Source organism: Kitasatospora sp. NPDC058162, from assembly GCF_042884005.1.
Taxonomy (GTDB): Bacteria; Actinomycetota; Actinomycetes; order Streptomycetales; family Streptomycetaceae; genus Kitasatospora.
Genome location: NZ_JBHVUS010000043.1, coordinates 1 through 55,303 on the forward strand (window position 1 = coordinate 1; position 55,303 = coordinate 55,303).

General features: G+C 73.4%; 55 protein-coding genes (1 of these 55 cut by a window edge). 15 read left to right on the plus strand and 40 right to left on the minus strand.

The features are described 5' to 3' along the window. Positions 1–418 precede the first annotated feature (418 nt). Positions 419–1,690, minus strand: a complete 1,272-nt coding sequence (gene tyrS / locus ACFVXG_RS40440; RefSeq protein ID WP_387935406.1) for a tyrosine--tRNA ligase — start codon at positions 1,688–1,690, stop codon at positions 419–421. Between the two features lie 298 nt (positions 1,691–1,988). Here tyrS and ACFVXG_RS40445 point away from each other — a divergent pair, with 298 nt between their 5' ends. Then, on the plus strand, positions 1,989–2,519 hold the full coding sequence (locus tag ACFVXG_RS40445) for an HNH endonuclease (protein ID WP_387935304.1): 531 nt from the start codon (positions 1,989–1,991) through the stop codon (positions 2,517–2,519). Between the two features lie 39 nt (positions 2,520–2,558). Here ACFVXG_RS40445 and ACFVXG_RS40450 read toward each other — a convergent pair whose 3' ends face one another. From ACFVXG_RS40450 to ACFVXG_RS40480, 7 genes are all read right to left on the minus strand, one after another. Continuing rightward, positions 2,559–4,526, minus strand: a complete 1,968-nt coding sequence (locus ACFVXG_RS40450) for a PQQ-binding-like beta-propeller repeat protein (RefSeq protein WP_387935306.1) — start codon at positions 4,524–4,526, stop codon at positions 2,559–2,561. A gap of 104 nt (positions 4,527–4,630) precedes the next feature. Then, the gene (locus tag ACFVXG_RS40455) at positions 4,631–4,936 is read right to left on the minus strand and encodes a 4a-hydroxytetrahydrobiopterin dehydratase (RefSeq protein ID WP_387935308.1); all 306 of its coding nucleotides are present in this window, start codon (positions 4,934–4,936) and stop codon (positions 4,631–4,633) included. Between the two features lie 56 nt (positions 4,937–4,992). Continuing rightward, positions 4,993–5,172: a DUF1272 domain-containing protein gene (locus ACFVXG_RS40460; RefSeq protein ID WP_387935310.1), complete on the minus strand. Its 180-nt coding sequence runs from the start codon at positions 5,170–5,172 to the stop codon at positions 4,993–4,995. Between the two features lie 74 nt (positions 5,173–5,246). After that, on the minus strand, positions 5,247–6,005 hold the full coding sequence (locus ACFVXG_RS40465) for a sulfite exporter TauE/SafE family protein (RefSeq protein ID WP_387935312.1): 759 nt from the start codon (positions 6,003–6,005) through the stop codon (positions 5,247–5,249). A 193-nt stretch (positions 6,006–6,198) separates the two neighbouring features. Next, complete coding sequence (locus ACFVXG_RS40470; protein WP_350506797.1) at positions 6,199–7,251, minus strand: SPFH domain-containing protein; 1,053 nt, start codon at positions 7,249–7,251, stop codon at positions 6,199–6,201. A 10-nt stretch (positions 7,252–7,261) separates the two neighbouring features. Then, complete coding sequence (locus ACFVXG_RS40475; RefSeq protein ID WP_350506796.1) at positions 7,262–7,684, minus strand: NfeD family protein; 423 nt, start codon at positions 7,682–7,684, stop codon at positions 7,262–7,264. Positions 7,685–7,800: 116 nt separating this feature from the next. Further along, complete coding sequence (locus ACFVXG_RS40480) at positions 7,801–8,592, minus strand: ABC transporter ATP-binding protein (RefSeq protein WP_387935314.1); 792 nt, start codon at positions 8,590–8,592, stop codon at positions 7,801–7,803. A gap of 148 nt (positions 8,593–8,740) precedes the next feature. On the opposite strand from ACFVXG_RS40480, the gene ACFVXG_RS40485 reads away from it, so the two are divergent. Continuing rightward, complete coding sequence (locus ACFVXG_RS40485; protein ID WP_387935316.1) at positions 8,741–9,544, plus strand: hypothetical protein; 804 nt, start codon at positions 8,741–8,743, stop codon at positions 9,542–9,544. A 14-nt stretch (positions 9,545–9,558) separates the two neighbouring features. On the opposite strand, the gene ACFVXG_RS40490 is transcribed toward ACFVXG_RS40485, so the two are convergent. From ACFVXG_RS40490 to ACFVXG_RS40500, 3 genes are all read right to left on the minus strand, one after another. Continuing rightward, complete coding sequence (locus ACFVXG_RS40490; RefSeq protein WP_387935318.1) at positions 9,559–10,212, minus strand: response regulator; 654 nt, start codon at positions 10,210–10,212, stop codon at positions 9,559–9,561. Further along, positions 10,205–11,401: a GAF domain-containing sensor histidine kinase gene (locus ACFVXG_RS40495; RefSeq protein ID WP_387935320.1), complete on the minus strand. Its 1,197-nt coding sequence runs from the start codon at positions 11,399–11,401 to the stop codon at positions 10,205–10,207. Before ACFVXG_RS40495 ends, ACFVXG_RS40490 begins: the two co-directional genes overlap by 8 nt. 214 nt (positions 11,402–11,615) lie before the next feature. Next, a complete protein-coding gene (locus ACFVXG_RS40500; RefSeq protein ID WP_387935322.1) occupies positions 11,616–14,234 on the minus strand; it encodes an FHA domain-containing protein in 2,619 nt (872 codons plus the stop codon). Positions 14,235–14,471: 237 nt separating this feature from the next. Here ACFVXG_RS40500 and serB point away from each other — a divergent pair, with 237 nt between their 5' ends. Further along, positions 14,472–15,719: a phosphoserine phosphatase SerB gene (serB, locus tag ACFVXG_RS40505; RefSeq protein WP_387935324.1), complete on the plus strand. Its 1,248-nt coding sequence runs from the start codon at positions 14,472–14,474 to the stop codon at positions 15,717–15,719. Positions 15,720–15,818: 99 nt separating this feature from the next. Here serB and ACFVXG_RS40510 read toward each other — a convergent pair whose 3' ends face one another. The 3 genes from ACFVXG_RS40510 to ACFVXG_RS40520 form a co-directional block, all read right to left on the minus strand. Next, the gene (locus tag ACFVXG_RS40510) at positions 15,819–16,346 is read right to left on the minus strand and encodes a SixA phosphatase family protein (RefSeq protein ID WP_387935326.1); all 528 of its coding nucleotides are present in this window, start codon (positions 16,344–16,346) and stop codon (positions 15,819–15,821) included. A 186-nt stretch (positions 16,347–16,532) separates the two neighbouring features. Further along, positions 16,533–16,655, minus strand: coding sequence for an SGM_5486 family transporter-associated protein (locus tag ACFVXG_RS40515; RefSeq protein ID WP_387935327.1), 123 nt, complete (start codon positions 16,653–16,655; stop codon positions 16,533–16,535). Positions 16,656–16,730: 75 nt separating this feature from the next. Beyond that, positions 16,731–18,026 (minus strand): CynX/NimT family MFS transporter, encoded by a 1,296-nt coding sequence (locus tag ACFVXG_RS40520; protein WP_387935329.1) that lies wholly within the window; start codon positions 18,024–18,026, stop codon positions 16,731–16,733. 124 nt (positions 18,027–18,150) lie between these two features. On the opposite strand from ACFVXG_RS40520, the gene ACFVXG_RS40525 reads away from it, so the two are divergent. Beyond that, positions 18,151–18,825, plus strand: a complete 675-nt coding sequence (locus ACFVXG_RS40525; RefSeq protein ID WP_387935330.1) for a FadR/GntR family transcriptional regulator — start codon at positions 18,151–18,153, stop codon at positions 18,823–18,825. Positions 18,826–18,908: 83 nt separating this feature from the next. Here the strand turns inward: ACFVXG_RS40525 and fabI are convergent, their stop codons facing one another. After that, positions 18,909–19,676, minus strand: a complete 768-nt coding sequence (gene fabI, locus ACFVXG_RS40530) for an enoyl-ACP reductase FabI (protein ID WP_350506786.1) — start codon at positions 19,674–19,676, stop codon at positions 18,909–18,911. 2 nt (positions 19,677–19,678) lie between these two features. Beyond that, on the minus strand, positions 19,679–20,398 hold the full coding sequence (fabG, locus tag ACFVXG_RS40535; protein WP_387935332.1) for a 3-oxoacyl-[acyl-carrier-protein] reductase: 720 nt from the start codon (positions 20,396–20,398) through the stop codon (positions 19,679–19,681). Positions 20,399–20,726: 328 nt separating this feature from the next. Between fabG and ACFVXG_RS40540 the strand changes: the two genes are divergently transcribed. The 6 genes from ACFVXG_RS40540 to ACFVXG_RS40565 all read left to right on the plus strand — a co-directional run bounded on the left by ACFVXG_RS40540 (position 20,727) and on the right by ACFVXG_RS40565 (position 26,631). After that, positions 20,727–21,872, plus strand: a complete 1,146-nt coding sequence (locus ACFVXG_RS40540; protein WP_387935334.1) for an MBL fold metallo-hydrolase — start codon at positions 20,727–20,729, stop codon at positions 21,870–21,872. A gap of 167 nt (positions 21,873–22,039) precedes the next feature. Continuing rightward, positions 22,040–23,632 carry a TldD/PmbA family protein gene (locus ACFVXG_RS40545; RefSeq protein WP_387935407.1) on the plus strand — a complete coding sequence of 531 codons (1,593 nt, stop codon included), beginning with the start codon at positions 22,040–22,042 and terminating at the stop codon, positions 23,630–23,632. After that, entirely contained in the window at positions 23,632–25,029 is a 1,398-nt protein-coding gene (locus tag ACFVXG_RS40550; RefSeq protein WP_387935336.1) for a metallopeptidase TldD-related protein, read from the plus strand. Before ACFVXG_RS40545 ends, ACFVXG_RS40550 begins: the two co-directional genes overlap by 1 nt. 32 nt (positions 25,030–25,061) lie before the next feature. Next, positions 25,062–25,610 (plus strand): RNA 2'-phosphotransferase, encoded by a 549-nt coding sequence (locus ACFVXG_RS40555; RefSeq protein ID WP_387935409.1) that lies wholly within the window; start codon positions 25,062–25,064, stop codon positions 25,608–25,610. A gap of 134 nt (positions 25,611–25,744) precedes the next feature. After that, positions 25,745–26,128: a DUF3099 domain-containing protein gene (locus tag ACFVXG_RS40560; protein ID WP_387935338.1), complete on the plus strand. Its 384-nt coding sequence runs from the start codon at positions 25,745–25,747 to the stop codon at positions 26,126–26,128. A 266-nt stretch (positions 26,129–26,394) separates the two neighbouring features. Continuing rightward, the gene (locus ACFVXG_RS40565) at positions 26,395–26,631 is read left to right on the plus strand and encodes a hypothetical protein (RefSeq protein ID WP_387935339.1); all 237 of its coding nucleotides are present in this window, start codon (positions 26,395–26,397) and stop codon (positions 26,629–26,631) included. On the opposite strand, the gene moaA is transcribed toward ACFVXG_RS40565, so the two are convergent. The 4 genes from moaA to ACFVXG_RS40585 form a co-directional block, all read right to left on the minus strand. Then, on the minus strand, positions 26,628–27,617 hold the full coding sequence (gene moaA / locus ACFVXG_RS40570; RefSeq protein ID WP_387935341.1) for a GTP 3',8-cyclase MoaA: 990 nt from the start codon (positions 27,615–27,617) through the stop codon (positions 26,628–26,630). The genes ACFVXG_RS40565 and moaA overlap by 4 nt on opposite strands. A 77-nt stretch (positions 27,618–27,694) precedes the next feature. Beyond that, positions 27,695–29,314, minus strand: coding sequence for a cation acetate symporter (locus ACFVXG_RS40575; protein ID WP_387935343.1), 1,620 nt, complete (start codon positions 29,312–29,314; stop codon positions 27,695–27,697). Then, positions 29,311–29,667, minus strand: coding sequence for a DUF485 domain-containing protein (locus ACFVXG_RS40580; protein ID WP_387935345.1), 357 nt, complete (start codon positions 29,665–29,667; stop codon positions 29,311–29,313). The genes ACFVXG_RS40575 and ACFVXG_RS40580 overlap by 4 nt, the downstream gene beginning before the upstream one ends. A gap of 266 nt (positions 29,668–29,933) precedes the next feature. Further along, on the minus strand, positions 29,934–30,977 hold the full coding sequence (locus tag ACFVXG_RS40585; protein WP_387935347.1) for a zinc-dependent alcohol dehydrogenase family protein: 1,044 nt from the start codon (positions 30,975–30,977) through the stop codon (positions 29,934–29,936). A 145-nt stretch (positions 30,978–31,122) separates the two neighbouring features. Between ACFVXG_RS40585 and ACFVXG_RS40590 the strand changes: the two genes are divergently transcribed. Together ACFVXG_RS40590 and ACFVXG_RS40595 are read left to right on the plus strand one after the other, a co-directional pair. After that, entirely contained in the window at positions 31,123–32,118 is a 996-nt protein-coding gene (locus ACFVXG_RS40590; RefSeq protein WP_387935349.1) for a DEDDh family exonuclease, read from the plus strand. A gap of 31 nt (positions 32,119–32,149) precedes the next feature. Next, entirely contained in the window at positions 32,150–32,950 is an 801-nt protein-coding gene (locus ACFVXG_RS40595) for an SURF1 family protein (protein WP_387935351.1), read from the plus strand. On the opposite strand, the gene trxA is transcribed toward ACFVXG_RS40595, so the two are convergent. Then, positions 32,947–33,279, minus strand: a complete 333-nt coding sequence (gene trxA / locus ACFVXG_RS40600) for a thioredoxin (RefSeq protein WP_387935353.1) — start codon at positions 33,277–33,279, stop codon at positions 32,947–32,949. The two genes, ACFVXG_RS40595 and trxA, sit on opposite strands and share 4 nt — an antisense overlap. Positions 33,280–33,282: 3 nt before the next feature. Continuing rightward, positions 33,283–33,699, minus strand: coding sequence for a MerR family transcriptional regulator (locus ACFVXG_RS40605; protein WP_387935411.1), 417 nt, complete (start codon positions 33,697–33,699; stop codon positions 33,283–33,285). A 427-nt stretch (positions 33,700–34,126) separates the two neighbouring features. On the opposite strand from ACFVXG_RS40605, the gene ACFVXG_RS40610 reads away from it, so the two are divergent. Further along, complete coding sequence (locus ACFVXG_RS40610; RefSeq protein WP_387935355.1) at positions 34,127–34,936, plus strand: SDR family oxidoreductase; 810 nt, start codon at positions 34,127–34,129, stop codon at positions 34,934–34,936. Positions 34,937–34,949: 13 nt separating this feature from the next. On the opposite strand, the gene ACFVXG_RS40615 is transcribed toward ACFVXG_RS40610, so the two are convergent. The 9 genes from ACFVXG_RS40615 to ACFVXG_RS40655 form a co-directional block, all read right to left on the minus strand. Continuing rightward, positions 34,950–35,603: an alkaline shock response membrane anchor protein AmaP gene (locus tag ACFVXG_RS40615; protein ID WP_387935356.1), complete on the minus strand. Its 654-nt coding sequence runs from the start codon at positions 35,601–35,603 to the stop codon at positions 34,950–34,952. After that, positions 35,600–36,214, minus strand: coding sequence for a DUF6286 domain-containing protein (locus tag ACFVXG_RS40620; RefSeq protein WP_387935358.1), 615 nt, complete (start codon positions 36,212–36,214; stop codon positions 35,600–35,602). The genes ACFVXG_RS40615 and ACFVXG_RS40620 overlap by 4 nt, the downstream gene beginning before the upstream one ends. A 125-nt stretch (positions 36,215–36,339) precedes the next feature. Beyond that, positions 36,340–36,723, minus strand: a complete 384-nt coding sequence (locus ACFVXG_RS40625; RefSeq protein WP_387935359.1) for a hypothetical protein — start codon at positions 36,721–36,723, stop codon at positions 36,340–36,342. Further along, on the minus strand, positions 36,723–36,914 hold the full coding sequence (locus ACFVXG_RS40630; RefSeq protein WP_063349611.1) for a hypothetical protein: 192 nt from the start codon (positions 36,912–36,914) through the stop codon (positions 36,723–36,725). Before ACFVXG_RS40630 ends, ACFVXG_RS40625 begins: the two co-directional genes overlap by 1 nt. A 73-nt stretch (positions 36,915–36,987) precedes the next feature. Further along, positions 36,988–37,548, minus strand: coding sequence for an Asp23/Gls24 family envelope stress response protein (locus tag ACFVXG_RS40635; RefSeq protein ID WP_387935361.1), 561 nt, complete (start codon positions 37,546–37,548; stop codon positions 36,988–36,990). Between the two features lie 159 nt (positions 37,549–37,707). Beyond that, a complete protein-coding gene (locus ACFVXG_RS40640) occupies positions 37,708–38,514 on the minus strand; it encodes an enoyl-CoA hydratase/isomerase family protein (RefSeq protein WP_387935362.1) in 807 nt (268 codons plus the stop codon). 232 nt (positions 38,515–38,746) lie between these two features. Beyond that, on the minus strand, positions 38,747–38,980 hold the full coding sequence (locus ACFVXG_RS40645) for a helix-turn-helix domain-containing protein (RefSeq protein ID WP_030059940.1): 234 nt from the start codon (positions 38,978–38,980) through the stop codon (positions 38,747–38,749). Positions 38,981–39,307: 327 nt separating this feature from the next. Continuing rightward, positions 39,308–40,906 carry an ABC-F family ATP-binding cassette domain-containing protein gene (locus tag ACFVXG_RS40650; protein ID WP_387935364.1) on the minus strand — a complete coding sequence of 533 codons (1,599 nt, stop codon included), beginning with the start codon at positions 40,904–40,906 and terminating at the stop codon, positions 39,308–39,310. A gap of 207 nt (positions 40,907–41,113) precedes the next feature. After that, the gene (locus ACFVXG_RS40655) at positions 41,114–42,103 is read right to left on the minus strand and encodes a hypothetical protein (protein WP_387935366.1); all 990 of its coding nucleotides are present in this window, start codon (positions 42,101–42,103) and stop codon (positions 41,114–41,116) included. A 369-nt stretch (positions 42,104–42,472) separates the two neighbouring features. Between ACFVXG_RS40655 and ACFVXG_RS40660 the strand changes: the two genes are divergently transcribed. Next, positions 42,473–43,678: a glycoside hydrolase family 26 protein gene (locus ACFVXG_RS40660; protein ID WP_387935368.1), complete on the plus strand. Its 1,206-nt coding sequence runs from the start codon at positions 42,473–42,475 to the stop codon at positions 43,676–43,678. 3 nt (positions 43,679–43,681) lie between these two features. Here ACFVXG_RS40660 and ACFVXG_RS40665 read toward each other — a convergent pair whose 3' ends face one another. From ACFVXG_RS40665 to ACFVXG_RS40705, 9 genes are all read right to left on the minus strand, one after another. Beyond that, entirely contained in the window at positions 43,682–44,842 is a 1,161-nt protein-coding gene (locus ACFVXG_RS40665; RefSeq protein WP_387935370.1) for a GNAT family N-acetyltransferase, read from the minus strand. Further along, positions 44,839–45,690, minus strand: coding sequence for a Wzz/FepE/Etk N-terminal domain-containing protein (locus ACFVXG_RS40670; RefSeq protein WP_387935372.1), 852 nt, complete (start codon positions 45,688–45,690; stop codon positions 44,839–44,841). The genes ACFVXG_RS40665 and ACFVXG_RS40670 overlap by 4 nt, the downstream gene beginning before the upstream one ends. A gap of 49 nt (positions 45,691–45,739) precedes the next feature. Beyond that, positions 45,740–46,855: a glycosyltransferase gene (locus tag ACFVXG_RS40675; RefSeq protein ID WP_387935373.1), complete on the minus strand. Its 1,116-nt coding sequence runs from the start codon at positions 46,853–46,855 to the stop codon at positions 45,740–45,742. Beyond that, on the minus strand, positions 46,852–47,703 hold the full coding sequence (locus ACFVXG_RS40680) for a polysaccharide deacetylase family protein (RefSeq protein ID WP_387935375.1): 852 nt from the start codon (positions 47,701–47,703) through the stop codon (positions 46,852–46,854). The genes ACFVXG_RS40675 and ACFVXG_RS40680 overlap by 4 nt, the downstream gene beginning before the upstream one ends. Continuing rightward, positions 47,693–49,453, minus strand: a complete 1,761-nt coding sequence (locus tag ACFVXG_RS40685) for a lipid II flippase MurJ (RefSeq protein WP_387935377.1) — start codon at positions 49,451–49,453, stop codon at positions 47,693–47,695. Before ACFVXG_RS40685 ends, ACFVXG_RS40680 begins: the two co-directional genes overlap by 11 nt. Then, on the minus strand, positions 49,450–50,940 hold the full coding sequence (locus tag ACFVXG_RS40690; protein ID WP_387935378.1) for an O-antigen ligase family protein: 1,491 nt from the start codon (positions 50,938–50,940) through the stop codon (positions 49,450–49,452). The genes ACFVXG_RS40685 and ACFVXG_RS40690 overlap by 4 nt, the downstream gene beginning before the upstream one ends. Positions 50,941–50,946: 6 nt before the next feature. Further along, positions 50,947–52,470 (minus strand): sugar transferase, encoded by a 1,524-nt coding sequence (locus tag ACFVXG_RS40695; RefSeq protein ID WP_387935380.1) that lies wholly within the window; start codon positions 52,468–52,470, stop codon positions 50,947–50,949. A gap of 393 nt (positions 52,471–52,863) precedes the next feature. Continuing rightward, on the minus strand, positions 52,864–54,018 hold the full coding sequence (locus ACFVXG_RS40700; protein ID WP_387935382.1) for a glycosyltransferase: 1,155 nt from the start codon (positions 54,016–54,018) through the stop codon (positions 52,864–52,866). A gap of 188 nt (positions 54,019–54,206) precedes the next feature. After that, a complete protein-coding gene (locus ACFVXG_RS40705; protein ID WP_387935383.1) occupies positions 54,207–54,647 on the minus strand; it encodes an SRPBCC family protein in 441 nt (146 codons plus the stop codon). Positions 54,648–54,737: 90 nt separating this feature from the next. On the opposite strand from ACFVXG_RS40705, the gene ACFVXG_RS40710 reads away from it, so the two are divergent. After that, positions 54,738–55,303 carry the 5' portion of a HipA family kinase gene (locus ACFVXG_RS40710; RefSeq protein ID WP_387935385.1) on the plus strand. It continues 346 nt past the right edge of the window, so only the first 566 of its 912 coding nucleotides appear in the window; its start codon is at positions 54,738–54,740; the stop codon falls past the right edge of the window.

Genomic DNA, 55,303 nt, shown 5'->3' on the forward strand with positions numbered 1-55,303 from the left:
TGGCACGCTGTTGAGTTCTCAAGGAACGGACGCTTCCTTCGGACCGCCTTCCAGCGGGCCCTCCGGGCGCTTCGTTCTTTCGTGTTTCAAGCTTATCAGATGTTTTCCGCTCCGTTTTCCGGAGTTTCATTCATCCGATTTTCCGAACTGGTCGGGCCACTTTTCGCGACGACCACCACTTTAGCGCATTTCAAGAGTTACTCGAAATTCACGCCCACACCCTGCCGACGAATACGCCGACGAACCCAACTGAATGGGCTTCGAAGTTTGAGAGTGGGTCTTGCTGAGTGGGGTGGCCGCTCCAGCGACTCGTTCAACACTAGGCCACCTGGAGGACATCGTCAAACGTAGAGGGCGGGATCCGGCTGGATCCCGCCCTCGTTAGTCGAAGCCGCAGCTCAGCGGCATCGGTTTTCGGTCACGCCGACGCCGACACCAGCTCCGCCGCCGCCAGGTTGCGCTTGCCGCGGCGCAGCACGAGCCAGCGGCCGTGCAGCAGGTCGGCCTCGGCCGGCACTGCCTCCTCATCCGTCACCTTGACGTTGTTGAGGTAGGCGCCGCCCTCCTTGACCGTCCGACGGGCGGCCGAGCGGCTCGGCGCCAGGCCGACGGCGACCAGCAGGTCGACGATCGGCTGGAGCTCGGTGACCTCGGCCTTCGGGACCTCGGCCAGGGCCGCGGCCAGGGTCGGGGCCTCCAGGTCGGCCAGGTCGCCCTGCCCGAACAGGGCCTTGGACGCGGCGACCGCGCGCTCGTACTGGTCGGCGCCGTGCACCAGCGTGGTGAGCTCCTCGGCCAGGGCGCGCTGGGCGAGGCGGGCGGCGGGGCGCTCGGTGGTCTCGCGCTCCAGCTCCTCGATCTCCTCCTTCGAGCGGAAGCTGAAGATCCGCAGGAAGTTGGAGACGTCTCGGTCGTCCGCGTTCAGCCAGAACTGGTAGAAGGCGTACGGGGTGGTCAGCTCGGGGTCGAGCCAGACCGTGCCGGACTCGGTCTTGCCGAACTTGGTGCCGTCGGCCTTGACGATCAGCGGCGTGGCCAGCGCGTGCACGGACTTCGCGTCGGCCTTGCGGATCAGGTCCGTGCCGGCGGTGAGGTTGCCCCACTGGTCGCTGCCGCCGGTCTGCAGGGTGCAGCCGTAGCGGCGGTTCAGCTCCAGGTAGTCCATGCCCTGGAGGATCTGGTAGCTGAACTCGGTGTAGCTGATGCCCGCGTCGGAGTTGAGCCGTCGGGCGACGGCCTCCTTGGCGATCATGTTGTTGACGCGGAAGTACTTGCCGACGTCGCGCAGCAGGCTGATCGCCGACATCCCGGAGGTCCAGTCCAGGTTGTTGACCATGCGCGCCGCGTACGGGCCGTCGAAGTCGAGGAAGCGCGAGATCTGGCCGCGCAGGCGGTCGACCCAGGCGGCCACCGTCTCGGGGTCGTTGAGTACCCGCTCGGCGGTGGGCTTCGGGTCGCCGATCAGGCCGGTGGCGCCGCCGACCAGGCCGAGCGGGAGGTTCCCCGCCTGCTGGATGCGGCGCATGGTGAGGATCTGCACCAGGTTGCCGAGGTGCAGGCTGGGGGCCGTCGGGTCGAAGCCGCAATAGAACGTGACCGGGCCGTCCGCGAACGCCTTGCGCAGTGCGTCCTCGTCGGTGGACAGGGCGATCAGCCCACGCCACCGCAGCTCGTCGACGATGTCCGTCACGGTCACGCTTCTCCTTCGATCGGGCGTCCGCCCGCTGTCGGCCCGGTTCGGTTCGGTCGGGCCCCGGGTCGGTACAACTCCAGCCTGATAGAGCCTACGCGGTTCCGGCCAGCGAGTTTTCCCCGAGGCCCCGGGTCCGTTCGCCGGTGGCCCTCCCCCGGGTTCCTCCCCGATACCGGAAATTCCGTTGTTAGTCGGCTGTGGGCCCATTCAGAGTGGTTTCACCGCCGCGCGGCGGCAGTGACGTGTGTGGAGACGGTCGTGCCGCCGTGGCACGCCCGTGGGAAGGGTGTGCCGAGTGCGCAACACGCTGGTTCTGAACGCGAGCTACGAGCCCCTGACGACGGTGTCGCTTCAGCGCGCCGTCGTCCTGGTGCTCCAGGACAAGGCGGTGGTGGAGCAGGCGCATCCGCTGCGCTCGATCCGGGGGACGGGCGTGGCCGTTCCGGTGCCCCGGGTGATCAGACTGCAGAGGTACGTGCGGGTGCCGTTCCGACAACAGGCCCCGTGGTCGCGGCGGGGGGTCCTGGCCCGTGACCAGCACCTGTGCGCGTACTGCGGGCGCCGGGCCACCACGGTGGACCACCTGCACCCGAGGTCGCGCGGTGGTGAGGACAGCTGGATGAACACCGTGGCCGCGTGCGCGGAGGACAACCAGCGCAAGGCGGACCGGACGCCCGAGCAGGCCGGGATGAAGCTGCTGCGGCGCCCGTTCGTGCCGACGCCGCAGGCCACCCTGATGCTGGCGCTCGGCCTGCGCGTCTCGGAGGCCCGGGAGCTCGCCGACTGGCTGCCGGCCGTACCGGGGCAGCCCGTCACGGCGGCCTAGCCGCGCCGAGGGCGGGGCGGGGGCGCGGCCGGGGCGGGCTCAGCCCTTCGCCTGGTAGCCCGCCGCCGTGCCGTAGTTGGCGGCGTGCTCGGGCACCACGACCACCTGTCCGCCGCCGATCAGCACCCGCCCGGAGAGCAGCAACGAGCCGGTGCCGGGCGGGAAGTTGCCGCCGACCGCCTCCTGGCCGCCCGCCAGCGGGAAGCGGCCGAGGCGGGCGGGCTGGTCGCGGCGCTCGTCCGCGGCCAGCACCAGCGAGCCGCCGTCGATGCCGACGGCCCGGGCGGTGCCCTTGGCGGCGGTGGGCGCCTTCCAGCGCTGCTTGCCGGTGTCCAGGTCGTAGCCGACCGCGGACACCGGCCCGCCGGGGCTCGTCGGGGTCATCGCGGCGACCATCGTGCGGCCCTCGAAGAAGACCTCGGGGGTGGCCGAGAACGTTCCGTGGGTGACGGCCAGCCGGCCGCCGTCGGTGACCACCGGGATCTCCGCGGCCGGGTCGCCGGCGGCTCCCCAGGCGAACACCCGGTCCTCCTCCGGCTTCGCGCCGGTGGTGAGCACCACGGCGGGCTCGGCGGAGAGCACGGTGACCGTCTTCGGCTGGTTGTTCAGGCCCCGCCACCAGCCGACCTTGCCGTCCGCCGCGTTCAGCGAGACGGCCTGGTCGGCGGGCGTGGAGTCGGCGCAGGTGGAGGCGATCAGCACGGTCTTGCCGGTGACGCCCCCGGACAGGGTGCAGAACTTGCCCTGGCCGGTGTACTGCCAGACGTCCTTCCCGTCGGCCGCCGCCCAGGCCACCGCCCGGTCGTCGCCGACCGCGACCACCATGTCCTCGGTGACGCCGATCCGCGCCGAGTAGGCGTCCTTGACGTCCGAGAGGGTCTTGGTCCAGGCGGTCTTGCCGGTCTTGGTGTCCACGGCGGCGACCAGGGTGCAGGGGCTCTTCGGGTCCGCCTGCGGCCGGAACAGGGCCGCGCCCAGCCCGGCCTGGTTCACGCCGGCCGACAGCCCGCACGGGACGGCCCCGGCCGCCGGGGGCTCGACCGACCAGGTCGGCTTGCCCGCCGTCCGGTCGTAGGCGTGCACGCCGGAGCCGTCGGCGCGGACCACCGCGTCGGCCAGCAGCCAGCTGCCGACCAGGGTGTCGTCGCCGGCGGGCTGCGCGGCGGCGACGGGCTGCGCGGACCAGGCCTTGGTGTGCGCCACCGTGAACCCGGGCTCGCCACCACTGGTCGCGGCCGCACTGCCGCCGCCCTCGGCGCCGACCGTCAGCGCGGCGGTTATCAGCACCCCGAGCGCGGCCACCCCGGCACCGGCCCGCACCAGCAGGGCCCGCCGACTGGGGACGTGCTCGCCGGTCAGGACGGCCGACCGGACCTTGTCCACCAGCGAGGCGGAAGAGGGGACGGAGGAACCGCCGTCACCGCGCCGAGCCGCCCGCGAGCGCGCGGCGGGCCCGGCGGACTCGCCGCGCTCGGCGGCCTCGCCGGCCCGGTCACCGCTCTCCTCGACGGCGGTCGCCGACTCCGCGGCGGGCTCCTCCAACTGCACGTAGCCGTCGGCCGAGTACTCCGCCCCCGCCGGGACGTACAGCCCGTCGTCCGCGGGCTGTACCTGCGCCTGCCCCTGCACCTGCGCCGCCGCAGGGGCGTACGGCTGCTGCCCGTGGTCCGGGTACTCCGGATACGGCTGCTGGTACGGCTGGTACGGCTCCTGCCCCTGGGCGTAGCCGCCCTCGACGTACCCGGTCTGCCCGTAGCCGCCCTGCTGCCCGTACGCCGACGGGTCGTACGCGGGCTGCCCGTACCCGCCCTGCTGCCCGTACGGCTGCTGGTCGTACTGCTGCTGGTCGTACTGCGGCGCCTGCTGCCACGGCCCGTGCGGGTCCGGCTGCTGCCACTGGGCCGTCGGCTGCTGCGGGTCGTGGTACCCCGGCCAGCCCTGCTGCGGGCCGTCGGGGTACCACGGCTGCTGCTGGGCGTGGGGGTCTCCGAAGGGCTCCTGAGCCACCGTTCCGTCCCTCCCTGCCCCCGCTGCCTGCCGATCGCGGCAGTCAGCATCTCACGCCCGCCCCGGCGGGCCGCCCGGGCCCTCGGCGGGGGCGGGGTCGGGCCTCAGGCCGCGGACTCGGCGCGCAGGGCGTCGTCGATGCGGGCGGCGAGGGTGAAGTCCAGGCCGGTGAGCCCGCCGGCGCTGTGGGTGGAGAGCACGAAGCGCACGGTGCGCCAGCGGATGTCGATGTCGGGGTGGTGGTCCAGCGCCTCGGCCTGTTCGGCGACGGCGACGACCACCCGGATCGCGGCCGGGAAGTCGGGGGCGTCGGCGCTGCGGACGATGCTGTCGCCTTCCCGGCTCCACAGCGGCACGGCGGTCAGGGCCGCGCCGATCTCGTCCTCGCTCAGTCGTGCCCTGTTGCTCATCGGTGCGCTCCGGGGGTCGTCGGTCGGGTGCCGGTCAGCGACCGGCCGCTCGCCGGTCAGGCGGCCTTCCGGCGCGGACGGACCACCAGTTCGCCGCCGCAGTTGGGACAGTCGGCGGCCATGGCCTCGGTGCAGTCGGCGCAGAAGGTGCACTCGTAGGAACATATCGAGGCGGGGCCGTCGGCGGTCAGCGACACCTCACAGCGCTCGCAGATCTCGCGCATCTCCAGGGCCATGGCACACTTCTCCGATTCACGTACGGTCAGTCGGTCCGACGTACGATCCCACAGCCGTCCGACGCCCGGTCAATTCAGCTCAGCAGCAGCTTGGTGACGGCCGCGAGCCCGACCACCACGATGACCCCGCGCAGCGCGGCCGGCGGGAGGCGGCGGCCGACCTTGGCGCCGATCAGGCCGCCGACCAGCGAGCCCGCCGCGATCAGCCCGGCGGCCGTCCAGTTCACCGTCGAGGTGAACAGGAAGAACAGCGCGGCGACCCCGTTGACGATCAGCGCCAGTGAGTTCTTCACCGCGTTGATCCGCTGCAGCTCCTCCTGGAGCAGCATGCCCATCAGCGCCATCAGCAGGACGCCCTGCGCGGCGCCGAAGTAGCCGCCGTAGATGCCGGTGAGGAACACCCCGGCCAGCAGCACCGGGCCGCCGTCCGGATCGCCGTCGGCGCGGCGCCGGGCCGCGACGGCCTTGGCCACCCGGGGCTGGACCACCACCAGGACGAGGGCGAGCAGGATCAGCGCCGGGACGATCGCGTCGAAGGCGCCCTTGGGCAGCTCGATCAGCAGCAGCGCGCCGAGCAGCCCGCCGAGCAGCGAGGCGGTGCCCAAGCGGCGCAGCCGGCGGCCCTGGCCGACCAGTTCCCGGCGGTAGCCGAACACGCCGCTGAGCGAACCGGGCACCAGGCCGAAGGAGTTGGACACGTTGGCGGTCACCGGCGGGATGCCGACGGCGAGCAGCACCGGGAAGGTGATCAGGGTCCCGGAGCCGACGATGACGTTGATCATCCCGGCACCGACGCCGGCCACCAGGACGGCGATCGCCTCCCAGAGCGTCATGGGTCACCTCTCCTCGTGGTCCTGTTCGACGTGATCATGCCGGACCGCGCACCGGCCGGACCAGGCCTGCCCACGATTCGGGACGTACGCCACACCGCCCCACCGTCGAAGCGCCGCACCGCCGAGGACCCGGGAAAACGCCGGGGGCCCGCCACCACCAGGCAGCGGGCCCCCGACCGGAGAACTCGTCCGATCACTCCGGGTCGATCTTGCGGTACTCCCGCGCCGGGTCCACCCGGGGGCGGGCGGCGCCCTTCTCGACGTCCACCGGCCGCGGCCCGGCCGCCGGGTCGAGCGGCACCTGGGTGGCCGCCGGGGGCGCCTGCGGGACGCTGGGCGCCGCCACCGCGCCGCCGTTCATGCCGCCGCCGTTGCCGGTCAGGCCGCCGAAGGCGCCGCCGAGGCCCTTGAGCGCGTCGCCGACCTCGCTGGGGATGATCCAGAGCTTGTTGGAGTCGCCCTTGGCCAGCTCGGGCAGGGTCTGCAGGTACTGGTAGGCGAGCAGCTTCTGGTCGGCGTCGCCGTCGTGGATGGCCTCGAAGACCGTCCGGATCGCGGCCGCCTCACCGTCGGCGCGCAGCACCGCGGCCTGCGCCTCACCCTCGGCCCGGAGCACGTCCGCCTGCTTCTCACCCTCGGCCTTGAGGATCTGCGCCTGGCGCTGGCCCTCGGCGGTGAGGATCGCGGCGCGCTTGTCACGGTCGGCGCGCATCTGCTTCTCCATCGAGTCCTGGATGGAGGTCGGCGGCTCGATCGCCTTGAGCTCGACGCGGTTGACCCGGATGCCCCACTTGCCGGTGGCCTCGTCCAGCACCCCGCGCAGACCGGCGTTGATGACCTCACGCGAGGTCAGGGTGGACTCCAGGTCCATCGAGCCGATGATGTTGCGCAGCGTGGTGACGGTCAGCTGCTCGATGGCCTGGATGTAGCTGGCGACCTCGTAGGTGGCGGCCCGGGGGTCGGTGACCTGGTAGTAGATGACGGTGTCGATGTTGACCACCAGGTTGTCCTGGGTGATCACCGGCTGCGGCGGGAACGGCACGACCTGCTCGCGCAGGTCGATCCGGTTGCGGACCCGGTCGATGAACGGCACGACGATGTTCAGCCCTGCGTTGAGCGTCCGGGTGTAGCGGCCGAAGCGCTCCACGATCGCGGCGCTGGCCTGCGGGATGACCTGGATCGTCTTGATCAGCGCGATGAAGGCCACCACGACCAGGACGACCAAAACGATAAGGACGGGTTCCACGGACTCTCCCCTAGACGACCAGGGCGGTCGCGCCCTGGATTTCGACGACGTCGACCTGCTGCCCGGGCTGGTAGACCTGGTCCGGGTGGAGCGCGCGGGCCGACCAGATCTCACCGTTGAGCTTGATCCGACCGCCCTCCCCGTCGACGGTTTCCGCGACGACCGCGGTGGCGCCCTGGAGCGCCTCGATGCCCATCTTGACCTGCGGGCCCTTCTGGAGCTGCCGGTAGGCGATCGGACGCACGAAGGCCACCAGCGCGACCGAGACCACCAGGAAGGTCACGGCCTGGAGGACCACCCCCGCGCCCAGTCCGGCCGCGCCGGAGGCCACCAGCGCGCCGATCGCGAACATGGCGAACTCCGGCATCGCGGTGAGCACCAGCGGTATGCCGAGCGCTGCGGCGGCCAGGAGCCACCAGGTCCAACTGTCCACACGACCATCCTAGGGAGGGAAGGGCCTTCGAGGCGGACAGTTCCCGCAGGTCGAGGGGCGGAAACCGGTCGCACGTGCGACCGGTTCCGACAGGCCCGAAGTGGACAGACCCGGGGTCAGCCCAGCGGCAGTCCCTGCGCCGACCAGCGGTCGCCGTGGCGCTCCAGGGTGAGCGGCAGGCCGAAGCACTTGGAGAGGTTGCGGGCGGTCAGCTCGGTGTCGATCGGGCCGGCCGTGAGCACCTTGCCCTGGCGGATCATCAGCACGTGGGTGAAGCCGGGGGCGATCTCCTCGACGTGGTGGGTGACCATCGCCATAGCCGGCGCGAACTCGTCCTGGGCCAGCGCGCCGAGCCGGCGGACCAGGTCCTCCCGGCCGCCGAGGTCCAGGCCGGCCGCCGGCTCGTCGAGCAGCAGCAGCTCGGGGTCGGTCATCAGGGCGCGGGCGATCAGGGTGCGCTTGCGCTCGCCCTCGGAGAGGGTGCCGAACTTGCGGCCGGTCAGGTTGGTCATGCCCATCCGGTCGAGCAGCGCGAGGGCACGGCCCTCGTCGGACTGCTCGTAGGACTCCTGCCAGCTGACCGTCATGCCGTAGGCGGCGGTGAGCACGGTCTGCAGCACGGTCTGCTCGGCCGGCAGCTTGTCGAACATCGAGGCGCCGGCCAGGCCGATCCGGGAGCGCAGTTCGAAGACGTCGATCTCGCCCAGCTTCTCGCCCAGCACCGAGACCTTGCCCGAGGTCGGGAAGAGGTACGAGGAGGCGATCTGCAGCAGGGTGGTCTTGCCCGCGCCGTTCGGGCCCAGGATGACCCAGCGCTCACCCTCGGAGATGGACCACGAGACCTGGTCGACCAGCGCGCGCCCCTCCCGGACCACGGATACGTCCACCAGCTCCAGCACGTCGCTCATGCCTACGCCTTCCCCAAATACATCAATGTCGGCCGTCGGTGCGGGCGGCGGGCCACTCCGGCAGCCGGTGGGCACGGGGTGGGTGCGCCGCACGCGCATGGGCAAACCTACGCCACGCGGATGACCGCCGATTCCGTAGGCTGGCCGGATGCTCGCGACTCCTGCCGACAATCCGTACGAAGAGCCCCGTTCGGGGCGGCTGACCGCCTGGGGCAACGCCCTGCTGACCGGCCTGGTGCCGCCGGACAACGCCGCCGCGGCCGTGCTCGGCGCCGACGAGGGCCACCGGGTGATCGGACTGCCCGGGGACGCGCCGGGCGAGCAGCACGGGCTGACCTGGGCGCTGGGGCGGCTGCGGGTGCTGGGTGTGAAGGGGCTGCGGCTGGCGCTGCCCTCGGCCGGGCACCCGCTCGGACTGACCGGGCCGGCGGCCTTCAACCAGCGGGCCATGGACGCGGGCGAGGCCGTGCTCGCGGTGGGGGTGCCGCTCGGGCTGGTGCCGGAGATCACGGTGTTCGGCCCGGAGGGCGACCGCTCGGCCACCGTGCTGTGGCGCTGCGCCGAGGTCGAGGACGCCCCGCCGGCCGACGTGCCCTCACTGCACGAGGCCGAGCGCGAGCTGGCGGACGGGCTGCGCGAGGCGACCCTGCTGCTGACCCGGCTGGACGTGGCCGGTGCCGGCCCGGAGGCGCTGCGCGCCCTGGAGGCGTACCGCCGGCGCGGCCACGCCGAGCTGCTGGCCCCCGGCTACCCGCCGCGCGCCGTCCGGGTGCTGGAGTCGGCCCGGCAGGTGTCCGCCCTGCTCGCGATCGCCTCGGGCGGCCACGGCGCGGCCGTGAGCGCCTCCGAGATGGCCGCCCGGCAGTCGGTGCTGGCCCCCCTGCGGCGCACCGCCCGGCGGGCCCAGGTGGCCGCCTACAACGCCCTGGTGGACGAGCGCGAGGAGCGCTAGGAGCGCTAGGAGTACTACGCGCGGGCCTCGCCGTTGCGGACGGCCCACAGCGCGGCCTGGGTGCGGTCGGCGAGGTCCAGCTTCATCAGGATGTTGGAGACGTGGGTCTTCACCGTCTTCTCCGACAGGTGCAGGCTGCGGGCGATCTCCCGGTTGGAACGGCCGTCGGCGATGTGGCCGAGCACCTCGCGCTCGCGCTCGGTCAGGGTGCCGCCGCGGCCCTGCGGGGCGCGCGGGCCGTCGTCGGCGAGCAGCGCCTCGGCCAGTTCGGGCTGGAGCAGCACGTGGCCGGCGTGCACCGAGCGGATCGCCCCGGCCAGCGCCTCCGGGTCCACGTCCTTGTAGACGTACCCGGCGGCGCCGGCCCGCAGCGCGGGGACCATGGTGCGGTGCTCGGTGAAGCTGGTGACGATCAGGATCCGGGCCCGGCTGCCCCCGTCCTTGAGGGTGCGCAGCGCCTCGATGCCGTCGACGCCGGGCATCTTGAGGTCCATCAGGACGACGTCCGGGTCCAGTTCGCGGGCGCGGTCGACGCCCTCGGCCCCGTCGGCGGCCTCCCCGACCACCTCGATGTCGTCCTGGACCTCCAGGAAGGTGCGCAGTCCGCGGCGGACCACCTGGTGGTCGTCGACCAGCAGGACGCGGATCGACGGCGTGTTCTCAGGCACCGGGGACCTCCATCTCGACGAGCGTCCCCTTGCCGGGGGCGGACTCCAGGGTGAGCGTGCCGCCGACTGCGGCCGCGCGGTCGCGCATCGAGGCCAGGCCGAGGTGGCGGCCGGCCCGGCGGACGGACTCGGGGTCGAAGCCCCGGCCGTCGTCGCGCACCCGCAGCACGGCGCCGCGGGCGGGGGTGCCGGCCAGGGTGACGGTGACCCGTCCTGCGCCGGAGTGGCGCAGCGCGTTGTGCAGCGCCTCCTGGGCGACCCGCAGCAGCGCGGCCTCCTGGGCGGGCGGCAGGGCGCGGACGCCGTCGGCGGCGAAGGCGAGGTCGGCGGTGTGGGCGCGGTCGAGGACCTGCACCTGGGAGGCGAGGGTGGCGCTCAGCCCGTCCTCCTCCAGGGCGGCGGGGCGCAGTTCGACCACCACGGCGCGCAGTTCGTCGGCGGCCTCGGCGGCGAGCCGGGCGACCTCCTCGAGTTCGGCGCGGGCCCGGGCCGGGTCGCGGTCGACGAGCTTGGCGGCGGCCTTGGCGGTCAGGCGCAGCGAGAAGAGCTTCTGCGAGACGGCGTCGTGCAGGTCGTGGGCGATCCGGGCGCGCTCGCCGGCCAGGGTGAGTTCCCGACTGCGTTCGTACAGCCGGGCGTTGGAGAGGGCGAGGGCGGCGTGGGCGGCTAGGATCCGCAGCAGTTCCTCGTCGTGGTCGGTGAACAGGCCGCCGCCGCGCTTGTTGGCGAGGAAGATGACGCCCATCACCCGCGGTTCGTCCTCGGCGGCCTCGGTGTCGAGGACCGGCATGCCGAGGAAGGCGTCCATCTCGGGGTGGGCGGCCGGCCAGCCCTCGAAGGCGGGGGCCTTGCGGACGTCGGTGAGGCGGGTGGGGCCGGTCTCGTGCAGCAGTTCGGCGAGCACGCCGTGCTGGCGGGGCAGCGGGCCGATCGCCCGCCACTGCTCGTCGGTGACGCCGTCGACCACGAACTGGGCGAAGCCGCCGTGGTCGTCGGGCACGCCGAGGGCCGCGTACTCGGCCCCGAGCAGGTCGCGGGCGGAGGCGGTGATGCGGCGCAGCACCTCGCGGACCTCCAGGTGGCGGCTCATCGCGAGCAGGGCCTGGCTGACGGCTTCGATGCCGGCCAGCGGGTCGCAGGCGGCGGGCGGGCCGGCGGGGGTCCGGGGGTCACCGGTCGGGCTGGGCATACCGCCAAACTACCGCCGCCGCGGGGGCGTCCGCGTCGGTCCCCGGCCGGTCCGGACGCAGGTCCGGGGACCTAGGCCGGTGGGCCCGCCACCGCCGTCCCGGTGGGCCCGGCACCGCCGTCCCGGAGGGCCCGGCACCCCAGCCCCGGAGGGCCCGCCGGGAACGCGGAAGGGCGCTCCCCCGTACGGGGAGAGCGCCCTCGGGCGGAGCCCGTCAGCCCTTCTGCATGACCTCCGGCTCGTGCCGGCGCTGCAGCCGGGTCACGATCACGCCGATCACGACCGAGATGACGATCAGCACGGCCGCGTCGATCGACCACTGGGCGACGCTGTGGGTCCACAGCGGGTCGTAGTTGGGGTTCTGGAAGTCCTTGTTCCAGGGGCCCATCAGGTGCGACAGGTCGAGCGTGGTGGACACCATGCCGGTGCCCCAGCGGGCCGGCATCAGCCAGGCGACCTGCTCCAGGCCGGGCTTGCCGAAGATCTGGAAGAGGCAGCCGGTGAAGACGACCTGGACGATGGCGAACATGACCAGCAGCGGCATGGTCTTCTCGGCGGTCTTCACCAGCGCGGAGATCATCAGGCCGAACATCATCGCGGCGAAGCTCAGCAGGATCATGCCGATGGTCATCTCGATCATCGGGATGTTCTTGACGATCAGGCCGTGCTCGGGGAGCTTGCGCGGCAGGAAGCCGACGGCGGAGATGATCGCGCCCTGGATCACCGAGAAGACGCCCAGCACGATGATCTTGGACATCATGTACGCCGACCGGGACAGGCCGGTGGCCCGTTCCCGTTCGTAGATCGCCCGTTCCTTGATCAACTCTCGGACGGAGTTGGCCGCCCCGGAGAAGCAGGCGCCGATCGCCAGGATCAGCAGGATCGTCGCGGCCCCGTTGTTGAGGTGGAGCTGGGTCTTCGGGTTGGGCGCGAGCCCCGGTTCGTTGGGGATCAGCACGCTGACCGCGCCGATGACCGCGGGCAGCAGCACCGACAGCGCCAGGAAGCCGCGGTCCGAGGCGAGCACCGACATGTAGCGGCGCATCAGGGTCCACAGCTGCGAGCCCCAGCTCTGCGGCTTGGGCGGCTTGATGGCCTCCTGGGCGACCTGGACGTGCTGCACCTCGCCCGCCTCGACGGTCGGGGCGGAGTACTGCTGGTAGTGCACCGAACCGCGGTAGCGGCCGGCCCAGTCGTGCTCCGGGTAGTTCTCGAAGGCCTGGAAGACGTCCGCCCAGGTCTCGTACCCGAAGAAGTGCAGCGCCTCGTCCGGCGGGCCGAAGTAGGCCACCGAACCGCCCGGCGCCATCACCAGCAGCCGGTCGCAGAGCGCGAGTTCGGCCACCGAGTGGGTGACGACCAGGATCGTGCGGCCGTCGTCGGCGAGGCCGCGCAGCATCTGCATGACCTCGCGGTCCATGCCCGGGTCGAGGCCCGAGGTGGGCTCGTCCAGGAAGATCAGCGAGGGCTTGGTGAGCAGCTCCAGGGCGACCGAGACGCGCTTCTGCTGACCGCCGGAGAGTGCGGTGATCTTGTTGTCGGCGCGCTTGTCCAGGCGCAGCTCGTACAGCACCTCGTCGATCCGGGCGTTGCGCTCGCTGGCCTCGGTGTCGCCGGGGAAGCGCAGCTGGGCCGCGTACTTGAGGCCCTTCCGCACGGTGAGCTCGCGGTGCAGGATCTCCGACTGCGGCACCAGGCCGATCCGGGAGCGGAGTTCGGCGAACTGCTTGTAGAGGTTGCGGCCGTCGTACAGCACCTCGCCGCGGTCGGCCGGGCGGTAGCCGGTGAGGGCGCGCAGCAGGGTCGACTTGCCGGAGCCGGACGGGCCGATGACGGCCACCAGGGACTTCTCCGGGACGCCGAAGCTGACGTCGTTGAGCAGGATCTTCTTGCCGCCCTTGTGCTCGACCTCGACGGTCAGGTGGCGGGCGGAGAAGGAGACCGCGCCGTTGTCGACGAACTCCTGCAGCTGGTCGCCGACCAGCTGGAAGCCGGAGTGGCCGACGGTCAGCCGGTCCTGCGGGCCCATCAGCTGGCGCTGCACCCGCTGGCCGTTGAGGAAGATGCCGTTGTGGCTGCCGAGGTCGACGATCTCGTAGCGGCCGTCCGGCAGTTGGCGCAGCTCGGCGTGGTGGCGGGAGACCTGGAGGTCGGACACCACGATGTCGTTGTCCAGCGCGCGGCCGATCCTGACGGTGCGCATGCCGGCCGTCAGGTTGCGGATCATCGTCGGCTGGGGGCCGCCGTCGTGCTGCGGCGGGGCGGGGAAGCCCTGCTGCTGCGGGAAGCCGCCGTGCTGCGGGGCCTGCTGGTCCTGCGGCTGGAACTGCGGCTGGAACTCCTGCGGGGCCTGCTGCTGCGGCACGTACTGCTGCGGGGGCTGCTGGCCCGGCCAGGCCTGCTGCGCCTGCGGCGGCTGCTGCTGGTACGGGTCCTGGCCCGGCCAGGCCTGCTGCGGGCCGGGCTGCTGGGGCGCCGGGGCGGGGCTGCGGCTGGTGACGGCCTCGTGCACCGGGGTGGGCTGCGGGGCGGCGGCGTGGGCGGGCGCGGAGAAGGCGAGTCGGGGGCCGTTCTCCGGGTTGCCCAGGTTCACCACGGCACCGGGGAACAGCTGGGCCTGCATGGTGCGGGCGCCGGCCACGTAGGTGCCGTTGGTGCTGCCGTGGTCGTCCAGCTGCCAACCGTTGCCGTTGAAGCTGATGGTCCCGTGCTGCCAGGACACCCTGGCGTCGTCGAACGTGAAGTCCGACTGCGGGTTGCGTCCGATGGTGTAGGACCGCCCGGGCTCTAGAGTCCGCTGCTGTCCGTTGATCTCAATGACGAGTTGCGGCACTGCTGGCCTGCCCCGCTCTCTCGGTTCCCCCGATTTGGCCCCCGGCCGGGGGTGCGCTGTTCCTCTGACTGACGGGGGGAATCATTCCAGTCCGTCGTCCGCGGGTGAAAGTCACCCCGGGTGACTGTGACCAGGCTGCTACCCGCGGCGGTCGGCCGGATGCGAAGCGACCGCGTGTCCCGCGACGTGGGACGGGTGCCCTCGGCGGGGCGGCCGACGGGTAGCGTGGGAGCCACCATGAACGCATCGCCCCTGGCCGCTGAGCCCCTCCCCGCCGCCCAGCCCCGGACCGCGGACGAGCGCACCCTGCTCGTCAAGGTGTTCGGCAAGGACCGCCCCGGCATCACCGCCGGCCTCTTCGCCACCCTGGCCGGCTTCGGCGTCGACGTCATCGACATCGAGCAGGTCGTCACCCGTGGGCGCATCACGCTGTGCGCCCTGGTCACCCCGCCGCACGCCCGGGACGCCGAGGGCGGCCTGCGGGCCACCGTGCACCGCTGGGCGGACGAGCAGAAGCTGCAGGCCGAGATCCTCTCCGGCATCGGCGACAACCGGCCGCGCCGCGAGGGCCGTTCGCACGTGACGGTGCTCGGCCACCCGCTGACCGCCGCCGCCGTGTCCGCGCTGACCTCGCGGATCACCGCGGCCGGCGGCAACATCGACCGCGTCTTCCGCCTCGCCAAGTACCCGGTGACGGCGGTCGAACTGGCCGTCTCCGGCGTGGCCACCGAGGAGCTGCGGGCCGAACTGGCCCAGGAGGCGGCCGCCCAGCGGGTGGACGTCGCGGTGGTGGCCGCCGGACTGGAGCGCCGGGCCAAGCGCCTGGTGGTGATGGACGTGGACTCCACCCTGATCCAGGACGAGGTGATCGAGCTGTTCGCCGCCCACGCGGGCTGCGAGGAGGAGGTCGCCGGGGTGACGGCGGCGGCGATGCGCGGCGAGCTGGACTTCGCCGAGTCGCTGCGGGCCCGGGTCGCGCTGCTGGCCGGGCTGGACGCCTCGGTGACGGAGAAGGTGCGCGCGGAGGTCCGGTTCACGCCGGGGGCGCGCACCCTGATCCGTACGCTCCAGCGGCTGGGCTTCCAGGTCGCCGTGGTGTCGGGCGGGTTCACCCAGGTCACCGACCACCTGGTGGAGCAGCTGGGGCTGGACTTCGCGGCGGCCAACACCCTGGAGGTGGTGGACGGGAAGTTCACCGGCCGGGTGGTCGGCGAGATCGTGGACCGCGCGGGCAAGGCCCGCTGGCTGGCCCGGTTCGCCGAGCAGGCGAAGGTGCCGCTGTCGCAGACGGTGGCGATCGGCGACGGCGCCAACGACCTGGACATGCTGAACGCGGCCGGGCTCGGGGTGGCCTTCAACGCCAAGCCGGTGGTGCGCGAGGCCGCGGACACCGCGGTGAACGTGCCCTTCCTCGACACCGTGCTGTACCTGCTCGGGATCACCCGCGAGGAGGTCGAGGCGGCCGACGGCCTCGAGGTCGAGTAGGGCCGCTGGGCTGTTGGGCCGGGCTGTTGACGCAGACGAGGGGCGCGCGGATCAACCCGCGCGCCCCTCACGTACGTTCCGGGACGGTCGCCCCGGAGGTCAGTCCTGCGGCGTGTGGTACGTGACCAGCTCGGCCACACCCGGCTCGACGCCCTTCCAGGAGCCGCTGAAGCTGAGCACGGCGATCGCCGCCGTCGGGAAGCCGCCCAGCCGCAGCCGGTTCAGCGCGTCCGGGTCGCCCGCATCCCCCGCCAGCACCTGGGTCAGGCCCAGCACGCCGGGGTTGTGGCCGACCAGCACCACGTCCGCGTACTCCTCCGGGGTCTCCTGGAGGACGGCGATGATCTCGCCCGGGCTGGCCTCGTAGATCCGGTCCTCGTACACCGTCTTGCGGGCCCGCTTGGGCAACTCGTGCGCCGCCAGCTTCCAGGTCTCGCGGGTGCGCAGGGCGGTGGAGCAGAGCACGAAGTCGGGATTGATGCCGGAGTCGACCAGCCAGCGGCCGGCGTCCGGGGCCTGGTGGCGGCCCCGGTCGGCCAGCGGCCGCTCGTGGTCGTCCACGCCGTTCGGCCAGTCGGCCTTGGCGTGACGGAGAACGATGATCCTGCGGGGCGTGTCGGCGCTCATATCCAGCAAGCTTGGCAGAAAAGCGGCCCGCGGGCGCGACGCTCCCGGTTGCCGCCACCCCCCGGGGCGGCGGGTGCCATCATGCCCCGTTCACCGGGGCGTCACCGGGAGTACGGCGCCGGTACGGCCCGTGGTGAGGCCGCCCGGACCAGCGGTGCGGACGGCGATACGGGCGGTGCGGCGGGCTCAGCCCATCGCGGCGGCGACGGTGGCGATGATCGCCACCAGCACCACGATGCCGGCGAAGAGGAGGGCGATGCGGCCGAGCTGCTTGCGGCCGTCGGTGGGGTTCGGGTCGAGAACGGGCATGTCGGGATTCTCCCACCCCGAACACGCCCGTCCCCGACGGGCCCCACCGCCTTGGCCAGGCCTTGACCTTCCCGGTCAGGCCTTGACCTGCTCGGCCTTCCCGGCCGGGAGGACGGCCTCGTCCTCGATGTGCCGGGCCCGGGCGGCGCGCAGGCCGAGCAGCATCTGCGGCACCAGCAGCAGGGCCAGGAAGCCCAGCGGCCAGTACCACTGACCGGTGGCCCCGTAGAGCCAGCCGACCAGGATCGGGCCCGGGATGGACACCAGGTAGCCGATGCCCTGGGCGAAGGCGGAGAGCTGCGCGACCCCGCCGGCCGTCCGGGCGCGCAGCCCGATCATGGTCAGCACCAGCGGGAACGCGCAGTTGGACAGGCCCAGCAGGACGGCCCAGAGCCAGGCGCCCCCGGCCGGGGCGAGCGCCAAACCGGCGTACCCGGCGATGCCGCAGCAGGCCAGCACGACCACGAACAGCCGCTGGTCACCGCGCCGGGCGGCCAGGTTGGGCAGCACGAAGGAGACCGGCACGCCGATCACCATGGTGACCGCGAGCAGCACCCCGGTGGTGCCCTCGCCGATGCCGGCGTCCTGGAAGATCTGCGACATCCAGCCCATGACCACGTACGCGCCGGTGGCCTGGAGGCCGAAGTACCCGGCCAGTGCCCAGGCGGTCCGGCTCCGGGTGATCGGCAGCCGGACGGGGGCCGCGGCGCCGCCGGCCCGCTCGCCGCGCTCCCGCTTGGCGGCCAGCACCCACAGCCAGAGCACCAGGGCGACCGCCCCCAGGGCGGCCCAGACACCCAGGCCGTAGCGCCAGTCGCCGCCCAGCGACTTGGTCAGCGGCACGGTGACGGCCGCGGCCAGCGCGGTGCCGGCGGACAGCGCCATCGAGTAGAGGCCGATCATCGGCCCGACCTTGTCCGGGAAGTACCGCTTGATCACCACCGGCAGCAGCACGTTGGAGACCGCCACCCCGGCCAGGGCGAGCGCGGTGAGCAGCAGGAACACCGCGGTGCCCCCGGCGAAGGAGCGGGCCAGCACGCCCGCCGTGATGGCGCCCATGCCCGCCGTGACCACCGCGATCGGACCGATCCGGCGGGCCGCGGCGGGCGCGGCGAAGCCGAACAGCCCGAAGCACAGCGACGGGACGGCGGTGAGCAGCCCGGCGAGCGTCGGGTTCATCCCGAGGTCCTCGCGGACCTGCTTGAGCAGCGGTCCGAGGCTGGTGACCACGGGGCGCAGGTTGAAGGCGGCGGCGGCGATCGCGACGGCGAACAGCACGCCGAGGTACTTGGCGGGGGCGGGCGGCCGCTCGGTCTGCGGCCGGGCCTCGCTTCGTGGGGAGGTGGTGGTGGTGTCTGCTGCGGGTGGCATAGGCGCCATCATAGAATGATGGGATGAATTGATGCACCTTGGAATTGGCATGATGTGCCGACCGTTCATCCACCGGCCACATCCCCGCAGGGCCCACCCCACCCCGTAGCCGCTAGGAGTCCCCGTGGCGCTGTCCTCCCCGAGGCGCACCCCGCTGTCCGACCAGGTGATCGCGCAGCTGCGCGCCCAGATCACCTCCGGGGAGTGGCCCGTCGGCTCGCGCATCCCGACCGAGGCCGCCCTGGTCGAACAGCTCGGGGTGGCCCGCAACACCGTCCGCGAGGCCGTCCGGGCACTCGCCCACAACGGGCTGCTCGACATCCGCCAGGGCTCCGGCACGTACGTGCTGGCCACCAGCGAGCTGGCCGGGGTGATGCACCGCCGCTTCGCCGACGCCGACCAGGCGCAGGTCGCCGAGCTGCGGGCGGCGCTGGAGACCTCCGCGGCCGGACTGGCCGCCGTCCGCCGCACCGAGCGCGACCTCGGCCTGCTCGAAGCCGCGCTCGAACGGCGGGAGGCCGCCTGGCGCTCCGGCGACGCCGAGGACTTTGTCCAGGCCGACGCCGCCTTCCACCACGCCGTGGTGGCCGCCGCCCACAACGACGTGCTGCTGGCCGTCTACTCCGACCTCGGCGAGGTCACCCGCGAGCACCTGCGCAACGACGTCGGCCCCGAGCTGATCGCCGAGCGCTACATCGGCCACCACGCCATCCGGGACGCCATCCGGGACGGGGACGTCCAGCGCGCCTCGATCGAGGCCGGCCGCGCCATCGGCGCCTGCGCCACCGCCGAGGCGTAACTCACTCACTCTCCGGGGCCGGAAACGCCGCTGCCCGGCACCCCCAAGACGGGGGTGCCGGGCAGCGGCGGAGGAACAGCCGGTCAGGCGCCGATGGCGTGCAGACCGCCGTCGACGTGGATGATCTCGCCGGTGGTCTTCGGGAACCAGTCCGACAGCAGGGCGACGACGCCGCGGCCGGCCGGCTCCGGGTCGCTCAGGTCCCACTTCAGCGGGGAGCGCTGGTTCCAGGTGTCGGCCAGGTCGCCGAAGCCCGGGATGGACTTGGCGGCCATCGAGCCGATCGGGCCCGCCGAGATCAGGTTGCAGCGGATGTCCCGCTCGCCCAGGTAGCGGGCCAGGTAGCGGTTGGTCGACTCCAGGGCGGCCTTGGCCGGGCCCATCCAGTCGTACTGCGGCCACGCGAACTGGGCGTCGAAGGTCAGGCCGACGACCGAGCCGCCGTCCTGCATCAGCGGCAGCAGCGCCATGGTGAGCGACTTCAGCGAGTACGCCGAGACGTGCATCGCGGTGGCCACGGACTCCCACGGGGTGTCCAGGAAGTTGCCGCCCAGGGCGTCCTGCGGCGCGAACCCGATCGAGTGGACGATGCCGTCCAGGGTCGGCAGGGTCTCGCGGACCTGCTCGGCGATGCCGGCCAGGTCCTCCGGGCTGGAGACGTCCAGCGACAGCACCTTGACCGGCTTCGGCAGCTTCTTGGCGATGCGCTCGGTCAGGCTCGGGCGGGGGAATGCCGTGAGGATGATCTCGGCGCCCTGCTCCTGGGCCAGCCGGGCGGTGTGGAAGGCGATGGAGGACTCCATCAGCACACCGGTGATCAGGATCCGCTTGCCCTCGAGGATTCCACTCATGATCAGTGACCCATGCCCAATCCGCCGTCGACGGGAATGACGGCTCCGGTGATGTACGCGGCCTCGTCCGAACCGAGGAACCGCACGGTGGACGCGACCTCGGCGGGCGCCGCGTAACGGCCCAGCGGCACGCCCGAGACGATCTCCGCGCGGCGCTCGTCGCTGAGCACGGCGGTCATGTCGGTGTCGACGAAGCCGGGGGCGACCACGTTGACGGTGATGTTGCGCGGACCGAGCTCGCGCGCCAGCGAGCGGGCGAAGCCCACCAGGCCGGCCTTGGAGGCGGCGTAGTTGGCCTGGCCCGGCGTGCCGGAGAGGCCCACCACGGAGGAGATCAGCACCACGCGGCCCTTCTTGGCGCGCATCATCAGCTTCGACGCGCGCTTGACCACCCGGAAGGTGCCGGTGAGGTTGGTGTCCACGACGGAGGTGAAGTCCTCCTCGGACATCCGCAGCAGCAGGGTGTCCTTGGTGATGCCCGCGTTGGCGACCAGCACCTCGACCGCGCCGTGCTTCTGCTCGATCTCGGTGAAGGCGGCGTCCACCTGCCCGGCGTCCGTGATGTCGCAGCGCACCGCGAGGACGTCGTACTTGGCGAGGGCCTCGGGCACCTCACCCGAACGGCTGGTGATGGCCACCTTGTCGCCTGCTTCGGCGAAGGCCTGGGCGATCGCGAGGCCGATGCCCCGGTTTCCTCCGGTGACGAGAACCGAGCGGCTCAACGATCCACCTCTCTCCGTGTGTGGCACGTACGTCGGAATGCGTACGCAGTGTGACGCTATCGGGCGGTCGGCGGCGGCGGCGAATCGAGCTCCCACAGCGCAGCACCGGAGGAACTGTCGCAATCCGACAATCCGCACCCGCAGCATCCGGTGCCTCCCGGCCGTCCGCCGCAGGCCGCAGGCCCGCCGCGAAAGGGGCCGCGTACGGGAACGCTGTGTGGGAACAACGGGGGCGGGCGTGCCCGTTGCCCCCGTGGTGCGGGCCGACCCCGGGGCCGGACGTACCCTTCCCCCGAAGAGTCCCGGCGAGGATACGAAGGCAGGGCGCATGACCAAGGCACGGCCCGGGAGCACCCCCGGACGCGGACGACTGCTCGCCCTCACCGCCCTGGCGGCGGGCCTGGGCGCGACCGCCTGGGCGCTGCGCGACCTGCCCGCGGCGTTCGGGCGCCGTCCGGACGGCGAGCGCGAGGAGCGGGTGCGCGACTCCCCGCAGTACCGCGACGGCGTCTTCCACAACGCCCCCTCCACCCTCGCCCGGCCCGGCAGCACCCCCGACTTCGACCGGGACACCGTCCGCCGGATGCTCTTCCAGCGCGAGGGCCGCGTCCCGGCCCACCCGGTGCCCACCGTCCGCCCCGCCGCCTCCCCCGGCCCGGCCGCCGAGGGCGTGGAGATCACCTGGTACGGCCACGCCTCCGCGCTGGTGGAGATCGAGGGCTCGCGCGTGCTGCTCGACCCGATCTGGAGCGACCGCTGCTCCCCCGCCGCCCACCTCGGCCCCAAGCGGCTGCACCCGGTCCCGGTCGAGCTGGAGGAGCTGCCGCCGGTCGACGCGGTGCTGATCTCGCACGACCACTACGACCACCTCGACATGGCGACCGTCAAGCGCCTGGTGCGCAGCCAGTCCGCGCCCTTCGCGGTGCCGCTCGGCATCGGCGGCCACCTGCGCCGCTGGGGCGTCCCCGAGCACCGGATCATCGAGCTGGACTGGGACGAGACCTGCACCCTGGGAGAGCTGGTCCTCACCCTCACCTCCGCGCACCACTTCTCCGGCCGCGGCCTGACCCGCAACACCACCCTGTGGGGCTCCTGGGTGATCGCGGGCCCGACCCGCAAGGTCTTCTACACCGGCGACTCCGGCTACTTCGAGGGCTACGCCCGGATCGGCGCCCAGCACGGCCCCTTCGACGCCGCGCTGGTGCAGATCGGCGCCTACGACGCCGCCTGGCCGGACATCCACATGACCCCCGAGGACGCCGTCCTCGCCCACCGGGACCTCTCCGCCGGACTGCTGGTGCCGGTCCACTGGTGCACCTTCAACCTGGGCCTGCACCCGTGGGCCGAGCCGGTCGAACGGCTGCTCAAGGAGGCCAAGGCCCAGGCCGTCCCGCTGGCCGTGCCGCGCCCCGGCGAGCGGATCGACGTGGACAACCCGCCGGAGCTGGACGGCTGGTGGGAGTCCGTCTCCTGACGGATCCCGACAGACCCTGCCAGGCCCTGACCGGCCTGGCCGAAAACCGCGACGCACCAGGCGAAATGCGCTGGCCGGAAACCCGGTGGACGGGAAATGATGCGGTGCGGACGCCCCTGTGGCTCCGCACCGCCACCCTCCGCGACCTGGGAGCCCGATTGCCTCCGATCCCTCCGGCCGACAGCGCCGGCGCCCCGCACGGGCGCGCCGTCGACCCGCTGTTCCTCGCCCTCCCGCTGCGTACCCTCGCCGACGCCGCCCTCGCCCGGGCCCGCGAACTCGGCGCGAGCCACGCCGACTTCCGCCTGGAGCGGGTCCGCAGCGCCTCCTGGCGGCTGCGCGACGCCCGTCCGGCCGGCACCTCCGACAGCGTGCAGCTGGGCTTCGCCGTCCGGGTGCTGCTGGACGGCGCCTGGGGCTTCGCCGCCGGGGTGGACCTCACCCCCGAGGCCGCGGCGAAGGTCGCCGCCCAGGCCGTCGCGGTGGCCCGGCTCTCCGGCGGGATCAGCCGGGCGTCCGGCTCCGCCGAGCGGGTCGAGCTGGCCGACGAGCCCGTCCACCGGGACGTCACCTGGGTCTCCGCGTACGAGGTCAACCCCTTCGAGGTGCCGGACGCCGACAAGACCGCGCTGCTCGCCGAGCGCAGCGCCCGGCTGCTGGCCGCCCCGGGCGTCTCGCACGTCCAGGCGGCCCTGCTGACGGTGCAGGAGAACAAGTTCTACGCCGACACCGCGGGCACCGTGACGACCCAGCAGCGGATCCGGCTCTACTCCGACCTGGAGGCCACCTCGGTCGACGAGCGCACCGGCGCCTTCGACTCGATGCGCACCCTGGCCCCGCCGGTCGGCCGCGGGTATGAATACCTCACGGGGGTCCGGGGGTCGTCCCCCGATGGACAGAGCCTGACCGGCGGCGAGTGGGACTGGGACGCCGAGCTCGCCGAACTGCCCGTCCTGCTGGCCGAGAAGATGAAGGCCCCGAGCGTCCGCCCGGGCCGCTACGACCTGGTCATCGACCCGTCCAACCTCTGGCTGACCATCCACGAGTCGATCGGCCACGCCACCGAGCTGGACCGCGCGCTCGGCTACGAGGCCGCCTACGCCGGCACCTCCTTCGCCACCTTCGACCAGCTCGGCAGCCTCCGCTACGGCTCCGACCTGATGCACGTCACCGGCGACCGCACCGCCGAGCACGGCCTGTCCACCATCGGCTACGACGACGAGGGCGTCGCCACCCAGTCCTGGGACCTGATCCGGGACGGCGTCCTGGTCGGCTACCAACTCGACCGCGGCATGGCCAGGTTGAAGGGCTTCGAGCGCTCCAACGGCTGCGCCTTCGCGGACTCCCCCGCGCACGTCCCGGTGCAGCGGATGGCCAACGTCTCGCTCCAGCCCGCCGCCGGCGGCCCGGACACCGAGGGCCTGTTCGCCGGGGTGGAGAACGGGCTGTACATCGTCGGCGACCGCTCCTGGTCGATCGACATGCAGCGCTACAACTTCCAGTTCACCGGCCAGCGCGCCTACGCCATCAAGGACGGCGAACTCGCCGGCCAGGTCAAGGACTTCGCCTACCAGGCCACCACCACCGACTTCTGGGGCTCGATGGCGGCGGTCGGCGGCCCGCAGACCTACGTCCTCGGCGGCGCCTTCAACTGCGGCAAGGCGCAGCCCGGCCAGATCGCGGCGGTCAGCCACGGCTGCCCGTCGGCGCTGTTCCGCAACGTCAACGTGCTCAACACCCAGCAGGAGGCGGGTCACTGATGACCGCGATGCAGCCCCACGAACTCGTCGAGCTGGCCCTCGGCCTCTCCCGCGCCGACGGCTGCGTGGTGATCGCCGACGAGGAGTCCACCGCCAACCTGCGCTGGGCCGGCAACGCCCTGACCACCAACGGCGTCACCCGCGGCCGCCGCCTCACCGTGATCGCCACCGTGGCCGGCGCCGAGGGCACCGCCTCCGGCGTGGTCTCCCGCGAGGCCGTCACCGCGGCGGACGTCGAGGGCCTGGTCCGGGCCGCCGAGGACGCCGCCCGCGCGGCCGGCCCGGCCGAGGACGCCCAGCCGCTGCTCGACGGCCGGCCGGCCTCCCCGGACTTCACCGAGCCGCCCGCGGAGACCTCCATCGAGGTGTTCGAGGCCTTCGGCCCGGCCCTCGGCGAGGCCTTCGCCCGCGCCGCCGCCCAGGGCGAGCTGCTGTACGGCTTCGCCCGGCACGAGGTCACCACCAGCTACCTGGGCAGCTCCACCGGCCTGCGGCTGCGCCACGACCAGCCGACCGGCATGGTCGAGATCAACGGCAAGACCGCCGACCTCACCGGCTCGGCCTGGGTCGGCGCCGCCACCCGGGACTTCACCGACATCGACGTCCCCGCCCTGCACGCCGAGCTCACCAAGCGGCTCGGCTGGGGCGCCCGCAAGGTCGACCTGCCGGCCGGGCGCTACGAGACGCTGCTGCCGCCCTCGGCCGTCGCCGACCTGATGATCTACCTCCACTGGTCCTCCGGCGGCCGGGACGCCCACGAGGGCCGGACGGTCTTCTCCCGGCCCGGCGGCGGCACCCGGCTCGGCGAGAAGCTCGCCCCGCTGCCGCTGACCCTGCGCGCCGACCCGGACGAACCCGGCCTGGAGGCCGCCCCGTTCGTACTGGCGCACCGCACCGGCGGCGACGTCTCGGTCTTCGACAACGGCGCGCCGATCGCCGCCACCGACTGGATCCACGAGGGCGTGCTGACCGAGCTGATCACCAGCCGCCACGCGGCCGGCCTCACCGGCCTGCCGCTGCGACCGGCGGTCGACAACCTGGTGCTGGAGACGCCCGACCAGGAGTCCGCGCCGACCCTGGACGAGATGATCGCCCGCACCGAGCGCGGCCTGCTGCTCACCTGCCTCTGGTACATCCGCGAGGTGGACCCGGCGACGCTGCTGCTCACCGGCCTCACCCGGGACGGCGTCTACCTGGTGGAGAACGGCGAAGTGGTCGGCGCGGTCAACAACTTCCGGTTCAACGAGTCCCCGGTCGACCTGCTCGGCCGGATCACCGAGGCGGGCCGCACCGAACGCTGCCTGCCCCGCGAGTGGAGCGACTACTTCACCCGCACCGCGATGCCACCCGTGCGTGTCGCGGACTTCAACATGAGTTCGGTCAGCCAGGCCTCATAGCCGCTGGCCGACGGGGGGATACGAAAGACATGATGGACGAGAAGCGGCTGGTCAAGACGAGCAAGATGCTGTCCCGCATCCTGCGGCACGACCCCGACCGGGTCGGCATCACGCTGGACGACGCCGGCTGGGTCCGGATCGACGTGCTGCTCACCGCGCTGGCGGCCAAGGGCAACCGGCTGTCCCGGCCCGACCTGGACCACGTCGTGGCCACCAACAACAAGCGGCGCTTCGGCTACTCGCCGGACGGCCTCTCGATCCGCGCCAACCAGGGCCACACGGTGGCGGTCGACCTCGGTCTGGCCGCCACCGTGCCGCCGCCGGTGCTCTACCACGGCACCGCCGACCGCCACCTGGCGTCGATCTTCCGCGAGGGGCTGCGCCCGATGGCCCGCCAGGACGTGCACCTGTCGGCGGAGACCGAGACGGCCACCCGGGTCGGCGCCCGGCACGGCCGCCCGGTCGTGCTCACCGTGAACGCGGCCGCGATGGCGGCGGCCGGCCACGAGTTCCGGCTCAGCGAGAACGGCGTCTGGCTCACCGACACCGTCCCCCCGCAGTACCTCTCCCGACGCTCCTAGGGCCTGTTGGCCCCCTATCACGCCCGACCGGGTGGGCCCCGCCCACCCGGTCTCGTCGTCCCCGGCCCCCGGGCGTACCGTGAGGAGGCCGCGCGGAACGGCGCGCGGATGCCTGGACGAGGGCGGTTGGACACATGGGCAAGAGCGCCGACGACGGACGGATCTACCGGATCACGGGGGCGCGCAGCAGCCTCTCCGAGGACGTCCGGGGGCGCCAGCGCCGCTACGTCATCTCGATGCTGCTCCGCACCGTCTGCGTGCTGCTCGCGGTGGTGCTGTGGAACGTCGAGCGCTGGCTGGCCCTCGCCGCGCTGGCGGGCGGCGTGCTGCTGCCGTACTTCGCGGTGCTGATCGCCAACGCGGGCCGGGAGCGGGCGCCGGGCCTCCCCAGCACCTTCGACTTCCCGGCCGACACCCCCCTGATGCTCGGCCCCGGTGGTACGGGTGGGGCTGGTGCGGCCACTGGTACAGGACAGGCAAAGACCTCGGCCACCGAAACGTCACCGGGCACGGACTGACCGTCCGCTTTACGGGGATTGAGCCCGAATCGGCTCGACGAAAGCTCAAAAGAAGCTCAGATTAATCATGCAAGACCTCCCCATCCGAGGCTCTCGGCGTGACATACTGCGTACGCGCTCCGCATCCCCCGTCGGAGCGACGGACCGACGCCGGGCGGCTCCCCCCGTGGCTGCCCGGCGTCGCCATGCCCGGATCCGGGCGGGCCGGGCCGGCGTGACAGACTGGCGGTGACGACGCACCCGCCGAGCACCGAGGACGGCCCCCGATGGACACCCCGCAGACCCCGATCTGCTCCGCCAAGGGCTGCCGGGCGGACGCCCACTGGGTGCTGGTGTGGAACAACCCGAAGCTGCACACCCCGGACCGCCGCAAGACCTGGCTCGCCTGCGAGGAGCACCGCGAGCACCTGTCCCAGTTCCTGGGCGTGCGCGGCTTCCTCAAGGAGGTCGTCGCCTTCGCCGACTACCCCAAGACTCCCGAGGGGTCCTCGGAAGAGGTCTAGCCGCCGATCGCCGACATCGGCCGCTCGGGCTGGTGGAACTCCGGGTCGTCGATCCCGGCCCCGGCCTTCTTGCCCCACATCGCCGCCCGCCACAGCGCGGCCAGCTCCGCGTCGTCCGCCCCCGAGCGCAGCGCGGTGCGCAGGTCGGTCTCCCCGGTCGCGAACAGGCAGTTGCGCACCTGCCCGTCGGCGGTCAGCCTGGTCCGGTCGCAGGCCCGGCAGAACGGCCGGGTGACGGAGGCGATCACGCCGACCCGGCCGGCGCCGCCGTCGACCACCCAGCGCTCGGCGGGCGCCGCGCCCCGGCTCGCGGACGGCTCCGGGGTGAGCGCGAAGCGGGCCCGCAGCAGGTCCAGGATCTCCCCCGCGGTGACCATCGACGAGCGGTCCCAGCCGTGCTGGGCGTCCAGCGGCATCTGCTCGATGAAGCGCAGCTCGTAGCCGCGGTCCAGGCACCAGGACAGCAGGTCGGCCGCCTCGTGCTCGTTGACCCCGCGCATCAGCACGGCGTTCAGCTTCACCGGCGCCAGCCCGGTCGCCTCGGCGGCGGCCAGCCCGTCCAGCACGTCCTGGTGGCGCCGGCGGCGGGTGAGGGTGAAGAACACCTCGGGGTCGAGGGTGTCCAGCGAGACGTTGACCCGGTCCAGCCCGGCCTCGCGCAGCGCCGTCGCGGTGCGGGACAGCCCGATGCCGTTGGTGGTCAGCGACAGCTCGGGGCGCGGCTCCAGCTCGGAGCAGGCGGCGACGATCGCGACCAGCCCGGGGCGCAGCAGCGGCTCGCCGCCGGTGAAGCGGACCTCCCGCACACCCAGGTCGCGCACGGCCAGGGTGACCAGCCGGACGATCTCTTCGTCGGTCAGCAGATCGGGCTTGGCCAGCCACTGCAGGCCTTCCTCCGGCATGCAGTAGGTGCAGCGGAGGTTGCACCGGTCGGTGAGGGAGACCCGCAGGTCGACGGCGCGTCGTCCGAAGGAGTCGAGCAGCACGTGCGTCCCTTCCCGAAAAGCAGCCGGCCCGGCCACCGTCGCGGCGGGGGCCGGGCCAGCATAGTCATGCGGATGGATCAGTGGGCGCCCAGCCCGGTCAGCGAGCGGACCTCCAGTTCAGCGTACTTCGCCGGGTCCGGACGCTCCTTGGACAGCAGGGTGCCGAGCCAGCCAGCCAGGAAGCCGATCGGGATGGACACCAGGCCGGGGTTCTCCAGCGGGAACCAGTGGAAGTCGGCGTTGGGGAAGAGCGACTTCTCGGTCCCGGACAGCACCGGGGAGAACACCACCAGCACCACCGAGGAGATCAGGCCCGCGTAGACCGAGCTGACCGCGCCGACGGTGGTGAAGCGCTTCCAGAACAGCGAGTAGAGCAGGGTCGGCAGGTTGGCCGAGGCCGCCACCGCGAAGGCCAGCGCGACCAGGGCCGCAGTGCTGAGCTTGCCCGCGTAGAGGCTGAGCACGATGGAGACGGCGCCGATCCCGACGGCGGCCCACTTCGCGGACCGCACCTCCTCCTTCTCGCTCACCTTCCCGCGCCGGATCACATTGGCGTACAGGTCGTGCGCGAAGGAGGCCGAGGAGGCCAGGGTGAGCCCGGCGACCACGGCCAGGATGGTGGCGAAGGCGACCGCCGAGATCACCGCGAGCATGATCGCCCCGCCGGTGGTGCCGGGCCCGCCGCCGAGCTGCTCGGCGAGCAGCGGCGCCGCCGTGTTGCCGGAGGGCGTCTTGCCCTCGACGGCCACCATGCCGCTGCGGCCGACCAGCGCGGCCGCGCCGAAGCCGAGCGCCAGGGTCATCAGGTAGAAGACGCCGATGATGCCGATCGCCCAGAGCACGGACTTCCGGGCCGTCTTGGCGGTGGGGACGGTGTAGAAGCGGACCAGGATGTGCGGCAGGCCGGCGGTGCCGAGCACCAGCGCGATCCCCAGGCTGATGAAGTCGAGCTTGGAGGTGTCGGTGGCCCCGTACTTCAACCCCGGTTCGAGGAAGGCCGAGCCCTTGCCGCTCGCGGAGGCGGCCGCGCCGAGCAGTTCCGAGGGGTTGAAGTGGTACTTGGCGAGCACCAGGACGGTCATCAGCGCGGCGCCGGCGATCAGCAGCACGGCCTTGACGATCTGCACCCAGGTGGTGCCCTTCATACCCCCTATCACCACGTAGATGATCATCAGCGCGCCGACCGCGAGGATGGTCCAGCGCTTGGCACCCTCCCCGGTGACCCCCAGCAGCAGCGCCACCAGGGCTCCGGCGCCGACCATCTGGGCGAGCAGGTAGAAGATCGAGACCACGATGGTGGAGATCCCGGCCGCGGTGCGCACCGGGCGCTGGCGCATCCGGAACGCGAGCACGTCCGCCATGGTGAACCGGCCGGAGTTGCGCAGCGGCTCGGCGATCAGCAGCAGCGCGACCAGCCAGGCGACCAGGAAGCCGATCGAGTACAGGAAGCCGTCGTACCCGGTGAGCGCGATGATCCCGGCGATGCCGAGGAAGGACGCGGCGGACATGTAGTCCCCGGAGATGGCCAGGCCGTTCTGGAACCCGGTGAAGCCGCGGCCGCCGGCGTAGAAGTCGGCGGCGCTGCGGTTCTGCCGCCCGGCCCAGACGGTGATGACCAGGGTGGCCGCCACGAAGAGCCCGAACAAGGACAGGATCAGACCGCGGTGCTCCGTGGCGGAGCTGGCGAGCGGTGTCATTCGGCGGCCTCCCGGGGGGCGTGGACGACGGCACCGTGGGCCTCGCGGATCGCGGCGGCGGGCGGGTCGATCCGCCGGTCCGCGTAGCGGGCGTAGCAGGCGGCGATGACGAAGGTGGTGACGAACTGGAGCAGCCCGAGCACCAGAGCCACGTTGATGTGCCCGACGACCTTGGTGCCCATCAGCCCGGGGGCGTAGCAGGAGAGCAGTACGTAGAGCAGGTACCAGAGCACGAAGCCGATGGTGACCGGGAAGGCGAAGCTCCGGAACGAGCGCCGCAGGGTACGGAACTCCTCGCTGTCATCGATGAGTTGGACTTCCGTAGCAGTAGTGGTGATCGGCGGCGAATCCACTCTGTCTCCTCACTCCTTCGGCGTAGCGGTCGCACGGGGGGACGATTCGAACGTGAGGGACGTCACATTCCTCGTGCGCGCCGCGCAATGCTAGGAGCGTCGTGCCCACCCCGGAAGGGGTTGACCGCGATCAGCCAGTCGTTCACCCCCTCGCACTATCCAATTGGCCGAAAACCACCACTCGCGTCACCTCCGGACCAGGACCACCACAACCGAAAGGGGCGACACCGTCCAACGGTGCCGCCCCTGTTGACGAAGCGTCAGAATCAGAAGGCGATCCGGACCTTCAGCGCGGAACGGTCGTCCATGGCGCGGTAGCCGTCCGGCACGCCGTCCAGGCCGACGGTCCGGTCGAAGACCAGGCCCGGCTCGATCGCGCCCGAGAGCACGTCGGGCAGCAGTTCGGGGATGTACGCCCGGGCCGGGGCGACGCCGCCGTTGAGCGAAACGTTTCGGCCGAACATCTGACCGATGTCGACGCCCGCGCTGCCGCCGTGCGGGACACCCACGTAGCCGACCGCGCCGCCGTCCCGGGTGATCGAGATCGCCGTCCGCATCGACTCCTCGGTGCCGACCGCCTCCAGCACCGCGTGCGCGCCCAGGCCGCCGGTCAGCTCCTTCACGGCCTCGACCGCGGCGTCGCCGCGCTCGGCCACCACGTCCGTCGCGCCGAAGCGCCGGGCCAGCTCGGTCCGGGCCGGGTGCCGGCCCAGCGCGATGATCCGGCCCGCGCCCAGCCGCTGCGCCGCCAGCACGCCGCACAGGCCCACCGCGCCGTCGCCGACCACCGCGACCGTCGCCCCCGGACGCACCCGCGCCGAGACCGCCGCGTGGTGCCCGGTGGCCATCACGTCGGACAGCGCCAGCAGGCCCGGCAGCAGCTTCTCGTCGCCCGCGGCCTCCTTCGGCAGCTTCACCAGCGTCCCGTCCGCGAACGGCACCCGCACCGCCTCGCCCTGGCCGCCGTCCGAACCCACCGACCCCCAGAACCCGCCGTGCGGACACGACGTCTGCAGACCCTCGAGACAGAACTCACAGACCCCGTCCGACCACACGAAGGGCGCGACCACCAGATCACCCTTCGCGAAGCCCCGGACCTCGGCGCCGACCTCCTCCACCACGCCCAGGAACTCGTGACCGATCCGCTGCCCGGGCACCCGCTGGGCGACCCCCCGGTACGCCCACAGATCGCTGCCGCAGATACAGGCGTTGACCACCCGGAGCACGACGTCCGTCGGGTGCTTGATCACCGGGTCCGGCACCTCTTCGATGCGGATGTCGTTCGGTCCGTGGATCACCGTGGCGCGCATGCGTTCTTCCTCACACAAAGCCGGCCCACCGGCCGGAAACGATCTCGACCAGGTGTACGACACCCATGCGGACCACTCTATTCCGGCTGCCCGGTCGGAACATTTCGACCGGCCCCGGCCAACTCGCCCCTTATCCTGTTGGACCATGCAACCGATCCAGCCCGAGACGTACGGCGCGCCGCGGACCGCCCCGGTCCCCGCCCAGCGCTCCGCCGCCCCCGCCGAGGGCTTCGCGGTGGTCGACGTCGAGACCACCGGTCTCGGCCGCTCCGACCGCGTCATCTCGGCGGGCGTCTACCAGCTGGACGGCGACGGAGAGGTGACCGACCACTGGTACACCCTGGTCAACCCCGAGCGGGACCCGGGCCCGGTCTGGATCCACGGCCTCACCGCCGAACTGCTCTCCGGCGCGCCGACCTTCCCCGAGATCGCCGAGGAGTTCGCGGCCCGCCTGGCGAACCGCGTCCTGGTCGCGCACAACGCGCTGTTCGACTGGAACATGATCTCCCGCGAGTTCTCCCGGGCCGGCCGCAGCGCCCCGGTCGAGCAGCGGCTGTGCACCATGGTGCTCTCCCGCGACCTGCGCCTCCCGCTGCCCAACGGCAAGCTCTCCTCGCTCGCCGCCCACTTCGGCGTCCAGCAGCGCCAGGCCCACAACGCCCTGGACGACGCCCGGGTGCTCGCCGAGGCCTTCCGCCCCAGCCTCCGGCTGGCCCGCACCCACGGCATCCCGCTCCCCTTCCAGACCTGCGTCGCGGTCACCGACCTCGGCGAGGACGAGCCCGCCGCCCCCGGCCGCGGCAACTGGACCGGCGCCCAGTACCGCCAGGCCAAGAAGCGCCCGGCCTGCCCGTACCCCAACCCGGGGCGCTGGGAGGACGGCAAGCCGCTGGTCCAGGGCATGCGGGTGGCCTTCACCGGCGACACCGCCACCGACCGCGAGGTGCTGGAGGACCGCGCCGTCGAGGCGGGCCTGCACATCGCCACCTCCGTCAGCCGGCTCACCAGCCTCCTGGTCACCAACGAGCCGACCAGCTGGAGCGGCAAGGCCCGCAAGGCCCGCGACGTCGGAACCCCGATCGTCACCGAGGACGCCTTCCTCCAGCTGCTGCGCGAGGTCGCCCCGCACCCCGGTGCGTGAGCCCGTTGTGAGGTCGGCGTACCGTTCCCATGTGTACCGTTTTCTGCTGACCCGACAGTGGCTGATCACCATGCTGATCGCGCTGCTGCTGATCCCCGCGACGATCAAGCTGGGCTTCTGGCAGCTGCACCGCCACGAGGCGCGGGTGGCCCGGAACGAGCTGATCGGCAAGGCCCTCACGGCCTCGCCGGTGCCCTTCGACAGCCTCTCCGCAGCCCCCGGCGCCGCCGTGCCGTCCGCCCTCACCTGGCGCGCCGTGACGGCCACCGGACAGTACGACCCGGCACACGAGTTCGTGGTCCGCAAGCGGACCGACGCCAACGGAACCCTCGGCTACTTCGTCATCACCCCGCTGAAGCTCTCCGACGGCAAGGGCACCGTCCTGATCAACCGCGGCTGGGTCCCCTCCGGCGACGGCGCCACCCAGTACCCGCCCGTCCCGGCCGCCCCCACCGGCGAGGTCACCCTCACCGGCCGGCTGCGCTCCGACGAGACCACCGGCAGCAGCGGCGGCTGGGTCAAGGACCGGGCCGGCCTCCCCGACCGCCAGTTCAACCTGATCAACACCGAACAGCAGTCCAAGGAGACCGGCACCACCCTCCTCGGCGGCTACCTGGAACTCACCGCCAGCACCCCGGCCCCGGCCGACCAGCCCCAGCTGATCCCCGAGCCCAACCACTCCGACATCGGCCCGCACATGGCCTACGCCATCCAGTGGTGGCTGTTCACCACGATGATCCCGGTCGGCGTCTGGGTGCTCATCCGCCGCGAGGCCAAGGACCGCCGCAAGCAGGCCGCGCCCGAGGTCCCCCTCGAAGCCCTCCCCGCCTAAAGGACGTCCTCCAACTCCCGCAACAACCGCGCCTTCGCCCGCGCCCCCACCACCGACCGCACCGGCTGCCCGCCCCGGAACAGCATCAACGTCGGCATCGACAGCACCCCGTACGCCGCCTGGGTCCGGGGATTGCGGTCCACATCGACGCTCACCACCCGGAACCGGTGCGCCTCCTCCCGCGCGACGTCCGCCAGCACCGGCGCCATCATCCGGCACGGCGGGCACCAGTCCGCCGTGAAGTCCACCAGCACCGGCCCCTCGGCCTCGAGCACCTCCGCGGCGAACGTCTCGTCCGTCACCGCCGGCACACCCGCGATCTCCACCATCGTCTACTCCCTCTGCTCCCTGGCCAGTTCACACTCCGGCGGCTGCTCGGAAGCCGCGAGCTCGTCCCGCGCCCGCACCGCCCGCTCGAACTGCCCGGCCACCTGCACCCGGACGTCCCGCAAGCGCGCGATGCACTCGTCCAACTCGGCCAACTTCCGCCGGTAGACCTCCAACGAGGCCGGACAGGAATCCCCCTCCGGGTGCCCCGCCCGCAGACACTCCACGAACGGCCGGGTCTCCTCCAACCCGAACCCGAAGTCCTGCAACATCCGGATCTCCCGCAGCAGCCGCAAGTCCTCCTCGCCGTACGCCCGGTACCCGTTACCCGCCCGCCGGGCCGGCAACAACCCCAACTGCTCGTAGTACCGCAACGCCCGCGTAGTCGTCCCCGCCCGCTCCGCCAACTCCCCGATCCGCACGCCCACCCACTCCTCCCGAACAACCACCACCGACGCTAAACCTTCCCCCCGACGTCAACGCCAGCCCAACCCGCACCCACCCCTCCCGGACGCGCGTGCCCCGCCCCGCGCACCCACCACCAAAACCCACCCACCCCCAACCCGCACCAACCCACCCACAGCAACCACCCCCCTCCCCCCACCCGCCCCAGGCGAGAGGGACGCGCTGCGGGAGGGGGCGGTGGAGGGGGTGGGTGCGGAGAGGGGCGTGACGGGTGATTTTCAGACCGCCAACGGTCTCAACCCCCCTCGATGAGGGTCGGCGGTCCGAAAATCATCCAGCCCCCGGAGCGCCCACCCCCGGAACCACCCCCGGACCCACCCACCCTCCCGAAAGCCCACCCCCACACCGAAGCCCCCCGCGCAGCGGCCCGGCAAGATGTCCCCCATGGATCTCGGACTCAAGAACAAGACCTACATCGTCACCGGCGCCACCCGAGGCCTCGGCCTCGCCACCGCCCGCGAACTCGTCGCCGACGGCGCCAACGTCCTCATCAGCGGCCGCACCCAACAAGCCGTCGACACCGCCGTAGCCGAACTCGAAAAGCTCGGCACCGCCCACGGCTCCGGCACCGCCCCCGGCTCTGGCGCCACCACCGGCACCGCCCACGGCCTGGTCGCCGACAACGCCGCCCCCGACACCGCCGACCGCCTGATCGCCGAGGCCACCACCCGCTTCGGCCGCTTCGACGGCATCCTGATCAGCGTCGGCGGCCCGCAGGCCGGCCCGGTCGAGACCACCCCGGAGTCCGCCTGGCGCGACGCCTTCGAGTCCGTCTTCCTCGGCGCCCTCCGCCTCGCCCGTACCGCGGCCGCCGCCCTCCCCTCCGGCGGGGTGATCGGCTTCGTGCTCTCCAGCTCCGTCCGTCAGCCGATCCCCGGCCTCGGCATCTCCAACGGTCTGCGCCCCGGCCTAGCGATGGCCGCCAAGTCCCTGGCCGACGAGCTCGGCCCCCGCGGCATCCGGGTGCTCGGCCTGCTCCCGGCCCGGATCGACACCGACCGGGTCCGCGAGCTCGACGCCCTCGCCCCCGACCCGGAGGCCGCCCGCGACCACCACAGCGCCACCATCCCGCTGCGCCGCTACGGCACCCCCGAGGAGTTCGGCAAGGTCGCCGCCTTCGTGCTCTCCCCCGCCGCCTCCTACCTGACCGGCCTGATGGTCCCGGTCGACGGCGGCGCCCTCCGCTCCCTCTGAGTCCCGAGAAGAGCTACTCCAGCTGACGACGCTCCCGCCGCCCCCGTCGCCGCCCGAACCGGCGCCGCCGCCCGGCGGGAGCCTCCTGCAGCACCCGGATCCGCAGGTCGGCCGGCAGGTCCGCCAGCCCCAGGCTCCGTACGGCGTCCGCCCGCGGCCCGTCCTCGAAGTGCTCCACCAGCCCGACCGGGTCCCCGCCCGGCGTCAGCCGTACGGCGCCCCGCAGCCGCGGATGCCCGGGGGCCCGCACCAACCGCACCCCGGCCCGCTCGACTTCGGGCAGGACGACCGTGCCGTGCTCCAACGCCTCCTCCAGCGCCCGCGAATTCACCCGCATCCGCAGCCCGCGCACCCCTGGCGTCGGCACCGCGATGTGGGCCAGCCCGGTCCGCCGCAGCTGCGCCACCAACCACCAGGCCATGCCCAGCACCAACAGCGACAGCCCCCCGATCACCGTCGGCCACCACCACGAGGACCCGACCCACCGCACCCGGGAGCGCGCACTGACCACCGGCTGGTCCGGCGAGGTCAGCGGCCACCAGCTCGGCGGATCGACCCCCACCCGCCGGTACAGGTCCAACCCGCCCGCCAGCACCAGCACCCCGACCCCCACGAGCACCGCCCCCACCACCGCCAGCAGCACCCGATTGACGACCGTCCGAGTCATCCCTCCCCCTCCCCCGCCCGCTCCCGCGCACCTTCCGTCACGACCCCACCCGCCACAGCCCCGCCCCCCACCGCACCACCCGCCACAACACCGCTCGCCACCTCACCCGCCGGCCCCCGCCAGGACCGCACGTCCAACCGCGGCGGCTGCGCCAGCCCCACCCGCGCCAGCTCCTCCCGCAGCTGCCGCTGCACCCCCGCCGGGTCCACCGGCCCGCTGACCGACACCCGCAGTCGGCGCCGCCCGACCTTGATCCGCAGGTGCTCGATGCCCCCCAGCCCGGCGGCCCGGTCCGCCAGCAGGTGCCCGATCCCGGCCCGGTCGATCGCCGCCGCCGTCCCGCCGTACGGCCGCAGCACCAGCCACCGCCGCAGTCCGGGCGCGAACGCCAACCACAGCAGCCATCCCCCGACCAGCGCCGAGACCCCAGCCCCCACCAACACCCACAGATCGTCCAAGTGCCGCGTGGCCAGCTCGTCCGCGATCTGCGCCCGCCACCGCCGGGCCGGCTGCCCGACCCGCACCGCGACCGCGTCGTACAGCAGCGCCCCCGCCACCACCAGCACCCCCGTGGCGACCAGCGCCGCCGCAGCCGCCCGCCCCGACCTCAACCGGGGCACCTTCCGCACCGCCCCCACCCCCACCTCCGACCCCGACCCCACCTCCGACCCCGACCCCACCTCCTCCCCCGAACCCGACCCCGACCCCGAACCCGACCCCGCCGCCGCATCCCCCCTCACCACGCTCCCCCCGCCACCAACTTCTCGACCACCACGACCACTTCGGACACCCTGGTCCCGGTCAGCCCGACCACCTCCGCCGCCACCCGGTCCCGCACCCCCCGAGCGAGGCCCGCGAGGTCGGCGGGAAACGGCAGCTCCAGCGTCACCCGGACGGTCACCGTGCTGCCCGGCCGCGCCACCGACACCCGTGGCGGCGCCCCCTTCACCGACCGCCCGGCCCACACCTCGGCGAGCACCACCCGCACGGCGTGCCCCGCGATCCGCTCGTACACCCGGTCCGCGACCCGAAGCCGCCCCCGCCGCGCCGTACCGGAGACCGCGCCGGAGGCCGCACCGGAAGCCGCACCGGAGACGGGCGCGGGAACGGCGCCCCCCATCAGCGCCGCCGGTCGCGGCCGCGGAGCAGGTCCCCGAGGTCGCCGAGTTCGATGTCACCCTCCAGCAGCCGCCCGGCCACGAAGCCGACCAGCCCGAGCGCCGCCACCAGCAGGAACGCCGCGAACCCGCCGAAGTACCCGGCGAAGCCGAGGGCCATGCCCACCACCAGGCCGACGATGGCCAGGTTCATCCGCTACTCCCTCGTCCTCCACCGATCGCCGACGCCCCGGGCGAACCCCGCGGCCGGGTGCTACTGCCGGGTGCTACTTGAGCTTGGGCCGCTGCCCCGATGACGCCATCGGCTCCTCTTCCTCCTCGAACTCCGGTTCGTCCGGGAGGTGGACGTCATTGACCGCGATGTTGACCTCGACGACCTCCAGGCCGGTCATCCGCTCGACCGCGTCGATGATGTTCTCCCGCACCTGGCGGGCGAGTTCGGGGATCACCACGCCGTACTCGACCACCAGGGCGATGTCGATCGCGGTCTGCTTCTCGCCGACCTCGGCCTTGATCCCGCGCCCGATGCTCGACTTCCCGCCGGGGACCCGGTCCCGCATGGCGCCGAAGGTGCGGGCCAGCCCGGAGCCCAGCGCGTGGATGCCGGAGACCTCCCGGGCCGCCATCCCGGCGATCTTCTCCACCACGCCGACCGCCAACGCCGTACGGCCGCGCTCGCTCGCCGGCCGCCCACCGTCCCCGCCGGACGCGCCGCCCGCACCGCCCGCGCCGGAGGCGGACGCAGGCCGGGCACCGGCGGGCGGCCCGGGTGTGGGCCCACCGCCGGGGTTCTTGTGCAGGGTCGCGGGCGTCGGAGTGTCAGGCATGGGGCGAATCTCCCTCGTAGCGGCTCCAGCTATATCGCAAACCTCCCCAACTCTGGCATTCCGCCACGAGCCCCGCCCGCCGAGCGCACCCCGGAAACGCCGGAGGCCCGGCCCCGGGGTGCTCCCCCGGGGCCGGGCCCCACCGCAGTGGTCAAGGAATCAGTCGCCGATCCCGGCGAGTTCCCGCAGCCGTCGGGCCTGGGCCGCCCGTTCGGCCGAACGCTGCTCGTCGTACGACCGTCCGGACGCGCCCTGGAGCAGCGCCTTGGTCTCGATCACGGCCCCGCGCGGCGCGGCCAGCAGGGCGGCGGCGAGGTCCCGGGCGGCGCCGTCGAGCTCCGTGCCGGGCACCGACAGGTTGGCCAGCCCGATCGCGGCGGCCTCCTCGGCGCCGACCCAGCGGCCGGTCGCGCAGATCTCCAGCGCCCGGGCGTAGCCGACGAGTTCGACCAGCGGCTTGGTCCCGGCCAGGTCGGGGACGAGCCCGAGCGAGGTCTCCTTCATGGCGAACTGCACGTCGTCGGCGACCACCCGCAGGTCGCAGCCGAGCGCGAGCTGGAATCCGGCGCCCACGGCGTGGCCCTGGACGGCGGCGATGGTGACCAGGTCGGCGCGGCGCCACCAGGTGAAGGCCTCCTGGTACGCGGCGATGGCCTCGTCCAGTTCCTGGTCGGCGGAGCCGGCCAGCTGCAGGAAGGTGGGCTCACCGGGGATGCCCTCGGGGGTGAACATGGCCCGGTCCAGCCCGGCGGAGAACGAGACGCCCTCGGCGCGCAGCAGCACCACCCGCACGCTGCCGGGCAGTTCGCGGCCGGCCTGGGCGAGGGCGCGCCAGAGTGCGGGCGACTGGGCGTTGCGCCGCTTGGGCTGACAGAGGGTGACGACGGCGAGCTCGCCGTCGATCTCCAGTCGGACGCCGTCCCGCTCCCAGCTCGGGGCCTGCGGGTCGGTGGCGGGGGCGGTCATGCGGGAACCTCCGGTGGCGGGGGACTTGGCTACCGGAGGGTAACAAACCTGGACGCGGACGGGCAGGGCCCCGGCCCGGAAAGATCGGAACGACACCTGGGGTCCGGCGTCCGGACATGACGATCGGCGGCCGGTCCACTCGATCCGAGGGCGGACGCCCAGCTGTGGTGTGCTGTCGTCTCCTCGGTCGGCGTCCTGCCGCCGCGCCATCCAGCTCAGGGCTGACGGACCGTCAGGAACCGGCTCCGGCAGTCGCCTTGTTCTTGCCACGCGTGGCACCGCCGCGGCCCCGGAGGATCACTCCGGACTCGCTCAGCATCCGGTGCACGAAGCCGTACGAACGACCGGTCTCCTCCGCGAGAGCGCGAATGCTCGCCCCGGAGTCGTACTTCTTCTTGAGATCGGCCGCGAGCTTCTCACGCGCGGCACCGGTCACCCGGCTGCCCTTTTTCAGAGTCTCGGCCACCCGTGCCTCCTCGTAGCGTTGCTCGGTCAGATTCCCATGATCACCCATCCACCGCGTCCTGGCCACCCATTCGACAAGGTCGATGTCGCAAATGCGTGGTCCTGCGGTGGTGATCCGAGCGCACCAGGGCGCTCACGCAGAGTGCACGCCCCCGGGCGGCTGCCGCCGGTTGCCGAGAAAGAGCTGATCAGCAGCGTCGGCCCGACCACGTTCGAGTGGCGGGCCGACGGGAAGTGCTTAAACGGAATCCGGGTCTTCTTCATTCCCGGACACGCCGAAAGGACTAGATATTCTGGGCCGAAAAGCGGATCCGGCGTCTACTTCCGGTCAGGCCAGCGAGACCAGATCGGCGTACGACGGGTTCCACAGGTCCTCGACCCCGTCCGGCAGCAGGATGATCCGCTCCGGGTCGAGCGCCTGGACGGCGCCCTCGTCGTGGGTGACCAGCACGACCGCGCCGGAGAACTCGCGCAGCGCGCCCAGGATCTCCTCGCGGCTGGCCGGGTCGAGGTTGTTGGTGGGCTCGTCCAGCAGCAGCACGTTGGCCGAGGAGACCACCAGGGTGGCCAGGGCCAGACGGGTCTTCTCGCCGCCGGAGAGCACCCCGGCCGGCTTGTCCACGTCGTCGCCGGAGAACAGGAAGGACCCGAGGATCTTGCGGATCTGCACCAGGTCGGTGTCCGGCGCGGCCGAGCGCATGTTCTCCAGAACGCTGCGGTCCGGGTCGAGCGTCTCGTGCTCCTGGGCGTAGTAGCCGATCTTCAGGCCGTGGCCCGGGATCACCTCGCCGGTGTCCGGCGCCTCCACCCCGGCCAGCATCCGCAGCAGGGTGGTCTTGCCGGCGCCGTTGAAGCCCAGCACGACGACCCGGGAGCCCCGGTCGATCGCCAGGTCGACGTCGGTGAAGATCTCCAGCGAGCCGTAGGACTTGGACAGGCCGGCCGCGGTCAGCGGGGTCTTGCCGCAGGGGGCCGGCTCCGGGAAGCGCAGCTTGGCGACCTTGTCGTTCATCCGGACCTGCTCCAGGCCGGAGAGCAGCTTGTCGGCGCGGCGGGCCATGTTCTGCGCGGCCACCGTCTTGGTCGCCTTGGCGCGCATCTTGTCGGCCTGGGCGTTCAGGGTCGCGGCCTTCTTCTCGGCGTTGGCCCGCTCGCGCTTGCGGCGCTTCTCGTCGTCCTCGCGCTGCTGCTGGTACTGCTTCCAGCCCATGTTGTAGACGTCGATGGCGGAGCGGTTGGCGTCCAGGTAGAAGACCTTGTTGACGACCGTCTCGACCAGGTCGACGTCGTGCGAGATGACGATGAAGCCGCCCTTGTACGTCTTCAGGAAGTCCCGCAGCCAGACGATCGAGTCGGCGTCCAGGTGGTTGGTGGGCTCGTCGAGCAGCAGCACGTCGGAGTCCGAGAAGAGGATCCGGGCCAGCTCGACGCGGCGGCGCTGACCACCGGAGAGAGTGTGCAGCGGCTGGCCGAGGATGCGGTCCGGCAGGCCCAGCGCGGCGGCGATGGTGGCGGCCTCGGCCTCGGCGGCGTACCCGCCCTTGGTGAGGAACTCGGTCTCCAGGCGCGCGTACTTCTTCATCGCGTTGTCCCGGGTGGCGCCCTTGCCGTTGGCCATCCGCTCCTCGTTCTCGCGCATCTTCTTCAGCACGGTGTCGAGGCCGCGGGCGGAGAGGATGCGGTCCTTGGCCAGGACGTCGAGGTCGCCGGTGCGCGGGTCCTGCGGGAGGTAGCCGACCTCGCCCGAGCGGGTGATCGTACCGGCGGCGGGCAGTCCCTCACCGGCCAGCACCTTGGTGAGCGTGGTCTTGCCGGCGCCGTTGCGCCCGACCAGACCGATCCGGTCGCCGGCGGCGACCTTGAAGCTCGCGGACTCGATCAGGATCCGGGCACCGGCACGCAGCTCTAGGGCGTTGGCGGAAATCATGGCTGGGTCTGCTCCTGGGACGTGGGCGGGCGGCCGGGTACGGACCCGGGCTGCGGGAAGGAGGGCTTCATCGGCGGTCGGCGCGGTGGAACTGGGCGCCGCCGCCCGCTATTGCCCGGAGAAGATAGCCATGGCGGCCAGTCTACCGGGCCGCGCGAAACGCCCCGGGGGCGTACCGCCCCGGGGTACCCGCCGGCCGTCCGCCGGCTACTGCTGCGGCGTGGCCGCCGGGTCCGCCGGGGTGACGGGGGCCGCCGGGGCGGTCGCCGTCGGGCTCGCCGAGGGGTCGACGCAGCCGCCCTGGGGGCGGACCGCGGCGAACGGGGCGTCCGGGTTGGCGCAGCCCGTCTCGGGGGCGGCCGCCTTGGTGTCGAAGACCTTGGGCGGGACGATCGGGCCGTCGGTGATCTCCACCCGGCCGGCGTCCAGCACCTTCACCGTCGCGGCCGGGCCGGTGGTCATCGACCAGCCGTTGCTGTCCAGCCGGTAGCCGGTGATGCCGCCGGAGACGGCCGCCCCGCTGCTGTTGGTGCAGGTGCGGGGGATGAGCACGGCGTAGTCGGTGTGCACGGTGCGCAGCGGGTCGTAGAGGCAGCCGGTGGAGGGCCGGTCGTTGTAGCGCAGGTCGCCGTCGGCGTCGCGCAGGCCCATGGTCAGGCTGGGCGTCACCAGGGCCAGCCAGGGCGAGCCGTCCCGCTGGACGGTGTGCAGCGCGGCGGCGGCCCGCTGCTTGGCGGTGTCCTTGCGCTGGGCGTCGGTGCGCTTGTCGGCACCCGGCTCGCCGTCGGCCCGCAGGTAGTCCGCCAGGCCGGGCACGGCGCGGTGCCAGCGCACCTCGTGGTCACCCGGGCGCACCGAGGTGACCAGGCCGTCGTCCCAGACCACGATCGCGTTGTCCCCGGCCATCGCCAGGTAGAGCGCCTCGGCGCCCTCCCGGCGGTACGTCCAGGCCCGCTCGCCGGTCTGCTTGTGGTACGCCTCCAGGCCGGGGCCGACCACCCGCAGGTCCAGGTCGGCCGAGCTGACCGACTGCGAGTTGACCGGCGTCGCGTCCGCGTCACCCGGACCGGCCACCCGGTCGCCGAACGGCACCGGCTTGTTCGCGTGCGCCGCAGCACCGGCCGCAAGGACCAGCATCACCGCCAGGGCAGGCAGGATCGAGCGGGGGGTGAGGACACGCGGCGGCTTCCAGGACACGGCCGGAGCGTACCTTTCGGCGGGTGCGCGAGTCAGCCCGGAATCGCCGCCGGGGCGCCCGGTCGACCGCACGGCGGACCGTGCGCGCCCGTCCGGTACGCCCGCCCGCCCACCTGCGCCGTCGGCCCCCCGGCCGATCGGCGGAACCCTCCGCGGCGGGCCCCGAGAGCCCCGCCGGACCGTTACAGAGCTGATACACGGGGCCGGGCCCGAAGGGTGTTGCGGCAGACGGCGTTCGAATATCGCCCACTTTAGGGTGACATTCGGCATTTCTCCCCTCCCCCGGGCCTACTGTCGGCGAGCGTGGCGCGACGCCCCGTCTCCGTCGTCGCCCGCCCGCCCAGCTCCCGCCCGACCGGAGGAGAGACCATGCGCATGGGCCGCCTGACGCTGGCCGCCGCCGCTCTGCTGCTGATGGCCACGGCCGGCTTCCCGGCCGGGACGCCGCTCAGCGGGACCGACCGGCACAGCCTCTCCTCGGACGCCTTCGAGCCGCGCGGCGCGGCCCCCCGCCCACCGGTCCAGCGGCCCCGGCACGAGCCGCCGTTCGGTGCCTTCGTCGGCTCCTGGGACGACTACATCCCGCAGATCGGCAAGTACGCCCAGTGGCTGGGCAACGCGAACATGCAGGTCGGCCACACCTACCTGGCGGGCAACGGCTGGGCGGACATCGAGGGCGAGCCGGTGGTGCTCGGCCTCTGGTCGCAGTGGCGGCTGGCCGACCCGTCCCGGCTGCTGGTGCTCGGCGTGCCGATGCTGGTGCCCAACGAGGCGCACGTGCCGGACGGCGAGGTCGCCAAACTGCTCGGCCAGGGCGCGCGCGGGGACTTCGACAGCCACTTCCTGCGGCTCGCCCGCCGGCTGGTGGCGCTCGGCGGTGCGGACACCGTGATCACCCTCGGCTGGGAGATGAACGGCATCACGTACACCCACCGCTGCAAGCCCGACCCGTCCGCGTGGAAGGCGTACTGGCGCCGGATCGTCGGGGTGATGCGCTCGGTGCCCGGGCAGCGGTTCCGCTTCGACTTCGCCCCCAACCGGGGCCTGGACGCCATCCCGTGGACCAAGTGCTACCCCGGCGACGACGTGGTCGACATCGTCGGCATGGACAGCTACGACCAGCCGGCCGGGAGCACCTTCGACGACTACGTGCGCGAGCCGTACGGCCTCCAGGACCAGGTGGAGTTCGCGGCCAAGCACGGCAAGTCGGTCTCGTACCCGGAGTGGGGGCTGTTCCGCAACGGCGACAACCCCGACTTCGTCCGCCGGATGGTCGACTGGATGCGCACCCACGACACCGCCTACCAGACCGTCACCGACTACTGCCCGCACGGCTTCTTCCAGTGCCGGAGCAATCCGCGCTCGACGGCGGCGTTCAAGCAGCTGATGGCGGGCTCGCCGGGGGCGCCGCAGGTCGTGCCGACGGCGCCCCCCGCCCCGGTCGCGCCGGTCGCACCGACCCGACCGGCCGTACCGAGCCCGAGCGTCGCGCCCACCCCGCCGGGCGCGACGCCGAGCCCGTCGGCCGGAGCCTCGCCCAGCCCCTCCCCCACCAGGACGCCGTCGCGCCGTTGAGCATCAGGCCCGGCGGCGGGCCAGGAGGGCCTCCTTGAGCCGGGGGAAGCGGGTGCGCAGCTGGTGCGCCACCGCCTGCCGGGCCCGCACCGCGCCGGCCCGGGCGGCGACCGCCGGGGCCGCTCCGGCCGGGCCCAGCAGCAGGCGCTGGTTGGGCGTCCCGTCCGGCCGCCAGCGCTGCTTGTACGGTTCCTGGCCGCGCAGCAGACCGAGCACCGGGACTCCCGCGCCGACCGTCTCGTCCAGGGCCGCGCTGAACAGCAGCCCGGCGATGTCCAGCCGCTCGCGCAGCACCGGGTGGGCGCCGTACATGTAGAGCCCGCCGAAGGAGGGGCAGAGCAGCAGCAGGTTGACCGCGACCAGCTCGCCGTCCAGGTGGAACTGGTGGACGGCCGCCCGGCCCGTGGCGACCAGGCCGGTGGTGGACTCGGTCAGGTGCCGGGCGAAGCGCTCGGTGCGGTGCTCGGCGGTGACGCCGCGCTCCTTCCACTGCAGGAAGTGCAGCCGCAGCAGGCCCTCCAGCGCGGCCGGCACCTCCTCCACCGGCGTGGACCGGACCTGCACCCCGGCCTCGGCGATCTTGCGCAGCTTCACCCGGCTGCGCTGGGCGGTCTTGCCGGGCACCCGCTTGAGCAGCCGCTCCATCGGGATGGCCGGCAGGTACTGGCAGAGCGAGTCCTGGTGGCGGCGACGGGCGCCGCGCCAGTGCTCGTACACCCGCTGCACCGCCGCCTCGGGGTGGACCTCGCGCAGCTCCAGCCAGTGCCAGGGGCGGGTGAGCGGGAGGGCGGCGGCGAACTCGGCGGCGGCCCGGTCGGCGCAGTCGTCGTCGAGCAGCACGTCGCCGTAGTCGACCAGCCCGGCGCCGAGGCCGGTGAGGCCGCCGAACGGGCCGCCCCGGCGCATGAAGGCGCCGGCGCCGACCAGCCGGCCGTCCCGGCGGACCAGCACCAGCAGCAGGGCGCCGGGGCGGCCGTAGTGGCGCCACCAGGACCGCTGCCAGACGCCGGCCTGGAAGAAGGTGGCGGTCCGGCAGCGGGCGACCAGGTCGTCCCACTCCTCGGCGACGGTGTCCAGCGCGTCGTCCTCGCGGCGGAGCTCGGTGGTCCAGACGGGCGCGGCAGACTGGGCGGGGAGGCCGGCGGCCCGGGTCTCGGTGCTCATCGTCCGCTCCGGGCTGCGGCCTTCTCCTTGGCCGGCGGCTCGGCCGCGGCGGCGGGCTCCGCCTCGGGCGCGGTCTTCGCTCCGGTCTTCGCCTCGGTCTTCGCCCCGGTCTTCGCCGCGGTCTCGGGCTCGCCCTCGGGGGCGGGCTTCGACTCGGCCTTCGACTCGGCCTTGGCGCGGGCCTTGCCGGCCGGCTCCTCGGCGCGCGGACGGGGCGTCGCGGGGACCGGAGCCGGCTCAACGGCCTCGGGGGTCTCGGGGGCCTCAGGGGCCCCCGGCTCGGCGGCCGCGCCGCCGCGCCGACGGGTCATCAGCACCAGCGAGCCGAGCAGCAGCCCCGCCGCGGCGCCGACCGCGACGTCCAGCTTGGCGGAGGGCGTGGTCGGCTTGTCCGGCTCGGCGGCCGGCGCCAGCGTGACCAGCCGGACGTTGGTGTCCTTGCTGCTGGTGTTGGCGAAGGCGACCAGCGAGCGGGCCACCGCGTCGGCGGTCTCGGCCGCCTCCTGGGGGCGCCCCCCGGTGCCGGTGATCTCGATCATCGGGGCGTCCGGAGAGGTCGTCCCGGACACCAGGGTCTCCAGCTCGGACCGGGTGTGGCCGGTCTCGGCGGCTGCCACCGCGAGCACCTGCGGCTGGCCCGCGAGCCGGCCGTACGCCTGGGCGAAGTTGGTCGCGGTCGACGCCTCCCCCGGGTTCTGCGGCACCACGAGGACGTAGGCGCTGGCGGCGTACGAGGGGTGCGAGACGACGGCGTACCCGGCGCCGGCCGCGGCGCCCAGCGGCACCGCGAGGGCCACCGGCCACCAGCGGCGGACCAGGTGGCGGGCGCTTCGGAGCGGTGTGGTCATGTGGGTGTGGCTCCTTGGGTCTGGTACTGCGGTTCCGGCGGCGGGCGGGTCAGGCGCGGGCCAGCCGGTCGTAGAGGGCGCCCAGGTCGGCGGCGACCCGGGCGATGTCGTAGTGGCCGACGGCCGGCGGGTGCGGCAGCGGGTCGGCGATGTGGCCGCTCAACTGCCGCAGGTCGCGCAGCGCGGCGGCGTACGCGGCGGGCTCGGAGGGGATCCGGCGGGCCTGCGGGGCGGCGCTGGGCGGCAGTTCGTCCAGCGCCGGGCAGGCGCTGTGCCGCACCGGCAGACCGGCCGCGAGGCCCTCCAGCACGCCCAGGCCGAAGGTCTCCGCGGTGGAGGGGGCGGCCAGCACGTCCATCGCGGCCAGCAGGTCGGGGACGTCGGAGCGCTCACCGGTGAGCACCAGCCTTTCCCGGACGCCGAGTTCGGCCGCCCGGCGGTCCAGCCCGGCCCGCTCCGGGCCCTCCCCGACCAGCACCAGCCTGGTCCCCGGGTCGAGCTCGGCGAACGCCGCCAGCAGCACCTCGAAGCGCTTGCCGGGGACCAGCCGACCGACCCCGCCGACCACCCAACTGCCCTCCGGCAGGCCGAGTTCGGCCCGGATCCGGCGGCGGGCGGCGGCCCGCTCGGCGGGCGGACGGCGGTAGCCGGCGGTGTCGATGCCGTTCGGGATCAGCTCGATCCGGGCCGGCGGGACGCCCCAGGAGCGCAGCGTCTGGGCGACCTGCCGGGAGACCGCGACGGTGGTGCTGCCGAGCCGCTCGGCGGCCAAGTAGAGGCCCTTGACGCCCCGGGTGACCGGGCGGCCCTCGATCACCCCGGCGTGCAGCGAGTGCTCGGTGGAGACCACCGCCCGCACCCCGGCGAGCCGCGCGGCCAGCCGGCCGTACAGCTGAGCGCGGTAGAGGTGGGTGTGCACCAGGTCGTAGCGGCCGGCCCGGACCAGCCGGACCAGCCGGGGCAGCGCGCCGAGGTCCCGGTTGCCGCGCATGCCGAGGTGGTGCACGGTCACCCCGTCGGCGCGCAGCGCGTCGGCGACCGTGCCGGGATTGGTCAGCGCGAGCACCTCGCAGCGCTGGTGCGGCGGCAAGTGCCGCAACAGCAGGTGGAGTTGACGCTCGGCACCGCCGGAGGCGAGCCCGGTGACGATGTGCAGCACCTTCACGGCCGACTCTCCCGACCGCCGCGCTGCAACGAGGTGACGGCGTCGCGCAGCCGGTGGCGGCCCTTCTTGGCGCGCAGCCGCCAGGCGCCGTCGCGGTCGCCGACGTAGCAGCGGGGCAAGGCGAAGCGGCCGGTGAACGGGGAGTGGGCGATGGCGCAGGCGTAGTCGTAGCCCGCGTCGCGCACGGCCGCGGCGGCGGGCCGGTCGACGGCCCCGTACGGGTAGCAGAAGCCGGTGACCGGGCCGCCGACGACCTCCTCCAGCAGCCGCCGGCTCTCCCGGGTCTGCACCGCCAGGACGTCGGCGGGCAACCCGGGCAGCGCCTGGTGGCCGAGGCCGTGGGAGCCGATCTCCCAACCGGCGGAGGCCAGTTCGGTGACCTCCTCGACGGTGAGCAGCTTCTTGCGCGGGCCCTCGGTGTCCCAGCCGTTGTCCTGGCCGAGCAGGTCGGCGACGACGTAGGCGGTGGCGGTGAAGCCGTACGCCTGGAGGATCGGGACGGCGTACCGGGCGAAGTCCGCGTAGCCGTCGTCGAAGGTCAGGCCGACCAACTTGTCGTCCCGCCCCCGGGCCCGGGCCCGCATCAGCTCGCGGACCGAGACCCCGCGCCGCCCGCGCCGGTGCAGCCAGCCGATCTGCTCGGCGAACCGCTCAGGGCTGACGGTGAGTTGGTACGGGTCCTCCTCCTCGACCGCCACCGAGTGGTACATCAGGATCCACGGCGAGGAGGAGCCGGGCAGGGCGGCTTCGCCGACCGTACCGCGGCTCCTGGGCAGTCGCGCCCGGTCGGACGGGGCGTCGCTGGCGCCCGCCCGGGCCGAACGGACGGTTCCCCGTTCATCGTCCATGGGGGAACTTCCCTTCGTCGGCGACGGTTGGCGGGTTCGGGGCCCGCCGGACGGGCCCGAGTCCCAGGACCCGGGCGGCGGCAAGGACCGGGCCGCGCACCTCGTCGGCCCGGAGCCCGGTGCCGAGGGCGGCGAAGACCAGCACCACGGTGAGGCCCCCGGAGAGGGTCGAGAGCAGCGGATCGGCCGCCAGGCCGGCGGCGGCCGCGCCCAGGGCGGTGGCCCCGGCGGCGGCGGCGACCAGCCGGGCGTGGCCGCCGAGCACCCGGCGCAGCCGCAGCGGGATGCCGCGCAGCACCAGGCCGCGCAGCAGCAGCGCGGCGGCGGCGGTGATCCCGGCCGCGTTGCCGGCGGCCAGGCCGAGGGCGCCGAACCGGGGCGTGGCGAGCAGGCCGACGGTGACGGTCACCCCGAGGCCGAGCAGCATCGCGGCGACCGGGTACCAGTCCAGCAGCCGGCGCCCGCCGTCCTCGCTGCGCGGGTCGTCGGCCCGGCGGACCACCGGGCGCAGCGAGAAGTACGGGCGGATCATCACGCCCATCAGCGCCTGGGCGGGCAGCCCGAAGCTGTACACCCGGATGACGGCCGCGGTGGCGGTGGTGTCGCCGGGTCCGAAGGCGCCGCGCTCGAACAGCAGCGAGACCGCCGAGGGCGCGCAGGCCATCAGGAAGGCCGTACCGAGCAGCACGACCGCCGCGGCCTGGCCGAGGTCCTTCTCGACCCGGTCCCGGGCCGCGGTGAGGTCCCCCGCCGCGAGCGCCCGGGCGACCAGCGGGAAGGTGACGGTGCAGATCAGGATGCCCGCCGTCATGGCGAGTTGGGAGACCTTGGCCGCGTAGTTGAGGTGCGAGATGGTGCCGGGCGGCAGCGCCGAGCCGAGGTAGCGCTCGACGAACACCTGGGACTGCCGGGTCAGCGTGAAGGCGGCCACCGGCAGCAGGGCCAGCGGCATCAGCACCAGCGCGTTGCGGCCGCGCCGGGTGCGGCCGGCCCCGGCCTGGCCGGCCCGCAGGTGCCGCAGGAACGGGCCGACCAGCAGGACGGCCATCAGCAGGCTGCCGAGCGCCACGCCGAGGGCGGCGGAGCGGACCCCGAGGACGCCGTGGAAGCCGAACAGCAGGGCCAGGATGCCCAGGTTGTAGGCGACGTAGATGCCCGCCGGGGCGGTGAAGCTGTGGTGGGCGCGCAGGGCGGCGGCCAGGTAGCCGGCCACGCCGAACGGCAGCACGGTGATCGCGGTGATCCGGGTGCAGGAGACGGCCAGGCCCGGGTCGGGCAGACCGGGGGCGAGGAGTTCCACCAGCTTGGGGGCGCCGAGCGCGGCGGCCAGCGCGAGCCCGCTCAGGGCGAGCAGCAGCCCGGGCAGGGTGGCGCGGACCAGCTGGCGGACCGGGTCGGGGGCGTCCGGGTCCTCCTCGCGCAGCACCAGGGCGAGGGCGAAGGCGGGCACCATGAGGAAGGACATGGCGTCCTCGATCAGCAGCGGTGCGGCCGTCTCGGGCACGGTCCAGGCGACCAGGAAGGCGTCGGTGCCCTGGCTGGCGCCGAAGTAGCGGGCCAGCAGGAGGTCGCGCAGCAGGCCGAGGCCGGAACCGGCCGCGCTGAGCACGGCGGTGACGCCGAAGGCCCTGGCGAGGAAGCCGCCCCGGGGTGCCCGGCCCGGCCCGGGGGCCGGGGCCCGGAGGGGGACGGGGGCGCTGCGCGGGGCCGGGAGGGCGGAGGCGAGGACGACGGGCTGGTCGGTGGTCACGTGTTCATCGCCCGCTCCCGGGCGGCGGCGCGGGCCGCGAGGCCGAGGACGACGGAGGTCAGCACCGTGGTGGTGCCGCCGATGTCGGCGTACAGGAAGTCGACCAGCACCCAGGTGAGCAGCGCGAGGGCCGCGAGCGAGGTGCCGCGGCGGTGCCGCAGGCAGCCGAGGAGGAGGCCGAGGAAGAGCGCGGTGTAGGCGGTGATGCCGATCAGGCCCTGCTCGCTGAGCACCAGGAAGTACATGTTGTGCGGGGAGAGCAGCGGTTCGCGCTGGAAGCCGATGGTGGAGTCGGCGGCGTCGCTGCCGGAGGACAGCCGCAGCGGGGCGTGGCTGTCGCGCAGCCGGGGGAAGGCCTTCGGCCCGGCGCCGTGGACGGGGTGGTCCTGCCAGATCCGCCCGGCGGTGGCCCACAGGTCGTAGCGGTCGGAGACGGACTGGTCGGGTGCGGCGGAGACGGAGCCGATCGAGCTGAGCCGCTCGGTGACGCCGGAGGCGCCGAGGCCGAGGCCGCCGACCAGGACGACCGCGGCGGCCAGGCCCAGGACGGCGCTGCGGACCAGCAGCCGGGCGTCCGCGCGCAGCAGCAGCACGGTGGCGGCGACGCCGGTGGCGATCCAGCTGCCGCGGCTGAACGAGACGGCGAGCGGGAAGGCCAGGAAGGCGGCGGCGGCGAACATCGCCCGGCGCAGGCGTGCGTTGCCTCCGGGGCCTGGCGTCGAACTCCCGTCGTTCGCCCGCAGGGCGGGCGGGGCGGCGTTGGGGTGCGTGCATCGCAAGGCGGAGGAGGGCGCCACTGCGGAGCATTGGCAACCGACGACAACGCGGCGAGGTGCGTGCCCCGGCGTCGCCCCGCAGGCGGGAGTTCGACGCCAGGTCCCAGGACCCCGCTCGCCGAGGGCGAGGGCGAGGGCGGCGAGCAGCCCGTAGCTGACCACGGTGGACATCGCCATGATGTCCAGCGCGCCGAAGGTGCCGACGGCCCGGATCGGCTGGCCGGTGTAGGAGGCGCCGGTGCGGGTGAGGTACTGGTTCGCCCCGACCACGCCCTGGATCAGCGCGGCGAGCACGAAGGAGCCGAGGACCAGGCGCTGGTCGGTGCGGTCGCGCAGCGAGCAGAGCACGGCGGCCGGCACCAGGACGAACACCTGGGTGAGCCGGACGAAGCCGGTGAGGCTGGTGGTCGGGTCGATCGAGCCCATGGTGGCGACGGCGGCGGCGACCACGATGCCGCCGAACAGCGCGCAGGTGGCGCGGCTGATCGCGGGCAGCCGTCCGCGCAGCAGGTTGAGCGCGGTGAGGGCGACCAGGGCGAGCGAGGCGACGTCGGCGGCGGTGACGTGGACGGCCGCGGTGACGTCCTTCTCCCCGGCGGGCACGCAGACCAGCAGGACGGTGGCCGCCGCGAGCAGGCTGGACCGGTCCGCGAGCGCGGGCAGAGCCCGCCGTAACACCGGCCGGGGAAGGGCCGGGAGGGTCAGGGCCACGCCGGGTCAGCTCCCGTCCGGGTGGAGCATCAGGGCCGCGGTGCGGCACAGGATCTTGACGTCCTGCCAGAGGCTCCAGCTCTCGATGTAGCGGTTGTCGAAGCGGGCCCGCTCCTCGATCGAGGTGTCCCCGCGCAGGCCGTTGACCTGGGCGAGGCCGGTGAGGCCGACCGGGACGCGGTGGCGGTCGCCGTACTCGGGGTAGGCCTGGCTGAACCGCATGACGAAGTACGGGCGTTCGGGGCGCGGGCCGACCAGGCTCATGTCGCCGCGCAGGATGTTCCACAGCTGCGGCAGCTCGTCCAGCGAGCTCTTGCGGAGCAGGCGGCCGACGGCGCCCATCCGGTGGTCCTGGGAGATGTTCCAGCGGGTCGCCGACTCGTGCTCGTTGCTGGGGCGCAGGGTGCGGAACTTCAGGACGGTGAAGACCCGGCCGTCCAGGCCGGTGCGCTGCTGGCGGAAGAGCACGCCGGGGCCGGTGTCGAAGCGGACGGCGAGGGCGCACAGCGCCAGGACGGGGGCGAGCAGCAGCAGGCCGGTCCCGGCGGCGGTGACGTCCAGGGCGCGCTTGGCGGCCCAGCCGGGGCGGCGCATGGCCGGGCTGCCGAGGCGCAGGCACGGGAAGCCCCACAGGTGGTCGCCGCCGGCGATCGGGGCGGTGGGCAGCGAGCCGTGCTCGCGCAGCGCGGGCACCAGCCAGACCTGGCAGCCGAGCCGGACGGCGTCGCGCAGGGCGGCGGCGGTCTCGCCCTCGTCGGCGGCGCCGGCGGTGGCGATCACGTGGTGGATCCGGTGCCGGCGGACCTCGCGCTCCAGCACCTCGCGGCCGCCGAGGACGGGCACGTCGGTGTCGTCGGCCAGCAGCGGCGGGTCGGCGTCCAGGAAGCCGACCGGGCGCATCCCGTACTCGCCGTGCTCGCGGAGGGCGGCGGCGACCTTGCGGCCGAGCCGGCCGGCGCCGAGCACCAGGACGGGGTTGGGGCGGCCGCGGCGGATCCGCCGGACCAGGTGGTAGAGGACGGCGCGGCCGAGGGCGGCGATCAGCAGCTGGGCGCCGAGCAGGACGGTGAGCCGGGCCGGGGTGGCCGGGCCGCAGTCGGGCCAGCGGCCGTCCAGGCAGCCGGCCAGGGTGACGGCGAAGGCGGTGGCGACCACGGCGCGGACGGCCAGGGCGGGCAGTTCGTCCAGGACGGAGAGGGTGAGTCGGGTGCGGTAGAGGCCGCCGGCCAGGTTGAGCAGCAGGAGCAGGGGCAGGACGGCGGCGACGCCGAGCAGCGGGGCGAGCGGGACGGTCGGGTCGATCGCCCGGTTGGCGATGCCGGTGGCGGTGCAGAGGGCGATCGCGTCGACCTGGACCAGCGCGAGCGGCAGGGCGAGCCGGGACCGGGCGGCCCGGCGGTGCCGGCGGGGCGACGGCACCGCCCGGGGGTAGGTCGCCCTGGCCGGCCGGTCGAGCAGCCCGGTGCCGGGCAGCCGCGGGCCGGACAGGGGCCCGCCGGATCGCGGCACACGGTCGTGGTCAATGGTCATCAGCGCACGAACTCCCCTGCTGTGTGCCCGGGGTGGCGGTACCCCGGCACCGATAGGCATGGGGCGGCCGTCCCGGCCCGGTGGGCGCGGTCCTGACAGCACCTGCTATCGCTGGCGGCTTTCGGTTCTCCGGTGAGGGGGCCGGTCGCGGAACGGCTGGTCACCATGGGCGCGACCGCGACGGGCCCGGACGCGAATTCCCGGGGTGGAATCGAAACGAAGCAGGCAAAATCCGACAATACCGAACCTGGGCATGTCCGCCGGAAGTTGACTTGCCGTTTCATTCCAGCCGCCCATTAATAGGTATTTCGGACTTGACGCCTCGCCCATATCCGGTCGAGGGTGCGAATGCGCCGACGCCGGTACGGCGGGGATTCACGGCATGTGAAACGATCAGATCCGCTCTGGGACACGGGCCCTGCGCCGCCCGGCCGCCGGTCCGGCCCCCAGCAGATGGCGGTACAGGACGTCCACCTGTTCGACCACCGTACGAACGTCGTGCCGGGCGACCACGTGGTCGCGCAGCCGGGCACCGCGTCGCTCGCACTCGATCGGATCGGACAACGCTTCGGCCATCCGGGTGGCGAGCGCGCCCGCGTCCTCTGGCGGCACCACCGACTGCGCGCGCACCGCCTGCGGCAGGCACTCCCGGGCGCCCGGAACGTCCGTCAGCAGCACCGGGCGGGCCGCCGCCATCGCCTCCAGCGGCGCCAGCGCCATCCCCTCCCAGCGCGAGGGCAGCACTACCAGGTCCGCCGCCGCCAGCCACGGGCGCGGATCCGGCACGTCCCCGACCAGCCGGACCCGGGACGGCTCGGCCGACTCCCGGACCGCCTCGGCCAGCCGCTGCTCCTCCGGCCCGCCGCCGACCAGCGCCAGCCGGGCCTGCGGCACCCGGCGCAGCACCTCCGGCCAGGCGGCCAGCAGCACGTCCTGGCCCTTCTGCCGGCACAGCCGGCCGACGCAGACCGCGAGCGGGGAGTCCAGGTCCAGCCCGAGCGCGATCCGGGCGGCCCGGCGGTCGGCGGGCGCGTAGTGGCGGACGTCCACGCCGTTGGGCACCACCGCCCAGTCGGCGTGCACCCCGGCGGCCACGCCGTCGGCCCGTTCCTGGACGCTGACGCACAGCAGCCGGTGCGCCCACCGGCTCGCGAAGCGCTCCCAGCGCAGGGTCGCGGCGGCCATCGGGCCGTCCACGGCGGCGAAGGACCAGGCGTGCGGCTGGAAGACGGTCGGCACCGCGCCGCGCACGGCCAGCCGGCCGGCCAGACCGGCCTTGGCGCTGTGCAGGTGGACCACGTCGGGACCGGCGGCCCGGACGATCCGGCGCAGCCGCCAGGCCTCGGCGGCGGTGGCCGGGCCGGGCGAGCGGTCGGCGGGCCAGTCCTGGACCAGCGCGCCCACCGCGGCGGCCTCCTCGGCCAACCGCCCGCCGCGCGGGCAGGCGACCAGCACCCGGTGCCCGGCCTCGCGCTGCCCCCGGGCCAGATCGACGAGGACGCGGGCGACTCCGCCGTCCACCGGCTGCGAAATGTGAAGGATCGTCATATGCACGGCGGCGAGCCTAGGATGGCTCCCCCGCGCCGGGCGGCTCCCGTCACCCGCAGGTGGCGGGCCGTCCACCCGTACGGCTTCCGGCTCGTACGGGCGGACGAGCCGCTCGAAATTCCGGGCGATTCCCCCGGATCAGGTGGGACGCCGGAATCAGCGGACCTAGGAGTCAGCGGACCTCGGAGTCAGCGGACCTCGGCGGCCAGGTTCTCGAGCACCTGGTCGTGGATCCGGTTCAGGCCCTTGGGGGCGAAGGTGCGCTCGAAGAAGCCGCCGATGCCGGTCGCGCCCTGCCAGGTGGCGGTGACGGTGACCTTGGTGCGGCCCTCGCCGGCGGCCGCGACGGTCCAGGTGATCACCATGCTGGAGTTGGCGTCCTTCTCCACCAGCTGGTCCGGCTTCGGCGCCGAGACGGTGAACAGGCAGTCCCGCACCCGCTTCTCGGTGGCCTGCAGCTTCCAGTGCACCTGGGTGCCCGCGCCGGTGCCGCCGACCCGGACCTCGTACTCGCTGTACTGCGCGGGCAGCAGCTTCGGGCGGGTCACCTGGTAGTCGGCCAGCGCCTCGTACACCCGCTCGGGCGCGGCGTCGTAGTCCCGCTCGGTGGTGGCCTGCACCTGTCCCATGCCTTGCTCTCCTCATGTGGTGGGTACCGCTCTGCGTACCGGTCTCACCGGCAAGCCAATCACGCGGCACGGCGGGATAGGGTGGCGGGTGTGCTCGATCTGGTGACTGCGCTGCGCTACGTGGACCCGCTGCGGGCCGGTGGCTCGGTGCCGGGCGTCGTGGAGACCGACGACCTGGGGACGTACGTGGTCAAGTTCACCGGAGCCGCCCAGGGCCGCAAGGCACTGGTGGCCGAGGTGATCGTCGGCGAGCTGGCCCGACGGCTCGGGCTGCGGGTGCCGGAGCTGCGACTGGTGGACTTCGACCCGGTGGTGGCCGCCGACGAACCGGACGCCGAGATCCAGGACATGCTCAAGGCCAGCGCCGGCCTCAACCTCGGGATGGACCTGCTGCCCGGGGCCGCCGACTACCGGCCCGGGATGATCCCGGTGGACTCCGCCGAGGCGGGGCGGATGGTCTGGCTGGACGCGCTCACCGGCAACGTCGACCGCACCGTCCACAACCCCAACCTGGTGGTCTGGCACCGGCGGCTCTGGCTGATCGACAACGGCGCCGCGCTGATCTTCCACCACCGCTGGGCCACCGCGGAGGCGTCCGTCGGCAAGCGCTACGACCTCAGCGCGCACGCGCTCGGCGGCTGCGCCCCGGACGTCCG

Excerpts from the sequence above, each read along its gene's own strand:
- ACFVXG_RS40700 (WP_387935382.1), bottom strand. The coding sequence starts at position 54,018 with ATGACGATCCTTCACATTTCGCAGCCGGTGGACGGCGGAGTCGCCCGC.
- ACFVXG_RS40665 (WP_387935370.1), bottom strand. The coding sequence starts at position 44,842 with ATGAGCACCGAGACCCGGGCCGCCGGCCTCCCCGCCCAGTCTGCCGCG.
- serB (WP_387935324.1), top strand. The coding sequence starts at position 14,472 with ATGAACGCATCGCCCCTGGCCGCTGAGCCCCTCCCCGCCGCCCAGCCC.
- ACFVXG_RS40465 (WP_387935312.1), bottom strand. The coding sequence starts at position 6,005 with ATGACGCTCTGGGAGGCGATCGCCGTCCTGGTGGCCGGCGTCGGTGCC.
- ACFVXG_RS40705 (WP_387935383.1), bottom strand. The coding sequence starts at position 54,647 with ATGGGACAGGTGCAGGCCACCACCGAGCGGGACTACGACGCCGCGCCC.
- ACFVXG_RS40460 (WP_387935310.1), bottom strand. The coding sequence starts at position 5,172 with ATGGCCCTGGAGATGCGCGAGATCTGCGAGCGCTGTGAGGTGTCGCTG.
- ACFVXG_RS40565 (WP_387935339.1), top strand. The coding sequence starts at position 26,395 with ATGGACACCCCGCAGACCCCGATCTGCTCCGCCAAGGGCTGCCGGGCG.
- ACFVXG_RS40615 (WP_387935356.1), bottom strand. The coding sequence starts at position 35,603 with ATGACTCGGACGGTCGTCAATCGGGTGCTGCTGGCGGTGGTGGGGGCG.
- ACFVXG_RS40695 (WP_387935380.1), bottom strand. The coding sequence starts at position 52,470 with ATGACCATTGACCACGACCGTGTGCCGCGATCCGGCGGGCCCCTGTCC.
- ACFVXG_RS40610 (WP_387935355.1), top strand. The coding sequence starts at position 34,127 with ATGGATCTCGGACTCAAGAACAAGACCTACATCGTCACCGGCGCCACC.
- ACFVXG_RS40510 (WP_387935326.1), bottom strand. The coding sequence starts at position 16,346 with ATGAGCGCCGACACGCCCCGCAGGATCATCGTTCTCCGTCACGCCAAG.
- ACFVXG_RS40630 (WP_063349611.1), bottom strand. The coding sequence starts at position 36,914 with ATGAACCTGGCCATCGTCGGCCTGGTGGTGGGCATGGCCCTCGGCTTC.
- ACFVXG_RS40640 (WP_387935362.1), bottom strand. The coding sequence starts at position 38,514 with ATGACCGCCCCCGCCACCGACCCGCAGGCCCCGAGCTGGGAGCGGGAC.
- ACFVXG_RS40550 (WP_387935336.1), top strand. The coding sequence starts at position 23,632 with ATGACCGCGATGCAGCCCCACGAACTCGTCGAGCTGGCCCTCGGCCTC.
- ACFVXG_RS40650 (WP_387935364.1), bottom strand. The coding sequence starts at position 40,906 with ATGATTTCCGCCAACGCCCTAGAGCTGCGTGCCGGTGCCCGGATCCTG.
- ACFVXG_RS40585 (WP_387935347.1), bottom strand. The coding sequence starts at position 30,977 with ATGCGCGCCACGGTGATCCACGGACCGAACGACATCCGCATCGAAGAG.
- ACFVXG_RS40660 (WP_387935368.1), top strand. The coding sequence starts at position 42,473 with ATGCGCATGGGCCGCCTGACGCTGGCCGCCGCCGCTCTGCTGCTGATG.
- ACFVXG_RS40480 (WP_387935314.1), bottom strand. The coding sequence starts at position 8,592 with ATGAGCGACGTGCTGGAGCTGGTGGACGTATCCGTGGTCCGGGAGGGG.
- ACFVXG_RS40515 (WP_387935327.1), bottom strand. The coding sequence starts at position 16,655 with ATGCCCGTTCTCGACCCGAACCCCACCGACGGCCGCAAGCAGCTCGGC.
- ACFVXG_RS40575 (WP_387935343.1), bottom strand. The coding sequence starts at position 29,314 with ATGACACCGCTCGCCAGCTCCGCCACGGAGCACCGCGGTCTGATCCTG.
- fabI (WP_350506786.1), bottom strand. The coding sequence starts at position 19,676 with ATGAGTGGAATCCTCGAGGGCAAGCGGATCCTGATCACCGGTGTGCTG.
- trxA (WP_387935353.1), bottom strand. The coding sequence starts at position 33,279 with ATGGTGGAGATCGCGGGTGTGCCGGCGGTGACGGACGAGACGTTCGCC.
- ACFVXG_RS40670 (WP_387935372.1), bottom strand. The coding sequence starts at position 45,690 with ATGACCACACCGCTCCGAAGCGCCCGCCACCTGGTCCGCCGCTGGTGG.
- ACFVXG_RS40455 (WP_387935308.1), bottom strand. The coding sequence starts at position 4,936 with ATGAGCAACAGGGCACGACTGAGCGAGGACGAGATCGGCGCGGCCCTG.
- ACFVXG_RS40485 (WP_387935316.1), top strand. The coding sequence starts at position 8,741 with ATGCTCGCGACTCCTGCCGACAATCCGTACGAAGAGCCCCGTTCGGGG.
- ACFVXG_RS40625 (WP_387935359.1), bottom strand. The coding sequence starts at position 36,723 with ATGGGGGGCGCCGTTCCCGCGCCCGTCTCCGGTGCGGCTTCCGGTGCG.
- ACFVXG_RS40555 (WP_387935409.1), top strand. The coding sequence starts at position 25,062 with ATGGACGAGAAGCGGCTGGTCAAGACGAGCAAGATGCTGTCCCGCATC.
- ACFVXG_RS40590 (WP_387935349.1), top strand. The coding sequence starts at position 31,123 with ATGCAACCGATCCAGCCCGAGACGTACGGCGCGCCGCGGACCGCCCCG.
- ACFVXG_RS40540 (WP_387935334.1), top strand. The coding sequence starts at position 20,727 with ATGACCAAGGCACGGCCCGGGAGCACCCCCGGACGCGGACGACTGCTC.
- ACFVXG_RS40560 (WP_387935338.1), top strand. The coding sequence starts at position 25,745 with ATGGGCAAGAGCGCCGACGACGGACGGATCTACCGGATCACGGGGGCG.
- ACFVXG_RS40520 (WP_387935329.1), bottom strand. The coding sequence starts at position 18,026 with ATGCCACCCGCAGCAGACACCACCACCACCTCCCCACGAAGCGAGGCC.
- ACFVXG_RS40495 (WP_387935320.1), bottom strand. The coding sequence starts at position 11,401 with ATGCCCAGCCCGACCGGTGACCCCCGGACCCCCGCCGGCCCGCCCGCC.
- ACFVXG_RS40635 (WP_387935361.1), bottom strand. The coding sequence starts at position 37,548 with ATGCCTGACACTCCGACGCCCGCGACCCTGCACAAGAACCCCGGCGGT.
- ACFVXG_RS40680 (WP_387935375.1), bottom strand. The coding sequence starts at position 47,703 with ATGGACGATGAACGGGGAACCGTCCGTTCGGCCCGGGCGGGCGCCAGC.